This window comes from Legionella sp. W05-934-2, assembly GCF_964199965.1.
Classification (GTDB): Bacteria; Pseudomonadota; Gammaproteobacteria; order Legionellales; family Legionellaceae; genus JAFIFT01.
Genome location: NZ_CAXMZT010000013.1, coordinates 1 through 57,671 on the forward strand (window position 1 = coordinate 1; position 57,671 = coordinate 57,671).

Genomic DNA, 57,671 nt, shown 5'->3' on the forward strand with positions numbered 1-57,671 from the left:
TCTGTTCAATTTTTGTAGGGATCACTTAGCCCCAACCCTCTCCCGCGAGCAAGATTTTACCCCTGGTTAAAATTCTAGCGCGGGCGAGGGGGTTCTCTTTGGTTTTGCCAAATTTTCTTATTGAACAAAAATATATCAGGATCACTCAGCGTTTCACTTCATCCGGGCTGACGACTTTACAAGGATATCTTAATGTAAAGAGTGGGTGAGCTTTTCGTTCCTTTTTTGCTCATCTTTCTCTATCTCTTTCACGGTCTTGCGGAAAAAGGAATTCTCAGTTTGTCCCATCTTAGAAGCGGGCGTTTTATCAAGTTCATCTGCCTCTTCTAAGTATAAATCAAGAGTTGATTTAGCGATTTTATATTTAATTTCGGATCCAAGAATCGATTTTTTCACATCAGCCTTGATATTTTTTCTATCTTCATTAAAGCTGGCTTCATTATCTGCGGTTAATCCCCAACTGAAAATGGATGCCAACACTAAGGTAATATTCAGCGCAGCCAGCAAGGCTATGCCAAGTGGCGCTAATACCCCTGTCGCAGTCAACGCAATGCCGGCAACCGCAAGCACGGTGATAGCACTGCTGGTGATTAATCCTACTTTATTGCGATCCCAAAATGATTGGTTAACATGTTGATATTGGCTATCCATCTGATTAATTAAATCTTGATAAGGTTTGCTAATATCGGCTTGTTTTAAAATGCTAATGATATCTTTGTGAATTGCAAAGTAAGCTTCATATAGCATCGAACCTTGCAAAGGATCTTCATCTTTTTGAGGGGCTAAAATACCGTCAATCTTTTCTTTCGTCTCGTTAACTTTTTCGATTAATTGCAGAATTCGGGGTTGAAACTGCTTATCTTGATTTGGTAACTTTGCCAAAAAGGCGAGCTGCTCAGCTGCATTTTGGCAAAACAACTGATACACAGCCAATGATTGTTTAATCAGCATTTCTTCCGTTTTAAAAATCACCTTTGAGTTTGTGTTGGATGTATTTAAAGCTTTCTCAAGTGCAGTCAAGGTATTAACATCCAACGTTCCTTTGTCATTGATAGTATCATTGATAAAGAACTTGACTTCATCAGGCAGCCCTTTGATATGCAGTAACTCGCCTTTTAGAGAACCTTTGTTCAACAACGATCCTTTTTGGTAAGCAGGCCCACACACATTTTCTAAACTAGGATAAAAATGATTATCCGTGCCTTGAAAAACAAGCACTTCTCTGTCTTTAGGATCCTTGGAAGTGTGGCGAATAAAGGTAATGGTGAAAAATTCAGGTGCTTCTTTTTGATAGGCAATACTTAAACCACAGTCATTTCCATTCTTATCGATAAATGCGAAGCTGCAATCTTTTATGCCTTCAAAAAACTTGTTTAGCAAATCGTTCTTCATTTCTGGATCTGCTTTAACAATAGCATTCTGAGTATACTCAGCGTATGTTTTTTTCATGACAAAAGGACGACTGATATTTGCAGCAGTATAGTTTCCTTGGGTATAGTGTTTAGTTCGGTCAATCGAACGCCAGTGTTGTTGAAACGCTTCAAACTTATGCGCTCTGCTTAAAACCACTGTTCTAGGAATATCCTTTTCAATTTGTTCTTTGAGACTTCCTGCATCCTCTGTGGCAGCATAATAGCTATTATTGACTTGCATAAAATCTTTTACGACTTCAACATAATTTGCGGACATTTTAAAAATTGTGTTGCCCATGGCTAATGACCTATAAAGTGTATTATTAACACTATGATATCAAGGAAATGTTAAGACAAAATGAAATAGGTGGTAAGTTTTTTTACATTTATGTAAAATAAGTTTTAAAAGGACGGTGTTTACCGTTTTTTTCAATAAGTTATTGGCAATTTGTGGTGCATATGGATAAATTATGGATGGTGATTGCGCTGGTTTGTGTGTATGGGGGGCTTTTTATCCTTGAACGCCGCTTCCCTTTGCGCACAGCGTTGCACCCCGGCATAAAACGCCTGTCCACAAATATTCTCATGACTGTCTTGGTGATTGGCGTCGTGCAAATCACAGTGGCACCAACAGTCCAAGCAACCATGGCACTTAGCCAATCAACCCATTTTGGCCTGATTAATCTTTTAAAGATGCCCAGTTGGCTCGCGTTAATTGTTGGGTTTTTACTGCTGGATCTATCCTTTTATTATTGGCACAAAATAAATCATAAAATCCCCCTGCTTTGGCGCTTTCATAATGTGCACCATGTGGACCAAGATTTAGATGTCACCACCGCCATGCGTTTTCATTGGGGCGAAATAGCTTATTCGAGTGTCTTTCGCTTAATACAACTCATCCTGCTTGGGGTGACGCCAATTACCCTCATCCTATATGAATTTATTTTCCAGCTATGCACTTTCTTTCATCACAGCAATCTTCGGTTGCCCAAGCGCTTTGAAACCGTATTAGGATTACTTCTGATTACACCGAGAATTCATGGCATCCATCATTCCAATTATCGACAAGAAACCGATAGTAATTATGGTGTGGTATTGAGTATTTGGGATAGGCTTCATCGAACGTTGAAACGGTCTATTCCTCAACAAACCATCACCATTGGTGTTCCGGCTTATGATAAAACAACCGATAATCAATTTAATCAATTATTGTTATTACCGTTCAAAGCACAACGAAACTATTGGCTGACTTCGGAAAATCAACCCCACGAGCAACGAGGCGTTGTTAGCAATTCCTCCTATCGTTAAGCTTTTACGATTACCCCAACCCTAGCCTTTTAGAAAATAATGGCTGCAAACGCTCCTTCACCTCACCAAGCTGACCAGACATGACTGCGTCATAGTCCTCTTTTGACAGTGATGCCCTACTATCATTAAGCCAAGTTAATAGATGGGCGGCGACCTTGGTATTGGCCATTTCGCTATTTTTTGTAGTTTCTGTGTCAATGACTTTGCCATCCTTATGAAGGATTGACTGAATCTCATGGCAACACTGAGCATTAATAAAATCAAGTAAAAAGAATCGCAAGGTGCGCAAATCCGGGAGAGGGTAATCGGTAAAATGAGCGTGCACAGTGATGTTTTGTATATCCGCTTCATGTTGCCCCAAAAAAAGATACCATCGCATCGGTTGATAAACCATACTCAGAAAAATCGCTTGTTCTGTTTTCATTTCATCGACCAAGTTTGGATCGCGCTGGCCAATATATTTCACTACCAAGTGGATAAATTTCCGATAGTATAATAAGTCGCCCAACTCGCTTTTTAGATAAAAAAACACCGTCGCCATCGTGCCAAAGAGGTTTTTTAATTTATCCACTTCCCCAAAAGAATGAGCTAATTTAGATTTTTCATAATCCTGTTTAAGCTTCTCGAGCGGATCGGTGTTTATTTTGCTATCTAAAACACCCAGGTTTCTTGCAGCAAAGATAACGAGATTGAGAAAAGTCTCCAGTGAAAAGGCTGAATTGTATTCAACGCATAACGCATCAATTTTTTGTTGAATGGTCTTTCCATCACCCATGGTCACTTCTCCCTAAGAGTTTTTCGCTAAGCGGCTTGCAAAGACCTTATCAAATTGGTTGAATAAATTCAATAATGATTAGATATGGACCATGAGATACGCTTATTTTTTAAACGCTTTCTTCCGTGGCTTGCCATAAAGAGTCACTAAAATAGCCATTATCGTCGACAAAGTTACGAACCAATTTAAAACCGGTAGCTGAGGCTAGATTTTGAATATCAATCATATTGAACTTAAATGAAAATTCTAAGTGGATAGGCTCGTAATAATCAAATGCAACCTCCATATCCAGCGCTTTGATGGGAACATGCTGCTGTTTTAAAGAGAGCAAATGGGACTCCATAGCACTGAGTCTGGGGTTATATACAGCCAAATGTTGAAATGCCGTTAAATCAAATTCGCCTCCTAATTCGCGGTTTATTCGATTTAATAAGTTTAAATTAAAGTCTCTCGTGACCCCCTGGCTATCATCATACGCTTTGATTAATCGATCAATTTCTTTTTTCAAATCAAAACCGATGAGGAGAAAATCACCTGGACTCAAATCTTGACGTATGTGGGTTATAAATTCTACTGCTTGACTTGAGGTAAAGTTGCCAATATTTGAGCCTAAAAATAAAACGAGCTTTTTTCGAGTGGAAACACGTTTGCAATAATGAAGGCCTCGTTGATAGTCCGCCACAATCGCTTTGATAGAACAGTGGTCTAACATGGCAATATTGTCATTGAGTAAATCAAAGGCCGCCGAGGAAATATCAATGGGGAAAAATGTTGTGTCACAGCCATAATCAAGAAATGCTTTAATAATTTGGGAGGATTTTTGTCCATCACCAACTCCCAGCTCAATAATATCCACCTCATAACTATCAACAATCATGGGTAACCGATCCTTTATGGAACGGATAATAGCCATTTCCGTGCGAGTCAGATAATACTCATCGAGTTCAGTTATCCGTTTAAATAATCGAGAACCAATATCATCGTATAAGTATTTCGATGAAATTGTTTTCACATGTCCTGATAACCCCCTCTTCACATCATTTGCAAATTCCTTTTGTAAAATAGAGTCGGCATCTTGTGCTTGATTTAACAAATTAATTATTTCCATTATTTATCCTTAGCCAAACATATGCCCGAAAACATCCAGTTTTGATGGGGAAAATAAAAATTCCGATAGCTGGGACGATAATGCGAGGTGGGTGTGGCAAAGCAACTCCCTCTTAACACCTGCTGATTGCACATAAATTTACCGTTGTATTCGCCCAATGCACCTGCATAAGGCCGGTAACCAGGATAAGGAGCATAAGCGCTTTGCGTCCAAGCCCAGAGTTGTTGTTTATTCACGGCCAAATGCGTTGGGTGAAAATAGCTATTTCTATCGGCAACCTCATCATCCGGATGATGGGTTAAATAGACTTCTAATTCCTGTTCGGTTGGCAACCTTGCGCCATACCAATTGGCGAAAGCATTGGCCTCATAATAACTGACATGCGTGACGGGTGAATTTAAATCGAGGGGTTTTGGGCCATGCAAGGTAAATTCAAACCACTCGCCTTGATGGCGATGCCAATACAAAGGGGATGAAATGTGATTTTCCAATACCCAATTCCATCCATCACTTAACCATAACAAAGGCTTTTCATAGCCTTTGTCTTCCATAAATGCTAAATAATCCCCATTCCGAATCAATTGGGTAGCAATGACGTAATCATTGAGATAATAGGAATGCGCTGGTTTTTCATTATCATACGCAAATCCTGTTTTCTCCATACCAATTTGATAAAGGCCAGCATCCATATCAACCCACCCCAACGTGGTATCAGCAATTGCTGGAAGTGGCTTGTTATGGTAGACGGGCATGGTTGGATTAGCAGCCAAAACATATTTAATATCCATGTACAATAGCTCTTGATGCTGTTGTTCATGGTGCAGGCCCATTTCTGTTAACATGGGCAGATCAGGATGCATGCACCACTGTGAGTTTAAGAGGTCGACCATCTGTTGATCCACATGCGCGCGATACTGCATGACCTGTTTGACAGTCGGCCTTGATAAAATCCCACGTTGGCCTTGCAGCCAATGCTTCCCACAGGATTTATAGTAGGAGTTAAACAATTCATCAAAGACAGGGTCAAATTTTTGATACCCTTCAACAAACTGATTCAATATAAAATTTTCGAAAAACCAGGTGGTGTGGGCCAAATGCCATTTAGGCGGGCTAACTTCAGCAACCGGTTGGACAACATAATCTTCTATTTCCAAGGGTTGGCAAATGGATACAGTCTGCGCTCTGATGTTTAAATATAATTCAACACCACTATCATGATTTGTCATAATTCAAAGCCATCCATTTGCATCAATTCATCATGCCACGCCCCTAATGATTTCGCAATAGCCTTTAAAATCAACAAGATATCATCAGTTATTGCCACACAGTCCTCATTGCTTTTCATCAAGTCAAATGATTTAATATACCCGTGATCATTCAAAATGCGAGTTTTCTGCTTTTTCTTTTTCATCCTGCAAAACGTTAAAAAACACACAAGGGAATGAGCCATTGCGCGCTTTTTAACGTTTTCCAGGATCAAAAAATAAAGGCGCATAAATCCTCGCTTTTTGAATGATCACGGGTATAACAGGCGAATATTGCTCTTGGGTATAAGTATAGACCTTAGTAGCGAGTTATGGACAGAACTGGTTTCTAGGAGAACAACATGGAATTAAGTAAAAAACAAAAAGAGTTTTGCGATGCATCTACGACAGACTACTCCGATCTCAAGGCCATATTTCTTAACTGCACCCTAAAGCGCAGCCCTGAACTATCACACACCAGCGGCTTAATTGAGATATCGCGTGCAATTATGGAAAAAAATGGGGTGAGTGTTGAAGTGCTTCGCCCTGTGGACTATAACATCGCCTATGGCGTCTACGGCGATATGACCAAGCATGGCTGGGATAAAGATGATTGGCCTCAAATTTTTAAAAAAGTTATGGCCTCCGATATTCTCGTGATCACTTCTCCCATTTGGCTAGGTGAAAAATCATCCGTGTGCACCAAAGTGATTGAACGGCTTTATGGCAACTCCAGTGATCTTAACGCCCATGGTCAATATGCCTACTATGGTCGAGTGGGTGGCTGCTTAATCACCGGTAACGAAGATGGCGCCAAACATTGTTCCATGAATATCCTCTATTCCTTGCAGCATTTAGGCTATGTTATTCCACCCCAAGCCGATGCAGCTTGGCTTGGGGAAGCAGGTCCTGGACCTTCCTATCTTGATCCAAACTCGGGAGGTCCTCAAAATGATTTTACCAATCGCAATACTACCTTTATGACTTGGAACCTCATGCACCTGGCTCGCATTATCAAAGACGCAGGGGGCATCCCAGCCAATGGTAACCAGCGTTCCAGATGGGATGCCGGCTGCCGTTTTGATTTCCCCAATCCTGAATATCGATAATCTCATCATTCATTGGCATTGGCGAACATTCTCGCCAATGCCAATGAAAATCCACGGGTATATTCATTCAACAAAAAAAACAAAATAATAATTCATTGGATTATAGTTGAACATTCATTTACAATATTGCATTTTAAAATTCAGGAGTATTGGATGTCTAAATCAACTGATGCTGCAAAAATCGTCTTAGGCTCTATGGTTGGGTTTGTTGCAACGTATTTGTTTTTAAAAGAAACCATGATTGAACCAGCCTACTTAGCCTATTGTAATGGAGATCCGAATCCCGGCAGTTTATGCACCATGTTCTCATTTGCATTCAAATTTTGCCTAGCTGTTGGTATCGTAGGTGGCGGCTATTTAGGTAATTGTATTGGTGAAGACCAAAATGAGGGTTTTGAGCCAGAACAACTCGGTTTTGGCCCAAACCGATGAGTTCATGTGGATGTCACATTTATTCGGCTAGGTATGGGTTGACATTCATTCTTTGGGATATCATCATGGATAAAAAATACCACTTATCGTGAATAGGGCGCCCCCCCTATTCCCAACTAAGGAATCCATGATGAAAGGTATCTATTCATTTACCCTTCTTTTCTCACTGTTTGCAACCTTCATCTCCCACGCAGCCGAACCACAAACCACGCCCCCATCACCCGTCAAAGTAGAAAATCGGTTAATTGATCTATCTGAAAATCAACCATTGATGAAAATCGCCCGTTATAGTTCAGAGAGCTATAGTTACAGAGCAACAAATTTAACTGTTGATCCCATCCTTGCAGAGTTATTGCGCTTGAGAGTCTCTCAAATTAATCACTGCGTTTATTGTTTGTACACTCACCAAGATGTCGTGCGAACGATGAAAATTCCACAAGCCAAAGTCGACACATTAAGTGCTTGGTGGGCTAACGATTTATTTACCGATGCTGAAAAAGCTGCCTTGGAATATACCGAATCGTTAACCAAACAACATAAAAATAGCATTGCTAAAAACTTCAACCAAGTTCATCAACAATTAACAAAGTATTACACTGAAAAGCAAATAATAGACATAGCTGGCATTGTGATAAATATGAATATTTGGACGCGGCTGAAAATGGCTGAAGGCGCTACGCTGAAAAACGATAGCTTACCCAAATCAAACTAACAACTAACTATAAGCATTGCCATCATGCAAAAAGAACAACCATCTCTGTTTATCTATGTTTTACTTGGGCTCTTGATAGGCGTTGGCTTAGATGGCTTATTCTATCAGAAAGTGGCTTATATTTATCCTTATCTATGGATAAGTTCCTTTGCCCTGTTGTTTGCAATAGCCTTTGACTTTCGTCATCAACTTCGCATCCTGTTCACCAGTGCTCTAGCAGCAGCCATTACCTGCAGTCCCTTTTTATTCTTAGGGCCGGATGCGCCAAACACGAATAATATCAATCTCATGATTGCTGTTATCTGCTTTCCTTTTGCAATGATGATTGCCCACGCCTTTCATTTTGCTTATCACTTAGATGACCAAATTCGGGTGCGCTATACGAGTTTGTTTTATGCTGTTTGGAATACCATCCCTTTATTAATCATTGCAGGCGTATTTGCTTTTATCACCAAACTATTAATCTGGTTAACTGCTGCGATATTTTCGGCTTTCAAGTTTACCACATTGGCGAATTTTTTATTACTTAACCAACACTTCTGGATTATCTCAACCGTCTGTTTCTATATCATTGGTATCGGCATTGCCAGACAAAATCTAACCATTTTAGATAATTTCCGCTTGGTTATTTTAAAACTCTTTTATTATTTGTACCCTTTTCTCGCGGTAATCAGCCTCATCTATCTCCTCTTGTTTGCCATGTCAGCCTATGGGGGAAATACCCCTGAGTCAGCCACTGCAATCTTTGTTGCATTAAGTATCCTTGGTATTATTTTTTTCAATGCAATTTTCCAAGATGGTGAAGCGCAAACGTATCAATCGAGCGGATTACGGATATTTTTAAACGGGTACCGTGTTTTACTGCTGTTGATTGCTATTTTAACAGCTTATCGACTATACCCCGATGCCAAACCGATCAATAATGCGCTACTCTTATTAGCCATACTTGTTTTATATGGATTATCCTATGGCATTAGCGCTGTTTTACCCATTATGCGAAAAAAGCAGTGGATCCAATCCGCTAATATCTTTATTGCTATATTCTATATTCTTTGTTACTTGCTGATTAATAATCCATTTTATCCCAGCTTTGTCGATAGTGGTGCCACAGTGCGGGATAGGTATGATGCCAAATCGTTTCAGCAATCGGATTATCAAAGAGCACTTCCCCAAATAAAAGGCCTGTTGGAGCAGCAGGATGTGAAACTCGCACATCTTGGACTCACGTGGCAAAATCCAACCAGCCATGGTAAACCCCTGGAAAATCTTTGCCGAGCTCATCTCTCGCCTTTCGGCTGGTTGGTTGGCACCGTCTTAGGCAATCAATGCCTAATCGCTAGCACCTCTCAAACGTTTAAAGAAAAGGGTTATCAAATTTTAACTGGCAACCCCTCAATTATAGCGTGGGGTTCGGCAAATAATTCCATTCCATTCTCGATGGGTGTGGAGTGGCATAATAATGCCATGAAAGCGCAATCGATTTGCCGTATCAAAATCAATGATTCTTATCAAATCGGTACTCGACAAGCGTATGGCTGCGTCTTACCAAAGCAAGGTAGTCTATCGAACCCTTATCAGCAATTTGAGGTTTTAACCATCAATGCAGATGGCTTTCCAGACAAAATGGGCCTTTTCCTCGATGACTTACTAGCAGACCAAGGTTTCAAATTTGTCTCGCCACCTGTGGATAATTATTTTGTGGCAGGCATCAATGCAAAAGGTAGCCTTGGCATCTGTCGCGGCACCTATAAAAAAGGGTTGCAAATTGGCAGCTTTCAAGATGATCAATGCACGATTAGTTATGGAGGAAAGGCGTTTTTACTTTCAAATTATACGGTTTTAAAGGCATTATCGACTGCCCCTAAAATAACCTGGCGACCAACTCCTTACCGGGCGTTGATTATGCCAAGCAATAGCCTCTTATTAGGATTCGAATTAACACCGTCGGGGACACTGAGAACCCTTGAAGCCTGCCGAGGAATTTACGACAATGCGATCCATATTGGTAAAATCATTGATTATCAATGCAATATTGCGGTGGAGGAGCAAGAAAAACGACTCGACAGCGGTTTATTCACGAGTCTTCAGCCAAAATAATGAATTTTAGATGCAAAATCTTAGGGTTTGATAATCAGAGCGTTATTTTAGTACTTATCTTCCCAGTCATAATCTTCATCATAATCAAAATCATCTAATTCTTTGCGCAGACGTTTTTCTTCTTCACGATCTTCAATTCGTTTTCGTAACTCTTTTTTACGTTTCAACTCATCTGGATCATCCGTCAAGTCAACTTCAGTAAAATTCTGATCATAATCGTCTTGATGTAATCCCATAATTATGCTCGCTTATAATTTATAGGTGTAATTAAATTATAGACAATTTTTGCATTATTAATGTTCGACATATTGTAAAGATTTTTTTCATTTAATAAAAAATGTGGTAATACAACCCAGATTCCGCACCCCAAAATGATAATTTATTTCGTAATTCAACCTGACAAAATAAACCCCCATTCAATCCTCTTCTAGGCGTTTCCCCGTAATTTCAATATTTGTGTAGAAGAGTCAGGCATAAAGCGGAGGGCGGCGTTCATGGGTTATTTCTATAGTTTCATAACCAAAATGATTTCATAAATAAACCCTGGTTTCTAGTGCGGAATAACAGATTATAGAAATGTCAGGATTACTCTGAGCATATCGGAATACGTACTCCAATATTTGATAAGATAATCACTACAATTGTGGATAGAACGATTGCTTAACCCAGGATAGTTGGGGTTATATTTCCCTTCTCATCGCGTTTTAGCGACAGTGTCGTGCTTGACGCAATTGGCTTATCAGGCCTAGATTCCTGCTCATTAAAGAATGATTGCCTTTGCAGCACACTTAAAACTTGGTTTGTAAACGCTCCTTGGCTGTATAATTGTGCTTGACTATTGCTTGGGATTGCTACAAATCCAAAGTTTGCCAGCCGATCTTTGGATAATCCCAATGCCTCACACAATGCTTGCGTTTGCTGGGTATGGGTAATGATAAGTCGTATGGTATTGGGAAGCACGTCTTCTTGAATCATCTCATACATATTGTTTGTAATCGAATCAAACACCCCCTGGCCAATGACCGCATCCACATTGGTTTCTTTCCAAGGTAAGCTGCCTTTATCCAAAAATTGGTGTAATTGATGCTTGGCCATGGTTTGATCATTTGGATAATTAACACATTGCCATCTTGGAGAATATTGGACTTTAGGACAGTTTAGCGCCTTGGCAATCAATTCAGCAGGTTGGCTTGCTCGTTTGTTGGAAGATGACTCAATGCTCACTTTAAAACCTGTTTTCCCAGAAATATACGCAATCAGCACCATCTGGGCATATAATTCCACTACAGAGGCAGGTGTTATCCCATCGTCTTGATTATGAGGCATTTGCATCATTGCAATTTTCATTTTATCCGCCTCTAAATTTTTATGCTTATCACTAACCAACTGTTCTCCATGACGCATAACCAACGTTAAACTGGTTTGACCTTGGGCAAGCGAAAGGATATTTTGCACATGAGTCACATCAAGGGGACGGAATTGGTCAAATGAAATGTTATATTGCTCTGCCAATAGCGTTTGACTTCGGTTAATTAAACTGACAAATTGCCGGGGACTTAGCTTGGCTAAACCAGGAATCGAATCCAGATCGAATTCTTCAAGCACTTTCAATAATACATCTGTTGCAACGTCACCCATAACCATACCTTGTCTAAAATTGGCTATTATATCACAAATCGAGCGGATGGTATTTTTTGGACAGTTTATTTAATTATTTTTTGTGGATGCCAGTTAATAATAATGCAATCCCATACAAAACTGCCATTAATGCGCAATAAGCTGCAAAATAGACATTGTTATGATCGGCATAGAATCGGTTTCCGCCTTCGATACCGACTGCTATCAGGATCATTAATATTAATGTCATTAATGCCGAGGCAGTACCCTTAGCAACAGGGGTAGCAAATAGTACTTTCCTTTCTAAAGGTGCTAAAGACATGCCTAATGCAAAAAAATAAAGAATTAAGCCTGGCATTAGCCATATAAATGACGCATTAATGCAAACGGTTAATACCAACATTAAAAGCAACCCTGCAATTGCGGTGATTGAGCCTATGAATAAAATTACTTTCATTGATACTCGCCCACTTAAGAGAGCTAACGCCCAATTCCCTATAATAGAAGCACTAAACACAGGAATCTGCCAAAGACCATACTGTAGTATGGTTAATTTTTCTTGCAGGATAAGCATGATGGGTGATAATCCAATCCAACACAAACAGGGGATTGCAATAATACTCTGTGCTATTGAGCCCATGACAAACAAACGACTGCTAAACAATTGTCTATAGTTATTCAGAACAATTCTTGGTTCGAGAGGAACACGAGGAATCACTCGCCCATCCGTCGTTTTTTTACCGACAGACTCAGGCATGTAGCGAAATAATCCGATCAATGAAAAAATAGTTAGTACGGCAATGCCCACAAAAATCCAACGCCAGGAAAATAGATGAATGACGATAGAGCCCAGCAACGGGCCGACTAAGGGCGCTAAAATTGAAACATTCGCCATAATGGCAATGAGCTTTACTGCATCGACTTCAGCAAAAATCTCTTGCAAGGTGGCATAGCCAATCACACCAATAAAGCATAACCCCATGCCTTGGAAAAATCGGGCAATGATGAATTGTTCAATGGATTGGGATAATGCAATGGCGAGGGTACAGAAAAAAAATAAAACCACGCCAAATAGCATCACTGGCCGTCGACCATGGCGATCGGAAATGGGTCCTAAGAAAATTTGTAAACTGGCACCACCCAAGATATAGGCAGTGAGTGAATTGGCCACGTATGACTCTGGGGCATGAAATGACGATACCACACGAATCATGCCAGGCATGATCATATCGTTGGCGATATATGTCAGAAATTCATAAAACACCAAGAAGGCAGCATATATTAACGCTTGCTTTCGACTGATGTTTATCAGAGGCTTAACCATGGTTATTAATGATACAAAATGTCCATTATAAACGAAGTTTAGACCAAAAATCCAGTGCTAAATCAATTCAATAGACCAAAATAGCTGTTTTTATAAGGCGGTAGACCTCATTCTCCCCTATGAAAATCTAGATAAAAAGCATGCTTTGCGGCAAGGTATAAAATATATTTAAACTTATTATTTCTTCTTCATACTGATCTTATTTTGACCTTTTGTGTTAAAGGCGCTATACTATGTTTTTAAATTTATTGAAATATCGGGAGTACTTATTATGGCAGGTCCTGAAAAAGACACTGGAAATAAAGAGGGTAAAGTAACTGGTTTGGCCGAAAAACTTGGAGGTCAAATCAAGTTTGGCCCGCCTCCTGTAAAAAACGCAAAGCCAACTGACGTACCAGCCCAGACCAAACCAGCAGAACAACCTTCTGAAAATACCGCTGGAGAAACTGCGAATGAAACGGCCACAAAAACTGATTATATAGAAATTCTTAAACAAAGAAACACCGGTGCGAAAAGACGACCACCCACAAGAAAGCCAAGAGGAGAGGCGACGACAACGGCACCTGAGACACAGACTAACACGGGTGAGCCTATCACAACGGAAGGATCACAGGTTCAAAAAGAGCAGCCTACGTCAAGTAGCCCAACGGGATTTTTTACCGAGTCACCCATTGCTCTCAAAAAACAATTTCTGCAAAAACTCATCGAAACATTGGCCAAAACTGAAAATTGGCATACTGGATGGGGGGGCACGAATGTTCAAATCGATGATACCACCCAAAAGATCATGCCAGCCCACGCCGCCGACATGTATAAGGCTTGTAAAGCGGATAAAGCCTTGGATGACGAGAATATAGAAAAAACTTTTGAAACTGTAAAAGGCATATTAGAAGATGCGCAGCATGGAAGTAAAAACGATGATGTTTTTACCTGGCTATTTAAAATGCTGAAAAGAACGTTATTAAGGGCAAAGGAAACGCAAACGTTTTATAATGATACGGAATCAGAATTAAACGAGGCATCCAAGCCTAGCAAATAAGCACCTGTAGGTTGGGCCTTGGCCTGAGGTATCTTCAGTTTTTGGGAGATGCCTCATATTTAGTCGTTGCGAGCGCAAGCGAAGCAATCCAGATCGATGTCACGCTAAAGATATGTGCTAGATTGCTTCGCTTTGCTCGCAACGACGGCAACTTCTTCTTGCTTTAGAAAACTGAAGATACCCCAGGGCCTTGGCCCAACGATTCACTATAGTATTCAACGAGCCCCGCAATTGTCAGGCCAAGGCCCGACCTACGGCAATTGAACACAAATGCTATCATCATTTTTCAGCCAAGATCATTTAAAACCCTATCAATTGACGCTAAGATAGAAGCCGGTGTTTTTTTTCAGAAAGCAAAATTGGATATTTCGTTGTCTGCTTTCTAGTAAGCATTTCTGGCACTTGGTGCCACACATCAGGATATAACTTTGTTACAAAAACCCCTCTCCCGCCCTTTGGGCACCCTCTCCCCATTTCCGGGGAGAGGGGAAATTGAGGGAAGTTATATAGAAGGATAATTCAATAACAACTAGGAGACTCTCCATGAAATCAAAATCGCTACTATTATCATTAAGTGCTGCGGCAACTTTAGGGCTCAATGCGCAAGCATTTGCAAACAACAGTCAACCATTACAAACCGAAAAATTGGATAAAGGTTATAACGCCAGCCAACCCATGAAAGTTGCTGATGGAAAATGCAGTGAAGGCAAATGCGGGGAAGGCAAATGTGGTAATGATACACAGAAAAGTGGCGAAGGAAAATGCGGGGAAGGCAAATGTGGTGAAGGCAAATGCGGTTCCGGGACCGACGGAAATTAAACGCTTTTTCTAGGGTGATGGAATGATGTCGTTTTCTTCATTTTATGGCAAGGGTTTAGGATTACGTAAGCAATTTTTGCAACACTTAATTGATGAGCCCCGTGATACGATTGATTTTCTTGAAATCACCCCTGAAAACTGGTTGGGCCTTGGTGGTTATCAAGCTGAAGGCTTGAAACACCTTACCAACGTATACCCAACGCTCGCCCATGGATTGAACTTATCAATCGGTGGGCCAGCCCCCTTGAACTATGATTTGTTAACGTCATTAAAACATTTTTTTCGACAGACTAATATCCGTGCCTACAGCGAACATTTTAGTTTTTGCTCGGATAATCAAGGGTTAATCTACGATTTATTACCCATCCCCTTTACCGAAGAGGCGGTCCTATATATCAGCGAACGGATTCGGCAAGCGCAAGACTTTCTTGAGCAACCCATCGCTTTTGAAAATTCGTCTTATTATTATATTCCTGAGCAAAATCTAACGGAATCTGAATTCATTAATGCCGTTGTGGCTGAAAGCGGTTGTTTATTATTACTGGATGTTAACAATGTCTATGTGAATTCAAAAAACCATGGCTATGATGCTAAAGCCTTTATCCAATCGCTGCCGACAGATGCTATCGCTTATATTCATATTGCAGGCCATTGGCAAAAGACACCTGACCTGATCATTGATACGCACGGTGATGCCGTGTGCGATGAGGTGTGGAATTTACTTGCGTTTACCTATCAAGCGCATACCTCTTACCCAACGTTGCTAGAACGCGATAATGATATCCCACCGTTGACAACACTCATTGACGAGCTTAACCACATTGGTCAATTGCAACAAAAAGAGGTGTCTCATGTCTGATTCGCTGCAAACTCGCTTGCATAACTTAGCGCAGACCATACGTGGCAAGGTAAAAGCACCAAGTGATCACCCTTTATCTTTATATCAAAGCTTGATTCATAACAACCTCAATTCCGTGGTGAGCCCATGCTTTCCTGTGCTCCAATCCATTTTAGATAAAGCACAATGGCATGCATTGATTGATCGTTTTTTGCAAAATTATCACGCTCAACACCCCGCTTATCACCGTGTACCAGAACAGTTTGTTGAATTTTTATCTCAATTGGATGACTTACCTTATCCGTTTGTCGATGAACTGGCGCATTATGAATGGCTTGAGTTAGCCGTAGAAACCGCTGAATTACCCAGCGCCCCCATAGCCCTTAGCAAACCAATCGAAGAAACGATGTTTAAGATGCCACCGTCAGCGCGTTTTCAATGGTATGACTACCCGGTGCACTTAATCGATCCGACCAATATCCTAGCAATGAGGGATCCAACGGCATTAGTGGTCTATCGTCCTTATCATCAACGCCAAATTGAATTTATGAAAATTGATCTATTAGCCTGCCATTGTTTACATTTTTTGGTGAATGAAGGGTATACCTTAAATCGTTATTTACAAGCCGCATCAAAAGAGCAAGGAAAGATAATTTCTCAAGATATGAAAGACAGCTTTATCCAACTGATGCATTCCCTTCATCAACAATCGATATTACAGCCCATTGGATAGAAAATTTGGGCGATTTTAGTGTTTAAATTCGCTAATACGCTGCCCGCTCCCATGCGGTCATAGCGGGCAGAGTAACGACATAATTTTCCAATCAATTGGAAATATTAGGGTTGAACAACTTCTTCAGCAGCAGGTTGCAAACTGTCAACATCGTGTTTGAGTGTATCCATTAATTGTTTGACCGCATTTGCTTCCATCCCTTCTTCGCTGAATAATTTGAAGCGTTGATTGCTCACCCCCACACCACGAACAGCCGTTTTGAGCGCATTTAATAACAAAAGCGCAATGTCAGCTACTTTGTGCCATGCTTTTGCTTCAAAGCTGGGTTTTGAAGTCTCAATGGCATCAGCAATTTCCTTCACCACCAAAGGCAATTTATCTTTGGTGAATACGTTATCCTCACAATGGGTTTTAACAATATCATCCAATTTTTGTTGGAGCGCTTCTGCAGACACTTTAAAAGAACTGCTGTCATCAATATTGACCAGGCTATCTTTAAAGTTTTGAACGCTAGTTCTGAGAGCTTGCTCCGCTTTTTGATTTTCCATGCGCGATAATTGATCTGTATTAAATTGTGCTCTGTTAGGTAACTTTGCAGCATAGCCTTCTAAGATTCTGATTTGTGCGTCAAGTGCTAGATAGTCGGATTTGAAAAATTGATTGAAACCTTCCCTAAAGGTTAGAAGCGCATGGCTTTTATTTTGAAACACAATATTACTCTTCGATTGACGCAATAACTCGTTCGCATCTTCTTGAGTTTTTAGTGTTCCACTGGCTATGGCAGTATGAATTTGATTGGCACGACGTGAAAATACTTGTTTCACTTCAACATTTGTAGCTGGCATAAAAATTACTCCTATGGTTAATAATCGGCTTGATTATACCAATACATTCCTTAACGAATTATTAACAATCAGAAAGTTTTTTATTTTTTCACTTAACAGGCGAATTTATTATTAATATAATACTATCAATATGTTACATGAATTGACCTATCTATTATTCCATTTTTTTGATGAAATTTTTCTTTACAAAAGTGAAATATTTAAGGGTTTTATTGTAATATTCTCTAGTTTAATCTCACCACCAACTCTCATTTTTGAATCCTTTTCCAACGTCTAAAACGACAGGTTTTCGTGCCATTAGACTTTGTTCCTGGAAGATCAGTATAATGCCCTTTTATAAATACTAAGTACTCACCTATGACCCGATGCTATTGTGGTTCTGGGCAACCATTCCAATCTTGCTGCGAAGCGTACCATAGGCATTTTAATGCCCCAACCGCTCTGGCTTTAATGAAGTCACGTTATAGTGCCTTTTGCGTAGCCAATGTGGATTATATTGAAAAGACTCAACGTGGCGATCCAAGCATTGGCTTTAATCAGGCGTCAACGAAGTCTTTTGCCCAGTCAGTCCAATGGCTAGGGTTACAGATCGTTCGTAATTTTCATGATAAGCAAGTGGAAAATATTGCTTATGTGGAATTTATCGCATGGTTTCTTCAAAACAATCAACTCGACTCGATTCACGAGTTAAGTCAATTTGACTATGATACCCAACTTCAACAATGGTTTTATTGCAAAGGCCTTCGGCCAACAAAGCAAATACGCGTGGCCAATAACGCCCCATGCCCTTGCCAAAGTGGAAAAAAATATAAAAATTGTCACGGAGGGAAGTAAGTCGGGCCTTGGCCCGACGCTCTTTGATTACTTAGACTGCGCTTTAACAGCAGATTGCTTATTCGCGATTGTTGGGTAGATAACCAACGTTTGATAAACTGGGGTGTAGCCTGAGTACATCACATACCCTGCAAAGTTTTGAATGGTGATGTACATGCCTGACTGGCAACCATAATAATAGACACTGATATAATGTGCGCTATCAAAAGGATAAATATCAAATGGCGTTAAATAGGCACCATCTAAATACTGACCTGATACATGAACGGGTTCGAAACTGCGATTAACGACTTCGATTTCACAATAACCAGGCAACATCATTTTTTTACTATCGGCTTTTTCAGCCATCGTATGCACATGACGCGTCTGGGCGGCTTGTAGATTAAAACCAATTGCCGCTAACAAACATAACGCAAAAATCTTTAACTTCATAATCATCTCCGAATGATAGGAGATTGCATAGTAAACAAAACAATCATCCTGATCAATATAAAAGTATAAAATTTGACATTAAAAAATCGGCAGGCTTTGCTCTAAATGGATCAAACCCAAGCCACCCAATCCAACCACAATTAATATAAAAACAACCAAGCGACCTTGTTTATCGGCCGTGATGGTGCCCCATATTACCAACTGACGGTGTGCCGCCAAATCCACCGACATTTGAAGAATGCCCGTGGTGATTGCCGCCAAATTCACCGCTACTTGAGGGATGTCCATGATGATTGCCCCCAAATCCACCGCTACTTGAGGGATGTCCATGATGATTACCGCCAAATCCACCGCTACTTGGGGGATGTCCATGATGATTACCGCCAAAAACACTACCGCTCGTGGGATGGCTATGATAATGCCCACCATACCCATTATTATTACTCACATAGGTCGTGCCTCCGGTACCCCAAAATGGCAACCAAGAACTACGATAATAACCTGAATTGTTGGAATAATAGTTGCCGCCTGATCCAAACATAAATGGCAAGCAACATAACGTGGCTATTAGACCGCCGACAACCAAAAAGGGAAAAAGTATGACTGCACTCGCACCCATTAATGTGGCAGCGCCTGCTGATGAAGTAGCAAGTGCCATGACAACCGCCGCAAGGACTGCAGCAGCGGTCACTGCCGCTAAGCATTTCAATAGAAAACTAAAGGAAAATTGGTTCGACCTAGCCATCATAAAGCTCCATTTAAGAAAAAGGAGCCTCATTGTAAATAAATTATATTGTTTGAACAACTAAAATATTTTTTTGGCGAATTCACTCTTTTATCGTTATGAGAAAGACACTTTTGTATCAATCCTTAAAGGGTGTGACATTGTCTTATGCACAGGGCATTTATCGGCCACCTCGGTTAATCGAGCCTTTTGTTGTTCATTCAGATCCCCACTCATTTGAATTTGCCGCACGATTGTTTCCAAGTAACCCGATTTGCCATCGCAACTCGCACAATCATCGCTATGTTCGCGCGCATGGGATAAGCTGACCTGGATATTCTCCAGCGGCCATTGGTTTCGATTAGCCACCAGGCGTATGGTCATGGCGGTGCAAACACCCAAGGCAGCAAGAAGGTGTTCATACGGATCAGGACCTAGGTTTTGCCCACCAACGTGCACCGGTTCATCTGCCAGCCAATGATGATCATCGGTATCGACATCTTGAGTGAAGCGATGATCGCGTTCTTCAACTATCACATGGCCTTTATCGACGTGTATCTTGGCTTTAACAGTCGAAGCACCCACCTCCAGATAATGACTCGCCCAAGCAGCAATCGATTTTGCAACATACAGCGCATCGGAGGCTTTACTTAACAAATGATCCGCTCTATCCAAGCTTATATAGCTTTTGGGATGCTTAGCCGCTTTGTATATTTTTTCTGCCTCCTCAATGGGGACAATGGCATCTATTGGTGAATGAAGAATTAATAATCCCTTGCCACTGGCGCTATGAATGGTTTCAGCATAGCGATCAATATCTTCCAGAAACTGCTGTTTGATGGTAAATTGTCGCGGACCGAGTTGTACCTTCGCTTCACCTTTTGTTTCGATTTCACCAATATCAGCAGCAAACGTATGCTTTACATGGCTTGCACTGGCTGGCGCACCGATTGTGGCAATCGCCTTGACTTCGGGGATTTCTTTCGCTGCCATTAACACCGCAGCACCGCCTAAACTATGACCTATCAATAAAGTAGGCGCCTGATAGTTTTGACGAAGAAAATCCGCCGCAGCGATTAAATCACCAACATTCGAGGAAAAATTGGTGCTAGCAAACTCCCCATGGCTTTGCCCTAATCCGGTAAAATCAAAGCGAAGCACTGCTATGCCTTGGGCAACCAAAGCTTGCGATATGCGGGTTGCTGCTAAGATGTCTTTACCACAGGTAAAACAATGCGCAAACAAGGCATAATGCGACGTTGGATGTGGTGGTTGTTCCAAAATGCCAGAGAGCTCGACGTCGTTGCTGATAAATTGAATGGTATTTTTCATCGCTATTCCCCTTCATCCAGCGCAGGAAAATCAGTTTGAATATACTAAAGCATAGGAAGGATTATTCACTTCTGCTAGATCTTCACCAAGAATAAGGTGGTTGGGTGGATGTAATAATAGAAAACCAGCGCCACATCCGCTTACATTGGTTCTTCGAAACAATAAATATTTTGTTGGAAGTCACAACTACTATCTGTGAGATTTGTCCAAAATACACCTGTAAAGTCGGTACGTCCAACTATCCCTATAGATGCATTTGTAGGATCTGTCCAATCAGTGCATAAGAAAGCGTCAGCCATTCCCAGGGTGTTAGTGCCCGTATATACGGGGGCACCATTTTGATCACCATTGTTCTCATCCACGTTTATTGCATTTGTAATTGCCCCAGTGGTCATAATCGAATTATAGGAACTTAGCTATATATGGCTGAATAGCTATATTTTAGTTTTATAGCTGTTCAGCTATATTTTGACTTTATGGTTGAACAGCTATATTATTAATAGAAGAGATGGTAAACCACAGGTGGAGAATGGAACAATTAATTCACTCGTTGAATAGCCTAGGGGCTGCGATAAGACGCCAACGAAAGGCTAAAAAATTAACGCAAACAGAGGTAGGGGCTCAAATAAATATTGAGCAAAGTACACTTTCAAGTGTCGAGCAAGGTGCTGAAGGGACTCGACTTTCAACCTTATTTCGCATTTTGGCAGCGTTGGATCTTGAAATGGTCATTCGCTCCAAGGATAGCCGTCAGCAAGAAAACAAGGAATCGTGGTAAATGGCGAGAAAGAAACGTTACCGCGAATTATTTGTCTATATGAATGGCGTCAGTGTTGGAAAACTTTTGAGAGAATCGACAGGTCAATTAGTATTTAAATATGACCAACACTGGCTGGATGATTCGCTTGCACGCCCAGTTAGTTTATCGATGCCGCTGACTGAAGTGCCATACAAAGGACCTATTGTCGAATGTTATTTTGAAAACCTCCTTCCAGACAGCGATGCAATTCGTAAAAGAATACAAGCACGGTTTAATGCCGAATCGACGAAATGTTTTGATTTATTATCCCAAATTGGCGGTGACTGTGTTGGCGCATTACAGTTACTGACTGAGCCTTTAAATGACGATATTAAGACAGTTAAAGCAGAAAAAATTGACGACACTCATATTGCCAAATTGCTAAAAAGTTACCAAACAGCACCGCTTGGTATGCAAGTAAACTCTGATTTTAGAATTTCAATTGCAGGCGCTCAAGAGAAAACAGCCCTACTTTGGTATCAAAATCACTGGTGTTTACCGCATGAAACCACGCCAACCAGCCATATTATCAAGCTACCGATTGGCCGACTTGCTCACGCTGGCATTGACTTATCTGACAGCATTGAAAATGAATGGTTATGTCTACAAATCCTAGCCGCTTACCAATTGCCAGTCAATCAGGTTGTTATGGCCAAGTTTGATGACGTTAAAGCGTTGGTTGTTGAGCGCTTTGACAGAATGTGGTCTCCCGCCAAACGATGGTTAATGCGCTTACCGCAAGAAGACTTTTGCCAGGTGCTTGGTGTTCCGCCAGGATTAAAATATGAGTCAGATGGGGGGCCGGGGATAAAAGCGATTATGTCCCTATTACAAAATTCAGAAAACGCATTAGAAGCAAGAGAGCAGTTTTTTAAAACGGTGTTTTTATTCTGGGTCATGGGCGCGATAGATGGCCATGCAAAAAACTTCAGTGTGTTGTTAAAACCCCAAGGCCGCTTTCAGCTGAGCCCCATTTATGATGTCATGTCAGCTTACCCTATCGCGGAAAAGCGTGAACTTGAGTGGCAAAAGATTAAAATGGCAATGGCCGTGCGATCGGCGAACACCCATTATGATTGGCAATCCATTCAGCTTCGGCATTGGTACTCAATGGCAAAACAATGTCACTTTCCTGAGCATAAAATGCGGGAAATTATTACGGCCGTGTTTGAGCACATGGATGGGGTGATTGACCAGGTTAAGACAATTTTACCAACGAACTTTCCATCCCAAATTTGTGATGCTGTCTTTACAGGAATGAAAAAGGTACGAAATCGCTGCGGGTCGGACCACCCTATGTAAGCGGACATTTTGGTTATCTATGTTCCGGTCACACAGGGTCCGGTTGAGGGGTTATTCATTCGAAGTTATTATCTTGATGTATTTTTTGGGAAGAATTAGGTAGACTTTATAGCAAATTTGGATACATCAGGACTGACGAAAAACCCCAAAGTCGAGGCAAAAAATGGTTTTTTAATGAGGGAGTTTAGATTAACTAAATGACCGAATTAAAAGCTTTTTTTAATGAAGAGATTGGGAGTTTTGCCTAAGTCCTATACATTGGATTTCGTTTTGATGTCAAGCAATACCTACCTTCAATCATCTGCCTACCCGCTTCTACGCTTGTTAAGTTATATGAAAGACGACAAGCGCGACTATCTGTTGGCATCATTTTATTCCTTTCTCAATAAATTATTCGATATTTTCCCAGAAGTCTTGATAGGTGCCGCCGTTGATGTCGTGGTTAATCGAAAGCATTCCTGGCTTGCAGGCTTTCTCGGCAATCCCAATATGATGACCCAATTAATTGCCTTAGGCATACTCACCTTTGCTGCCAGGAGTTTGGAATCGATTTTTCAATACCTTTATAGTGTCAAATGGCGCAACCTTTCCCAAGCCGTCGAACATCGGTTGCGCATGCAAACCTATGCCCATATTCAGGGCGCCAAAATGAGTGACATTGATGAAACAGCAACCGGCCAATTAATTGCCACAATCAATGATGACGTCAACCAGCTTGAGCGCTTTTTAGAAGATGGCATCAATCAAATCATTCAAATTACGGCATCCACAATTCTGATTGGTTTTATCTTTTTATATTTCTCACCTCTAATTACCGTTTTTGCCATTTGCCCTATTCCCTTTATTTTAAGTGGGGCTTTCTATTTTCAACATAAATTGGAGCCCAAATTTTTAAATGTGCGCAATAAAGCCGCTAATATTGCCCAAGCATTGGCAAATAATTTAACCGGGCTTATGACCATTAAAAGTTATACCGCCGAGACGTTCGAGCAACAACGGATTGAGCGCTTAAGCAGTGACTATCAAAAAGCAAACAAAGAAACCATTGTTATCAGCTCCATGGTCACCCCCGTTATCCGCATCATGATCTTAACCGGATTTTTATTCACCTTGATGATAGGCGGCTATCAAACCATTAACTATCAAATGAATGTGGGTGTTTTCAGCTTATTAATATTCTTATCCCAGCGCTTGTTGTGGCCTTTTAGTTACTTAGCCGACGTGACCGTCAATTTCCAAAGGGCGATGGCCTCAACCACCCGTGTGTTAAATTTATTAACCTGGGAACAAGAAGCAAGCCAGGTGAGCAAAACCTCAAGCCAAGAAACGCCATTAACCGAATCATCGTCTGGCTTGGTCTTAAACCAGCTTTCATTTTCCTATCCCAACCATGAAAGACCGATTTTCCAGAATTTCTCCATCCAGATAGAAGAACATAAAACCGTTGCCTTTGTGGGTGAATCCGGTTCAGGAAAAAGTACGCTAATTAAATTATTAGAACAGTTTTATCAACCCGTTGAAGGGCAAATTTTTTGGAATGGCAAAGACATTAGCGCTTACGATCTGTCAGAGTGGCGCAATCAAATTGCATTTGTTAGCCAAGAGATTTTCTTATTTGACGGAACGGTCGCTGAAAACATTGCCTATGCAATGGGCAATATCGATAGAAAGCAAATCCTTGAAGCAGGTCGTATCGCGGGGGTGGATAAATTTATTGACCAATTGCCCAATGGCTATGACTCAGCGGTTGGCCAACGCGGGAATTTGTTATCCGGCGGGCAACGTCAACGCATTGCTATAGCCAGAGCTGTGTTAAAAAATACGCCCATTCTCATATTAGATGAAGCGACTTCTGCGGTGGATAATGAAACCGAATTAGCCATTCAAACGGCCCTATCCACCATATCCCACCAACGTACGACCATCATCATTGCTCATCGGCTATCCACGGTCACTAGTGCCGATTGGATTTATGTGTTGGATGACGGTCAGGTGATTGAACAAGGTACCCACCAAAGATTAATCAAGCAGGCAGGCAACTATCAACGATTGTGGCATATCCAAACGGGTCAATTTTGACCCGCTCAGCTCTGAGTGATCCTGACATGTTTTTGTGCAAGATAAAAATATCAGGATTCCTCAGCGCTAAGCGCACTTAGCCATTATATGCTTGCTGAGAATATTCCGGCTGTTGGATTATGTTAGGTCGATCCTGACTTTTTTCAACTGGCTGGAATAACGATTGAAAAACCGTTTGCACAGCGGGGCCATTAGCAGATTCGGTTAATGCATTACCCGATGGTGAATTATCTTTTAATAAGTCATTCACGTACGCTATATCTTCATCCAAGTACAAATTGTAATTCACTTCAGAATTATCAAATTCCAAATTATACCGATCATCGATGTGGCGATTGCGATTAAAATGCATATAAGCGCCTAAGCCTAGCAACGTGACCGCAGCCCCTCCGACGACAGCCGCTGGAATAATAACTGCCACCAATGGCGATGCAAATAAAAAGGCTGGCAGAAACATGCTAACAGCACTTAAGGTTATCATAGCCACTAACCCACCGATACCAATCAAAGGCACTTTAGTAAAACCAAAGAGATTTCTATCGGAATTGGCATACCAAGCACAACGTTCTTCATTGGTCGGGCACATAATATCAAGACCTGTCCTCTGGTAATTGTTACTCCCGACATCAACTGTCTGATTTTTGGTGAGTTCGACATATTCTTTTGTCTTTTTCCTAGCGTAGAATTCCGCGCCCACGGCAATTAATGGCAGGGCCACCACAACTGCCGGCATCGTGAATGTGGCAAACGGCACAAAAAATGCCGTGATGGTTGCAGCCACCGTGAAGGCTCCTGCTGCTAATACAACGGGCCCAAAGGTAGCCGCCACCCCCCAAGCAACACCTTGTGCCACTTTATCGTTCGTTCGTAATAAACTGCTTTGTTGCGGCTGGTGACCCAGCAAAAAATAGGGTAAGTTTGCCTGCGTGGCAAATAAATCATTCACCACCCCGTACAATATTCCGCCAACATACGCAGAAGCGCCCACGAATAAACCACTGGCAATAGCCACCGCCCAAAATGGTGCACCCAGCATAACCGTTGCAACAAAGGCCGCCACGACTAATACCGATATGCCCACACCCCAAAAGCCACTGCGCAATAACGTCCGTAATATATCATCGTCGGAGACTTCTTCACCCTTAAATTTAGGATGACGATAAAGCATGCGATACAGCCCTTTTTGCTTAAGGAATTCAATTGCTTTTTGTGCTTCCCGATTGTTTTCAAGCTCAGCTAGCAAAGTCGTCGCTAACATAACTGCTTTTTTCATCGATTCCGTTTTGTTTAACTCGGTTTGAGCTGAATGAAGTTTTTCCTGAATTGCTTCATTGGCATACGGCTTTGCTTGTTCAAGCATACGCACAAGAATTGTGATTTGCTTATTAGCATCGTATTCATCTTTGCCATAAGCAGCAACCGATTGCTTTAGCTGGGCTTCTTTTGTCATGGGAACTCCAAATGATGTGACAACAATTTCACACAAATTAATCATAGTGCGCCATTCTATATCACCCACAAGGCTCTGTCTATATTTTATTCTTTGTGGCTCAATTCAGATCCAATTCCCTGGATGGAATGATAAAAATTGGCTAGCATAAAATTCGCATTTTCAAGGATTACCAGTATAATATTGCCCATGAACAATATATCCGAAACCACTTCTAAAGCCCCCTCTTCAATGCAATCACAACTTGCTACGAATTTAACCATTACCTATCCCGAGCAACTGCCAATCTGTGAGAAAAAAGCTGACATCATCGCATTAATTCATCAACATCAAGTGATTATCTTAGCCGGTGAAACTGGATCGGGAAAAACAACACAAATTGGGAAAATGTGCTTGCAAGCTGGTCGTGGCATTCAAGGGATGATTGGCCATACCCAACCTCGCCGCATTGCAGCAAAGACGATTGCAAATCGCATTGCTGAGGAGTTACAGGTCGGCTTAGGTGGGGAAGTCGGTTGCCAAGTCAGATTCCAAGACCAAACATCGCCGTCGACACGGATAAAATTAATGACCGATGGTATTTTGCTAAGCGAGTTGCATGCCGACAGGATGCTAAAACGCTATGATACCTTAATCATCGATGAAGCCCATGAGCGAAGCCTCAATATCGATTTTATTCTGGGATTTTTAAAACAACTTCTACCAAAGCGCCCTGACTTAAAACTAATCATCACCTCAGCAACGATTGATGTGGAACGCTTTTCCCAACACTTTAACCAGGCGCCGATTATTGAAGTGTCCGGACGGACATTTCCTGTTGATACGGTGTATTTGCCCCCTGAAGAAATCAATCCGGAGGATGAAGGTAATATGGCCGCCAACGTCGTTTGTGCCATGCAAGAAATTATGGCATTAGAACGCGATGGTCAAGGGTATCGGCAAGGTGATGTGTTGGTTTTTCTCCCCGGAGAGCGTGAAATCCGAGAAACAGCCATTGCTTTGCGCAAATCGCAGATCCCACATCTTGAGATCTTGCCTTTGTATGCACGCTTAAGCCAATCAGAACAACAACGCATTTTTGCCCAATCCCCTTTAAGACGGGTTGTGTTAGCGACCAATGTAGCAGAAACATCCATCACTGTGCCCGGCATTCGCTATGTCATTGATACCGGGCTTGCGCGCATTTCACGCTATAGTTATCGAAGCAAAGTGCAACGCCTTCCCATTGAAGCCATCTCTAAAGCGAGTGCCAATCAGCGCCAAGGGCGCTGTGGTCGAACATCGCCAGGGATATGCTTACGACTTTATAGCCAGCAATCGTTTAATTTACGGCCTCAGTTTACCCAAGCAGAGATTCTGCGAACTAATTTGGCGCAAGTTATTTTGCAAATGCTGAACTTAAACTTGCCCAATATCGCAGGTTTTCCTTTCTTGGATAAACCGGATAATCGCTACATTCGTGATGGCTTTAAATTATTGGAAGAAATTGGCGCTGTTACCAAGCAGCATAAACTCACTCCATTAGGCCGCCTACTAAACCAATTGCCAATTGACCCCCGTTTAGGCAGAATGGTTATCGCTGCCAATGATTTAGGATGCACCAAAGAAGTCATGCTTATCGTCAGTGGGCTATCTGTTCAAGATCCCCGCGAACGACCTGGCGATAAACAGCAACAAGCCACGCAAGCCCATGCACGATTTATCGATCCCCGTTCAGATTTCATTGCTTTTATTAATCTGTGGCAATATGTCGAAGACTTACGCCAAGCATTAAGCCAAAATCAATGGCGAAAGCAATTGCAAAAAGAGTTTATTTCCGTGATGAAAATACGGGAATGGCGTGATATCCATCATCAATTACATCTGAGTGTCAAACAAGCAGGCTTAACCATTAATCAAAAACCTGCAAGTACTGATAGCATTCATCAAGCCATACTCGCAGGCCTACTAAGTCAAATTAGCCAAAAAGAAGAAAATCGGGAGTATTTAGGGGCCAGGGGCCGCCATTACCAACTTTTTCCAGGCTCTGGCTTATTTAAAAAACCACCTGCTTGGATGATGTCTGCGGAATTAGTCGAAACCTCCAAACTCTATGCCCGCATCAACGCTCAAATTGAACCGCATTGGGCCTTAACCTATGCCAAGCATTTGCTCAAATTCCACTATTCTGAACCCGCCTGGTCAAGCAAAACCGGCCATGTGATGGCAAAACGGCGAACTAGTTTGTATGGCTTAACCCTCATTGACAATGAGCGAGTCAGTTACACATCCATCGATCCTTGCGTGTGTCACCCGATTTTTATTCGACAAGCCCTAGTGCAAGGTGGTTATGAAAAAATTGCCAAAGACGCCCCCTTGTTTTGGCAGCATAATCAACAAGTCATTGCTGAGATTGTAAGCCTTGAAGCAAAGGCCAGGCGATGTGATATTTTAGTGGATGATGAAGCCATTTATGCTTTTTATGCCGCTAAAATTCCAGCGCAAATCACCAACTTCGATCAATTTGAACAGTGGCGAAAAAAACAAGAAGCCAACCAACCAGAATTTTTGTACTTTGATAAATCGAGTCTGATGTTACATAGTGCAAACACCATCACGCAAACCCAATTCCCCGATACACTGTCCGTTGGCAATCACTGCCTGCCGCTGACGTATCATTTTGAACCAGGGCATATCAATGATGGTGTTACCTTACATATTCCCCTTGCCCTTCTCAATCAACTATCCGAAGCGCCCCCTGAATGGCTAGTGCCTGGACTTCTTCAGGAAAAGTGTGTTGAGTTATTAAAAAGCTTACCCAAAGCCAAACGTAAACAACTTGTTCCTATCCCGCAATTTGTTCATGAAATTTTATCGAACGCGCCCGATAACAACACATCGCTCTATCAATTCCTTGGTGATGCCCTACGCCAAAAAGGGGTGATTGTCAGTGTCGAGGAATTAAAAAATTTAGTTCTTGATGATTACTATCGCATGAATTTTCATATTCATGATGAGCACGGTGAACTCATCGCTCAGGGGCGCCATTTGCCAACGCTTAAGGAGACATGCCAACCACACATCCAAGAAATGCTAAGCCCACCCCCTGAAGCAGCGGAAGTCGTCTGCTACACCCGCTGGGAGTTTGGCTCACTTAACCAACAATGCATTGAAAAATCCGGTGTCAGCATGATTGTTTATCCAGCCATCATGGATTTGGGCGATGCGGTGACCGTCTCGCTCGTGGATACGCCAGAAAAAGCCTCGACCTTAAGTCATCAAGGCATCATACGGTTGTTGTGGTTTGCGCAAGAAAAATCGATTAAATACCTGCACAAAGCGCTTTTTCAAGGCAATCAATTAAGTCTTATCTTAGCAAGCTTTGGCTTAGGAGAATCGTTTAAAGCGGATGTCATCGATCATGTGCTAGCCTATACGTTTTTACAACAAAACTTGCCAGATAATGCCGAGGCATTTCAACAATGCATTGCAAAGCATGAAACAGACCTCATAGGAAATGCCCATCAACTAGAGCAGCTGCTGACCACGATTTTTAAACTCAAGCAACAAGTACAAAAGCAATTAAAGGTGAGAAATAGCCTTGCAAATCTTGCATCCATTCAAGATATTCAACAACAATTAGCGGGTCTTTTCCATGCACACTTATTAAAAACACCCTTGACACAATTAAAACACTACCCTCGCTATTTGAAAGCAATCTTGCATCGATTAGATCGCTTAGAAAAAGATAAGATAAGCCTCGATGAGATCCAACGATTTGAAGCCCCATTAAGAAAACGGCTAGACGATGATTTTAGTCAGCTCGATTTGTACCCCGAGTTTGTGCACTATCGTTGGCTATTGGAGGAATATCGTGTCTCTCTTTTCGCGCAGCATTTGAAAACCGCCGAAACGGTTTCGGCAAAACGGTTAAAGGAGGCTTGGTCGAAGGGTTAGCCAAGAGAGGTTGCATTCTCAGGACTTCTATTGGACAATTTTTGTTTCATAAGCTACTATAGCTCTGATTTTATATCTATGGAGTTGTTTAAATCATGATATCGACACATTTATCAATGCATCCCGAATTAAAAGCTATTTTCACCGAAATTGATACACTTCTTACTCAACAAAATAAAGCCATTCAGCATCAGAATTTTTTTAGAGCCAATGCTAGCAATAACAGCCAGTATGCTGCCTGCAGCAATTATTTGGCAACCCACCATCATTGCGTTAAAGCAATGGGTGCCTTAAATGAATTAAGTTGGCTATGTCAAAATGGGACTATCACCTATAGCGAGTTATCTGACATTCAAACCATTGCTAATTTGGTCAAACTTTATTTGTCGCCAGCATCCAGAGATGATGACCGCTCCAATCAAAATGAGAGATACGCACGTGAGCTTTTGTTACAGATTCAGGCGTTAAGAAACAACATTGAACATAATAACCCCTATTTAAAAGTCAAAGCCATTCCGTATTTTGCCTGGGAATTGCTTGGAATAGCTGCTTCGTTAGTGGTCATGAGCATGGGCGTCAGTTTATTAGCAGGGGTTGCTACCCTTGGCCTTAGCTTGCTCCCAACAATTGCCGTGGGCATTGGTTTCACAGTGATGGGGTATATCATTGGTATAACATCCGTCGATAACGCAGCCACATATGGCAGCTTAGTATTTGATAGTCAACTCAAAGCACTTGATGACTTTGCAACGGCATTGAAAAAACAGCATCATATGGCACTAGAAAAGGTTAAAGAGGTGGAAGAAGTTCCAGTGAATTTCGTCTCGACACCCCTGTCTTCTGTCAGCCAATAAAAGCATTTGACCTCTCGTCGGGCCAAAGCCCGACCCTGAGGGATAGAATTTTTTTTCAAACATAGTATTCGTATAATATATTGGCATAATGTTTAATCCGACGTCCCGCGGCTTGTCCGCGGGATCCAGGGATTTCGACCAATATGTTGTTATTTTGTGCAGACAAGGATCTCTGGATACCGCGGACAAGCCGCGGCACGTCGGCGTTTGAGGATAAGTCTAAGTTTTAAAAAAAGTGTCTATCCTTCAGAGCCAAACCTCCCCCCCCTCTTTTTGCCCACTCCGCGCATCTTGTCTATAGTTAAAATAGAATAAAAAGAAGGAATTGCCTATGTGCGGGCTTGGAGGCGTGTATCAATTTCAAGGTCATCCACTCGACCAGTCAATCAAACCCATCATTGATGCCATGAGCTTGCGATTGCGATTTCGCGGGCCGGATGAGGAACGTCAATACCATGATCCCGGGAGGCTATCCCTCTTCTTTCGCCGGCTTGCTGTGGTGGATTTGCAAAGCGGTTCTCAACCGTTTGTGAGCGCCAATAATGATGTGGTGGTGATAGTCAATGGCGAAATTTATAATCACCTGCAGCTTCGACGAGAATTAACGCCTGACTATCCCTACCAAAGTCAATCGGACAGTGAAGTCGTGCTTGCTTTGTATTTAACCCAAGGCCTTGATTTTCTTAACCATCTAAACGGTATGTTTGCTATTGCCATCTATGATAAAAGACAGCATCATCTTATTTTGATCCGTGACCGTTTGGGCATTAAGCCCCTGTTTTATTGTCAAACAGACGATAATCATTTGCTATTTGCTTCTGAAGTGAAGTCCATCTACGCCCATCCCCGTTGCCCTCGTCAATTTAATTGGCTTGCCTGCTTAGCTCGCCGCTTCAATCAACGCAATATTTTTACCAGCCTGCCTGAGTCCATTTATACAGGTATTCAACAACTCGATCCCGGAAACTATGTCATTTTTAGTGACAAAGGCATCCAACAACATTCATGGTGGGGAGTCAATGAGCTCGAAAGGCAAGGCCCCAACGAGTTGCAATCAAGGCAAGCCTATATCGATGAATACGGTGCTTTGCTGGAGGACTCGGTTAAACTCCGTTTAATGACGGATGTTGATATGGGGGTTTGTTTAAGTGGTGGCATTGACTCTGTCGCCATTGCTGCCTTGGCCAACCCCCACAAAACCATGCCCAGTTTTACCGTATTGTGCAATAGCACTTACTTAAATGGCGACGTCCAGGCCGCCCATCAAGCGGCAGAACTTCTTGGAATCGACAATCACCAACTGTATTTCCCCTGGCGTCAAAATGAAATTCAGCTAGTCGATGTCAAACGCATTCTCTATGATCTGGAAATGCCATTGACCATGGAGCAAATTTATAAGTATTTGCTATATCATAAAATCAAAGCCGATTTTCCCAATTTAAAAACGCTGCTCATGGGTCAAGGCAGCGATGAATTCAATGGTGGGTACAGTGTCAAATTTGCAGAAGACATACCCTTAAGTCATGCGAATGAGACTAGGACTTGGACTCATTTTATTGAATCACTTGCAAAAATGAAACACCATTTCATCATCAACCATACCAACCCTGCTCTCAACGACTATATGTCCCTGATAAAAACGGAATTCATAGAACAATCTTTTAACTTAGAACATTATAGCCCTTGGCAATGGTATCAAAAAATGTATCAACGCTCGGTGGTTGATTTTAACCTTTGGCATGAAGATCGAGCGACGGCCGCTAACCAAATGGAAAACCGGGTGCCATTTCTGGATCACCGTCTTGTTGAATTTTGCTATCGCGTCCCAGATAAGATGCAACCCAGCTTATTCTGGGATAAGGCCATATTGCGGGAATACATGGCCACTAAAATACCTAAAGAACTTGCCCATCGGGCGAAAGTGCCTTTCTTTCTCGGGGAAGGTGAGCGATATACCGCGCGATTAGCTTATCAAATTTTAACCGACAATGATTGCGACTTTATTAATGAAGCACTCTTTGAAAATAAATATGTTGAAGACGTTCTCAATAGTAACTATTTAAAACAACAGCTATCGGCAGTCAGCCAATGCCCTAGCTTTGAAGGTGCATTAAACTTATTCGAATACGCCTGTTGGGGTCAGCTGGCAAAATGGGTGGCAGAAGGCATGCCTGAGCAAATCGCTCCTCTGCAAGCCAAATTTGACTGGTATTCGCTGAAAGATTATGAAACGCAATCAACGAATTTAGCAGGCATCTTATCAGAAAGTGACATCCAACCGACTGATGTATTTGCATTCAAAGCCAATATGGCCCCTATGATTCCTTACCACCACAGCAACGATCTATTCATTGCCAATCATCTTAATTTAGAATATATCATCGAAGCACATGAAAAACCGGAATTCATTCATTTTCTAAAACACATCGATGGCCATAATCGCTTAAGTGACATCGCCCAAGCGGGCGGATATCTTTATACCAAAATCATCTCCGATATTGCCGATGCGTTGGAATGCCAAGTGATTGAAAAATTAAGCAAATCCAATGGGTAAAAAAAGCATCTGTATCAATAATACATCCACACTGATCATTATTTTGACTTACCATCCCATAAATTATAGAATCCGTTGGCAATCGATTGCTCAATTATATGTGAAACTATAAGACTTATGAAAACCCTTTGTACCGGACAATTTTTTAAAAAAGCCGTCTTTGAGAACGTAGTGAAGCAATCTAGAACAGATTTCTGTTCAGGGATCGAACTGGATTGCTTCGAAAAAGCTCGCAACGACGGTGCTTTTAAAAAATTGTCCGGTACAAAGATGAAAACCCCCAAGGTCGAGGCAAAAAATGTTTTTAATGAGGGAGTTTAGATAAACTAAATGACCGAGTTAATATCTTTTTTTAACGAAGAGATTGGGCGTTTTTCGTAAGTCCGAACTATTTTGGAGTGCTTATGAATAAGATTAAACGTTGGATAAAATTCTCATTAGTTATAGCAGCAACTATCATCATTAGCTCATGTGCTGTTGTCAAAGCCACGAACCAGCCTGATAAAAAAGATTTACGTGTATTGCAGAAAGGAACCGAACGATCCAAGGTCGTAGCTGAATTAGGAAAACCTGTCGAAAGTACCGTCAAAAAGGGGCACCGACAGGATGTGTTCAGCTTTGTTCAAGGCTATTCGAAAACAGCCAAGACACTTCGAGCATTAGGCCATGGCGCAGCAGATGTCTATACGCTTGGGTTATGGGAAGTCGTTGGAACACCCATCGAAGGTGTCGCAAATGGTAATAAAGTTCAAATCGTCGTGAGTTACGATAATCATGAGAAAGTTAGTTCGGTGGATGTTCTAAAAGGACAAAACGTTGTTTATGGTCAACCACGACATCATCATGCATAAACGATAGTCCATCAGGTTAATCAGGGGCATTTGCCCCTTACCCATGAATGATTGAACAATGCCGTCGTTTTGATTCCCGTTGGCTACGCTGCCAGGCTTCGCATTGATATAATGCAAGTTCACACGCATCGTTGCCACTTGCTTTAAATTTTTTGCCCGCCCCATCAATCGCTTCACAGGCCTCATTAACCGGAGGCAACTCGCCTCGTTGGCACCAATGATGGGATACCCGGCAACGACTGGGATTCGCAGCTGTCTTGATGCACGATTTCCGCGCCTCCGACATACCACCACGTAAACTTGTTCCAGTGCCATTATAACTACGATTCAGATGATCATAAGACAAGCACGACCATTCTTTTGTAGAAGGATTTGATAATCCTAACATGGGTGTCGCCATCAATAAGCAACAAATAATTATTCGCTTCATGGTTACGTTCCTTGTGACCTTGTTGAAGTGACTGAACTGTTTGTGAGATTTTATTATGTCATTTCTTTTGGACGATTGGCAAGCATTGCTGGAACCAGTTAATTTCGGAAACGCAGACGGTAACGCTAACGTTCACGTATTAGATAAAATATTTAATGCCTAGGCATTATCTTTCTCTAAAGGATATCTGGGTTGCACGAGAAATGGGTTTTAATAAATAATCCATCACCGATTTTTTACCCGTGTAAATATCCGCTTCCACTAACATACCCGGGATGAGCTTATTGCGTTTGGGATCGTGTCCTAAATAAGATTGTGACAAAGCTATCACGCCTTTGTAATAGACCATGTTGGTTTTTTCATCCAAAAACGTGGTTGCCGAAATATATTTCAATGTCCCATCTAACATCCCATATTTGATGTATTCGTAACTGGACACTTTTATTTTCACCAGATCGCCGACTTTAACATAGCCGATATCACGACTACTGATTTTGGTTTCCACCACTAAATGGGCTTCACTGGGAACAATATCCATCAAAGTCTCATTTGATGAGATAACACTTCCTTCAGTCACAGCCAACCCTTTGACAACCCCAGGAATGGGGGAGCGAATCACTAATTTATCAAATTGATCTTGAAACTTAATGATGTTCTGCTCGGTTTGCACAATTTCAGCGCTAATTAGATTCAGTTTACTAACCATTTCTAAGCGGTTGGTACTATTGGCTTGATCCAACTTATTTTGATATTCCTGCAACAGTTCTTTTTGTTTTTCGATTTTCTTTTGTGTCTCAAGTTCATCACTTCGCAGTTTAATATACTGCCGTTTAACCGCTAAGACTTCCCGCTGTGATGCGAGGTTTTTCTGTTTTAGTTTATCGTACATAGCCAGCTCTTCTCGCATCACCGAGCGCATTTCCTCCTGCATGGACGTTTTTTGAATCAGTAGCTTCAATTCAATTTCATTTTGTTGAATTTGCTTTTTCAAAACGGCAATCTCCGATAGATCCGTAGACTGTTCTAAGCTGGCTTGCAAGGCACTATCTTGCAACAAAGTCGCGACCGTATTGCTATAATCGGCGGGAACATTAATGGTTTTTTTTAACTTTTCGAAGAATTGTTCATTGGTTAATGTTTTGTTCGCCAAGTTGGATTGTAATCGGATTTTATCAGCAGTTAACGTCACTAAACGGTATATATTTTTTTCCAATTCGGTTTGTATTGTGATGGGGTCTAACTGCACCAAGGCTTGTCCTTTTTTCACCACATCGCCATTATTAACAAACACGGATTTAACCATTCCCCCATGGGGATGCTGGATATCTACGATTTTTTGCGCAGGAATCACTTCACCATTGGTGCGAGCAATTTCTTCCACATCGGTAAATATAGCCCACACAATCAGACTCGTGACAACCAGCGAAATTAACCCTATCATCCAATAGGCTTGATAAAATGGCGCGTTACTTTCGAGAACATCCGCATCTTCAAGCTGCTCTTGCTGTTGCTTTTTTTGCCATTTTTGCGATAGCTTTTTGCGCTGGTGAACCCACCTAGCTTTTAGATTTTTTATCATTTACATTCACTCGTTCAATTATTTGTCCTTCATGCAGACGAATAAACAGATCACCTAGGCTAAAATGAGAGGGTCTGTGGGTTATCATGAGCACCGTTACTTTGCCCTTTAACGATGCGATTACTTTCAGGATATGTTGTTCAGATATGCTGTCAATATTTTCCATTGGTTCGTCTAGCAATAGAATGGTTGGCTTCTTGATCAATGCCCTAGCAATAGCTAGCCTTTGTAAAAAGCTGGCTGAAAAACTGGTTTCATAATTATCACGTAATCGGGTATTCAACTTTTCGGGCAAATGCATAATCTCATCATACAAATTCGCTTGTTTTAGGCAGGTTTTCACATCGTCGTCACTTGCTGTTGGGTTTGCCAATTTGAGATTCTGGGTAATGGTTCCATAAAAAAAGTCGTTCACTTGTGAAACCATGCCAATACTCTGGCGTAATTCGTAGGTATTGATTTGGCGAACATCCTTGCCATCGATTAAAATTGTGCCTGCTAGCGGGAGATATAGCTTGGTTAATAACCGAAAAATGGTTGATTTACCTGAACCATTGGATCCAGCAATAACTAGCATTTGGCCAGGCTTGACTTCAAACGAGAGGTTTAACAACACCGGGGAGGAGCGGTCGACATATCGTTGTGTGACTTTATCAAATACGATGTGTCCTAATAGATGCGTTGAAAATATTCGGTAACGGGAAAATTCTTCTTCTGAGGCCATGCCAACCAATGATTTAACATGTTGAATATTGGTACGCATTTGGATGAGACGTGGTAAATTAGTTATTAATGTTTTAATGGGATTTAATATTTTCCAGACTAGCATCATAATCGCAATTAACGCACCAATGCTAATGTCATTTTCAATGACTCCTTGAACTCCCATGACAATTGTCAATAAAGCCGTCACGGTTACCAACCCATCGCCAAGCGTTTGTACCACGGTTGTCAACATACTGGCTTTATAACTTATCATGGCGGCACTTGATGATAAATTGCGAAACCGCTCCCGCCATTTTGGTTCTGCACCCGTGGTGCGAATCTGCATCATTTTATCCAAGGATTCTAAAATGAACTCTTGTCGTTCAGTCACTGCCGTGGACGTAGTTTGCATCAGCTTTTCCACCCAAGGATGACAAAAGAGTATGGCTAATAACAAGATAAACATACTCAACATTGGAATGATGACGATTACGCCGGCCAGCCAATACACAACCAGTAAAAACAACAGCGTATAGGGCAGGTCAATCAATACAGTCATGAGTGGACCGGTAATGAATTCACGGATGGCATCAAATTCTTTAATTTTTGAGACTTGAACACCCAACGACGCCGTATCGATCTGCACGGAAGGTAAGCGAATTATTTTACTAAATATTTTATTGCTAATGATTAAATCGAGGTGGCTGCTGATATAACCAAGTAACCCATTGCGGAATCGATGCAAGGCAAAGCTGCCCACTGTGACAATCAAGATGCCTGTCACCAATTTCATTAACAAACTGGCTGAACCCGTCAGCACAACACGGTCATAAACCGTCATGACATAGAACGGTAAGGCTAACGAAAAAATATTAATAAAGAAACTAACAATAAATACTTGTGCGATTTTGCCTTTATAACTGGCAATGGAGCGACTGAAAAAATTTCGGCTCTCTTTTTCAGCACTGTCTTTTTTGAATTCAATGGCACGACCATTTAGCCTTGGCTTGCTCTCATACGTTTGCGTTTCGCCATTATACAAATAGTAGCCATGCTTATTTTTTTCTAATACAACGTAATACTTCCCTTCCGTTTCAAACAAACAGGGCAATAATTTTTCATTGATATGTCCCCGAACTGTCAAGCGTTTGGAGGGAACAAACATAAAATCATGCATGATTTTAATAAATTGATAAATGGTCAGTGTCTTAGAAAAATGGGGAAACGATTCGATGATACTCCGCCTGTCACCATACCAACCTTTCGAGCGTAACAGCACCTCTAAGCAGTAGGCAAGTGAGTTGGCTTGCTCAAAATATTCACTATAATCTTGTTTTTCAATGACCTCACTCGTCATGAGGACTCCTTAAATAGTTTACCATCCCGTAAATCATAGATCGTATCGGCAATTCGTAGTAATGAGGGGCGATGCGAAATAATGATTAGCGTGGTTCGCTTTTTCAGCCATGTAAGCAGTGCAATAAATTTCTGATCTGTTTCAAAATCCAAGGCACTGTTAGACTCGTCAAATAGCACAATTTTGGGCTTTTTAAGGATATTTTGAATGGTCACAATTTGCTGTTTTGTTCCAGCATGCAGTGTGTCTAACACTTGATCCCCGACTTTGGTTTCATAACCATCGGGCATTTTATGGATAATATGTTCCAACCCCATTGCCTTCACTAAATCGAGCGCCTCGGGAATTTTTGATTTATCAAACAAGGTCAGGTTCTCAATAATAGTTCCATTAAATAAGTCGCTATGTTGCGGTAAATAAGCGATTTGCTGATGAAGCCATTCTGGATCGATCGTTTGAATGTCAATTGTATCGATGAGCACTGTCCCTGCATTCGGTTTATAAATGCCTTGAATCAGTTTTAGCAACGACGTTTTGCCACTGCTACCCTGGCCTTTGATAGCAATCGTTGCTTTGGCAGGAACCTTCAAATTCAAATGATCAAACAAAGGTTCTTTTTCAAAGCCAAAACAAACATCGTTCAATTCAATTTGACCGTTGAGAGCAGGTTTGAGCGTTGGTGTTTCCGTTTTTTCTGCCAGCGCTTTTTCATGCACCTGACTTTGACGTTGTTGACTAATTAAAATGGCTTGTACCCGCTTCCAATACATCATGGCGGCACTAAGCGGAACCATAGAGCGATTGGCAAGTAAGGTGCAGGCCGCTAATCCACCGATGGTCAACGTGCCGCCGACAACTTTTAAACTACCAATAGCCACCACTGAAATCGTTGTTATTTGCACCAAATAGGCGCTGACAATCATGCTGTTTAGTGATAATCGAGCAATGCGATAATCTTTCACTGCTGCGTTTAATTGTAGCTTTTCATAACGACGGCGCATGAACGATTCAAGGGCATTGGTTTTGATAGACTGAATGCCATTGAGGGTCTCAATGATAAAATTATATCGTTTGTCGTCCGATTCTTTGCGTTGGCTTAACACAGTTTGCAAACACACACCCATATAATCAGCCGTTAAAATAAATATCGCCAACATAATCAGCGTCACTACAACCAACAGTCCGCCGATATACGCTATTAATACTAAATAGATGAACACAAAAGGCAAATCAACTAATAATGATAATACTTGCCCTCCATAAAAATCTTTCATATTAAATAAACCACTCATCCGATCCAGATACTCACCTGTTGCCAAATCTCGTTTCTGAAACGCGGGGCTTTGCAATATATCGGCAAACATTTGACAACTTTCTTGATGTTCAAACCGGGCGGAAGACCAATGGATGATCGCTGCACGGCTAATCTTCAAGACAATTTCTAAGCCAATCACCATAATGACAATGAGGGTTAAGATAGTTAGCGTCTGATACGCTTGGTTGGGGATGATTCTGTCATAAAATTGCAATATCATTAAAGGAAACACTAATCCGAGTATATTGATAAAAAAGGAGGGAAGTAAAATACCATAGTACGCCTCACTGGGCTGTAGATGCGCCAATAAACTGCGAATTAATGCTTTAAAATTATGCATAGTTTTGAAAAGTAGTCTAAACTTTAAAAAAGGTCTATGTAAAATTAAGACCGCCACCATAAAAACAGGAGTTCAGGTATGTATGATGTCAGCATTCTACCCTCAGCACAAACCGGTTCATCGACCTTGTGGCAAAATCTTAATGTTAAATTGAACCCACTGGTATCTGCTTCCCATTTCGATCAACTCGCAACCATTAATGTTGGCAATACGAAAGTCGCCGGTTACGCCTTTGAACGCGGTGGTGTTAACAATGCTTCTTATACAGACAATACCTATCTTTCAACGAGTTACCCTACTCACTCTACCACACACAACCCAGAAATCCTATTCCAATCCGATCCGTTAGGGGAGGTTTTTTCCGGGAGTCAATTACCCGCCCAGGACTATTCCCCTGTAAGAATTCGAGCGGTTGATTATCATGCCAATGAAGTTGTTTTTATTCAATCAAGTAGTGAAGTCAATACCTATCAAAACACTATTCCCCAAATCGGTGGGGCAGGCGAAGCCAATACGAATGCCAATATCCCAGACAACTCTGATTTTCAAAGAGCCAAAATAATCGCTGACCACCTACAAGAAGAAGCGGCAATCGCTGCTCCCAATGAGGCGGCTACAGCCACACCTCAAGCTGGAGAAGACTCAAATCAAGACCCAGGTGGAGAGGAGGGCGGCGAAGAACCACCACCCCCTCCTCCGCCAACACCACTCAATACCATTGAAGGCACGTCCCAAAACGATGTGATTCAGGGCACCAATGAAGCCGACGAAATTTATGCCAAAAGTGGGGATGACAAAGTCTATGCAAAAGATGGCGATGATATCGTCTATGGCGACAAAGGGGATGATACCATTCGCGGAGGCAATGGCGATGACACCCTTTATGGCGGAGATGGGGACGATACTGTTTTAGGTGATGCGGGCAATGATACGATAGTCGGTGGCAAAGGCAATGATAACCTCCAAGGCGGCGCTGGCGAGGATACCTTTATATATAATAAAAACGATGGTGTTGATACGTATAAAGGGGGTTCAGGAAACGATACGTTGATCGTCACTGATGCCGTTAAATCCATTAATCTCGGTGAAAAATTCAACAGCGGCAACAGCATTGAAACCATCCAAGGTAGCACCCAAGGCGATGGCAGTGATTCTGTCACCATTCAAGGTGGCAATGAAGCGAATAACTGGGATTTCAGAAATGTCACGTTCACCGATGTGGATAGCATTAAAGGCGGCGGCGGGGATGACAGCATACTCGGCAGCAACACCAATCATGATGTGATTTACGGTGATGGTGGCAATGACACCCTCCGGGGTGGCGGTGGCGATGATACGCTATATGGTGGCAGTGGCAATGATACCATTTATGGCGATGATGGCAACGACACTATTATTGGTGGCTCAGGGAATGATAACCTCCAAGGCGGCGCTGGCGATGATACCTTTATATATAATAAAAACGATGGCATTGATACCTACAACGGCGGTGCTGGGTATGACACATTAGTTATCAATGACAATGTTAATTCTATCAATCTTGGCGAAAAATTTAATAACGGTGTTGAGGCCATTCAGGGCAGCACCCAAGGGGATGGCAGTGATTCTGTCACCATCCAAGGGGGGAATGAAGATAATAATTGGGATTTCAGAAATGTCACGTTCACCGATGTTGATAGCATCCATGGCGGTGGAGGAAATGACACCATTCGTGGCAGTGATACCAATAATGATGTGATCTATGGTGATAAAGGGGATGACCTACTCCGCGGCGGCGGTAGTGATGATACCCTTTATGGCGGCGACGGCAACGATACCCTATATGGCGATGGTGGCAACGACACCCTTATCGGGGGGGCAGGCAATGATGTTCTCCAAGGTGGCAGTGGCGATGACACCTTTATTTATAATAAGAATGATGGCATCGACACGTTCAAGGGCGGGTCCGGCGAAGATACGTTAATTATCAATGATAATGTTAAATCCATTGATCTAGGCGATACCTTTAATAACAGTAACAGCATCGAAAACATCCAAGGAAGTACCCTTGGCGATGGCAGTGATTCCGTGACCATCCAAGGTGGCGATGCCGATAATAATTGGGATTTTAGAAACGTCTCGTTTACCGATGTCGATGCCATCAAAGGCGGCAGCGGCAATGATACCATTCGCGGCAGCAATCTTGGCAATGATACTATCTTTGGTGAACAAGGCGACGATACACTTTATGGCGGTAAGGGCGATGATACCCTCTCCGGTGACAGTGGAAATGACACGCTTTATGGGGATGATGGCAACGATATCTTAATGGGTGGGACTGGCGATGACACCCTTATCGGCGGCAAAGGCGACGACAGCTTCTTTTATGATTACGGCGAAGGAAATGACACAATCTCCGGCGGTAATGGCAATTGGACCGATAGCCTTCATCTAGATGGCATTTCTGGAAGTGGCCCAGGCGAAATGGGTAGCAACTGGACATTGAACCTTGACAACGGTGCTACCTATCAAATAACCTCTGGGGTTGATGGTAACGTGCTTACCTTTGATCAAAATCATGTTTCTGGCACCATTACTTTTGCGAATGGTGAAGAAATTAACTTCACTGACATCGATGAGATCTATTTCTAGGCAATGAAACACCGCCTGGGATGACAAATCCTATCGATCAAAAAAAAACCACCTTGAATTTTTTTACATCTTGTTGAGCTTTTTGTAAATAAATGATATGATGGTCTGCAATTGCAAGCGGGTATTCATTGTATGATTAATCCGACCGATGCACCCAGGAGTTTTTATCATGACGTATCACTATAATCCTCATTCCCATATCAAAGTTTGGCTCAGCAATAACCCAGACGTTTTTATGAATTTTGAGAACCAAACTCGCATGATTGAAATGCGAGAAAAAAATCCCACTGATCCAATCCACTTGGTGTATGACGCCAGTTTGCTAAACGATAAAGCCCGAAACGATCTAAAAGCGTTTTGCGACGAAAATCAGATCATCCCTGTTAATGCCGATTCTGAGGAATTTAGATCACCGCTTGAAACGGACACAGAAATAAACCTCTATCAACACTATAAAGACGAAATCACACATCTCAAAAAAGGCGGCAACCTAGGTGTTGCCAGCGATATTTTACGATGGTTACCGTCTTGCTATCGATTAGCAAGCTATACCGACTTGGATGATCCACTCGACACCAATAACTTCTCCACGAACGTGCTCGTCGAAGCACCTATCATAATAAACGTTGGGACATTAAAGCTTTTTGGCTCCCAAGAGATGATCATTGCCCTTAACGAATACATTGCTGTTGTCGATGAACAAGCGGCAAGACCCTTGATTGAAAAAGTACAAAAAGGGATGTTGAGCAAACTGCAACACCTCGATTCTGACTATGTTGAAAAAACTGAAGAAACTTTTAAACAAGACGGTATCATAAGCCGCTACTTAGTTGGCTATATGAAAAACCGTGCGGAAGCCTTATACATCCAAAAATTAAAACAGTTTAATACAAACGATAATAAACTAAGCTCAAGAATTCTTCGGAAACATATCAATGACATAATGTCCAATGAGAATGAATACCTCAGCTACCATCGTTTAGATGACTCCGAGTCAAATGATGCTGTGATTAAACGATTAAGAAGCGATTTAAATCAACAACTCAGTTGGATTAAATGGCTGTTTTTTAACGAGGAATATCGAGAGATTAAGCAATTATTGGCATTAAACGATCAAAAATTCATCAAAGCGATGATGAAAAAAGAACGTTCGTTATTTTTAAAATCCATTGTTATTTGCACGACCGGCCCAATTGAATTGACAAGAAGTTTCTTTGGCGATTACATGATCCCTTCTAAAGAGGTCGATGAGAAAGTTAGGCCTTATGCCATGAGCCATTATGGTCTGGAAAAAGCGTTTCTATCCAACAATGTTATTCCATTGCATGAAAATGCCTTGGGTATGCTTCGCTATATGGGTGCTAAAGTTGGTGAACGAAATGATTCATCATGGCTAGAAGAAGGTCAGAAACTGCAATCTGACCGCCAAGCAATTTTGCAAGAGCGCCGACAACAACTCATACAAAGTTTCCCCAGCACGCTATTAAACTATAAAGATATGATAGAAGCACACATTGCCAAGCTTGAGCAAGAAGATAAGGGTTGGTTTGCTTTTCTATTTAGAACGCGACGGCAGGCAAAATTAAGCGCCTTACGATCGGTTTTAAGCTGTTTTGATGAACAGTCTGGAAAATTTGATATCACCGCGCTGAAAGAAGTCATGAAAAATGACGTCTTACCAAAACAATCCTTAGTCTATGCGGGCTTTTTTTCTCATAAAACGCGGGATTTGATTGAAGGACTATCCCAGGTTTGCCATGAAGCGGTTGTGCTTCGCGTTGCACGTGACAAAACGCCAAGCTATACCCAATCGGCCAATCAACAAAGCACCAATCAAATGCAGGCTTTATTTGCAAGCCCTATATCCAGTTCAGCACAAACGCTGACAGCTTCGGAAAGTGCCCCTGCAAAGCCCCGCCAAGAAAATCCGTCTTTCAATTCACCATTCCAATCACCATTAGCCTATCATCCACCTTCGGATTCTAGCCAGCAAGGAACGGCCTTTGCCAAAAGTCCCTGAGCATACCTAATGATGCCGTTCAATCTAACAGCAACCAATGTACGATTGAACGGCTAATTGACATTCCTCCTAAAACACCCCCCTTTTGCAGCGTTACTTTAAGTCAATTTGTGTCAAGACATCCGCATGTGCTTTATTATTTATCTTGCTGTATTTTTGTGGTATTATGTGATATATTTTAAGGCATACGCCATATCGCGAGAACAATTTCATGCATAAAGACACCTACCCCCATTTGTTTAATAAATTTCCAGTAGATAACTTTGAAGTCCTAATCCATGTTTTGCAGAGGGATTATGCTGATTTATACCCCATTGAGGTGATGGAGCAATATTATAAACAAGGCGTACCAGAATTCACCGCCTATATCCGTTTTTTTGAGGAAACGTTCACCAAAGTAGCAGGAAAGTATACCGAAAAGGAGATACAAGAAGCCGTTCTAGCATTGCTTAGCGAACCTAAAAGCACGATAAAAGAATCCACCTTTATGTTTCCGAAAATTAAGAACAGCGTGCCAAAACCCCTTGGATTTGTTGAAAAGCTGGCAACTGGACATTTAAGTGCTGCTGAACCATTAAGCTATGTGGATATGGTTAGAAGCACATCCTGGTTTATTAAACAAGGAGAAACCTTGGCCAAACAACCCTATACGGTCATCCCCTTAGCCAATGTTACCAAGGATTCTGTTCACAATAATATCGCGTTAATTAACCTTCATCCAGACCCTAAGCAAACCCCCAAATGGATTGTCATGGATTGCCGCGATCCTAGCCTTCCCGTTGTCTATTGTGAAGCGCCTATCTTGGAGAGTGAAAAATTGCTCCTTGAAACCAAAGCGCAAGTCAAAATCCCATTAGAAAACTATCAAGGGGGAAAAGCCTCTTTATCCGTCTCTTCAGGCTATACCGCCTTAGCATGGTGTATGAAACAGGTTGAATCGGTGTGTGCGTTAAAACTTGATTCGGATTTTTCTGCCTTGGTTGAAGAGTTTACTTTTATTCAACCTGGACATATCTTTAGAGGCGATGATATAACCTATTACACCTCAGACTATCGTCAATTTGCAGGCGAAGACTCCGGATGGTTTAGTCGTTCTAGCATATATTCTTTCGCAAGAGCCGCCATTTTAGGAAAACTGGGGAATGACACGTATCCCATCAACGATCTCAGTGCTGCCCTTCCCATCTATAATAGCGCCCTCTCTTCGACAAAAGATGAACAAACCAAATTAAATGCGAGAAGCTATATCCTTGGATTTGATAACGCATTGGGTAAACCAACCGAATCGGCAGACCCAAAAGCCCCACAAGCGGTGCGCTACATCACCGAAGATATTGACAGAGAGCTTGTCAAGTTAACCGTGACTGATTCAAACCCGGTAAATATAATTGCTATCACAAATGCCTATGCCTATTATGCTAACAAAAATTCCGTACCGCTGACTTGGCTTAGTCAGCACGTCGAACGCCCCTATTCATCGGATGACCCCCAGGATTTACATTATGCAACGGCCATGGTGTTAGCGGTATTTCGTTCTTGTGCCAAGTTGTCCAATTTACAAATTGATCTCGCTAATAAATACCAACTAGACAAAATTGAAACTGATTTTATCTTACAATTTATGGAAAACAATCCTTATGTTTGCCAATTAACCTTAGGGGTGCCCAACAAGTCACTAGAGAACATCCAAGATCAATTGATCCATATTTTCGCGCGAAATCGTTGGTTAAAATATAACGGCTATAAACCACCCATGTTTGATGATTTTTGGAAGAATGCGGCATTTCACTGGCTAGTCCACTTAAATCAAACCCCGGATGTGTTGTTGGATAAACGCGAAAATGAATTATTCAAACAATGCGTGACAGAAATGGGGCTTCATGGATTAGATAGCGTGCTCAAGTATTTAAACAATGAAGTTGACCGCGACCGCATTGAAAAAATCTATGGCAAAAACCGCCCACCCTTTTTCCTCAACTGCCGTCCTCCACAGATGAAGGAATACTTAGACAGACTGCTTAAGCATTTAGAAATTCAAGGGTATTTCCCCTTCTCCGAATTGGGTGTGACGTTTTCAGAGGAAAATGCCATACAAATTGCCCGATTGATTAGCAGCATCAATAAGCTTAACCATTTCGAACAAATTACCTTAACAGACTGCTTAAAAAACAAACCCAAGGCGGCCGAATTTTTGCATACAATTGCCCTGCAGGCCAAAGAGGAGAATTGGACGACATTGGTCGTCATTCCGGAGCTTCATGACAAAGAAAATGTCAGCTCTGATTTAGCGGAGATCCGTTCCGTTTATGCCCATTTGAATAATATTATTTTAGCCAACCAACGAATACAAAAAGCCAAAAGTGCATTAAAACAGATTGAAGAAACCTCTAATTTTGAATCTCAATCACCAGACTCCGAAGAAAGCGGCAAATCCTCTTCAAAAACCGCAGAAACACCCGTTGATTTTGATAAAATCATCAAAACCCTGCAAAGTAAGAATTTACAACAATGGCATATTCAACGCGGCGGTGAAACCCAACTTCAACTCCAACAACAACAAGAAATCCAACAAGTTAGGCAGCTGCAACAAGAACATCAACGCATGAATGTTCATCAGGTGGAAGAAGCCTTTTTTGAAGGGCTAATCAGCTATGACAATATTGATAAACGATTAGGCACATTCTTCTCAGGCTTTCAACAAGAACATGTTGTGAATGAAAAATATGCCTTATTGAAAACCGGTAAAGAATCCCTCCTACAAGGATTTTTCCATACTTGGGTGAATGCCAACCCCAGTGTCCAAGCGAAGCACGTGATTCGCTATATGACCAAGGATGCGGTGGTTGAGTTATTAAAGCATCAGGCGTTAATGGTATCGGGTCTAAAATTGGATAATTTACCCAAAGGGTTCTCCTTACAGCGCTCAAAAGATGGGGATTACATTCTTTCATTTAAAGCAGACATGGATTATGTCTATCCCCCCAATGCCCAAACATTGCGAACCAATATTCGCGAGCCTGCACTTGAATATTGGGAAGGCGATTTTCGCCAGTTTGACGTCGACACCTACCTGGTTCAAAAAAACGTGATTGAAAAACAAGATTGGCTTTATATGGCAGCTTTTGCCAAATTACAGCCAGACCGTGATTACACTAATGATTACAATGAATTTATCAAACGAAATCCCCATTTAGCTGTAAAATTAGGTGCTGGCTCAAGTGGCTTGCTCGGTGCTCTATTAGGCAATCAAGCCTCCGTTGGAGAAAAAGAAAAGGTCATTAAACACTGGCCGATTGTCTTACAAGCCTGGCAATATCTCGGAGATAAAGGCGTTGATGCATTTTTGAAACAAAATCCCGCCGATTTTGATTTACCGCCCGAACAAGTCCAATTTTTTCTTTTGAGCTCACTGTCAAAACCACTGCAAGAATTTGCTCAACATCACCCAATGAATAACCAAACACTAAAAGCATTGGGACAAGTGTATTATCGTTTTGGCAATAAGGGGATGAGTTTGCTACTGAGCAAGTTTTCCCAAATCGAGTCACAACTTGGCAAGGAATTCTACCAGTGCTTTAGCCAGGAAGTGTTAAGTCGATGTCATAACTTTAATGCCTTCATGAATTCTGAATTTTTCTTGTCCATAGACGCGATGATGCAACAATTAAAGGGCAAGAGCAACGAAGGGGCGCGGTTAGCTTGGCAATCCACCCTGCGCAACCATTATACGACCACCGATTGGGATAATATAACCCACCTTTGGAATGCATTCTCATCGTTTAATCAAGAAATCACCCGCATGGGATTACACTTAGAAGGCGATGAGTTTGACAACATTCCGCCTAATAATATGATTGTGCTAATGGACCGAGTATTAGATTGCCTTCGCCATATCCCCAATTACGACAACCAAAGCACTTTTCTACGCAATCTCACTAAATGGGATTTAAGCCACGGCGGCTTACCCTATGCCATTGTTCAGGAGAAATTTCGCTATTTCAATCAATCCTTACTCCTATCCAATTTTGAACAAGGTAAACCAACCTATGCACCCGATTTGTCGAAAATCTATTCATGGTCTGCTGTGGAAGCACCGCTGCAGATGCAACGTGCACTAGCTAGTTTAAATCAAATCAGCAAAGACAATTTTGATTGGCTAAAAGATGAAATTGTGACGCCTTCTGCCGAAAACCGTCATATCTTGATCATGCTATCCAATACCCATTTTAAGGCAAATGCGGTGCCAACCTTAGTGAGCGATTTTCGAAAGTTGCCCCTGGATTTTGGCAAGACCATTGCTAAAGCAATCCATCAAGCTGTGTATGAAAAAGGGTATAGCCCGCTTGATATTCAATGGGAAACAATCCAAGCTATCGCAAAATTAGATTACTCAAGGCTTTTAACTAATCTGCCGAAAGATGCCAATCTCCTCCTCTTAGAAGCCGCAAGCCTGCTGCATCAAAAAAATGCATTAAACCAAGAAAATGTCGATAGCCTCACCAAAGCGTTTCAAGCATTAACTGACGCGCATGTGGATTTGAGTCAATACCATTCCCTCACAGCCTTTAAGCTAGGCGTGATTTTTGGCATCACCCAAAGCGACCAAATTAATCAACTAACCACCATGCTTGATGATGCAAAACCCATAGTCCAGCAAGAAGCGCGTGTATTATTCCGACATCTTTTGTCGGTGGATTTCGAACAAACGGAATCAGATAGTTTAAATAACCCTCTCCATTGGCAAGCGCTTATCGATTGCATTAAAGCAATGGAAAATGATCCAGCCAATACTGGCAAGCATCGTCTTGCTCTCATCGATAAATTAAGCGATGAAGCCGGTATTGTGTTTAAATTCTCCAAGGGAGGCAATTTTAGGGCTTTAAACGATAAACTTACTGATGGACCAGACAGCTTACACTTTTTTGTCGATCATGAAGACCGAGTATGGCATTTCTTAAAGGATCATATTGCCGTTAAAGTCGATGAAGATGCGCAGGAACAATTAGTTCCCATTATGAATTTCTTAAAACAGCTGCAAATCAATGTGACTTACTTAAATGAAATCGAACCGTTGCTTGCTATCTTAGAAAAAACGAAACCGGGGAAATATTGGTCCGCGCCCTACTTTACCAGCCTATTAAAAGCATTGACACCTGATGATGAAAACAGTGCTTTTCCAATTAATTTGATGAAGACCGTTATCCAAGAAGCAGCGTTAAAAGCGCGGTCTATGAATGAAATCATGGAAGAATTTCCAAAAAAGATAACCGAGATATTTTCTTTAATTCAAAAAAACACCGTTTTCACCCGAGATGAACAAGCGATGCTTGCCCAAATTGCCATGCGCGAATATGAATGGACAGAAGGAACAAGCTTAACCTCTCAAATCTTAGCAACCGTATCGGGGGAAATGTTTGCCAATACCAGAGAGCCTGCTTTAGCGATTTTATGCCAGTGTCAGAATAAATCCGAACTGGAAAATCGCTATCAATATTGCAAAAAAATGGTTGAATTGCCCACCGCTGAATTTCCTAAAATGCACCAAGTTTGGTCGAAAACCATGTCCTTATGGTTGAAGACGATGCAAGGAAATCCACAGGTTGAAGAATTATTCCAAAATGTGGACGCAGCCTATCAAGCGAATGCAAAAAGAAAAGCACAAGTACTACATATCATCGCTTGGAGTAGCCTTGATGCGGGTTTACAAAACAACCTTGACCATCAACACGAACTCCGACGAAAAGCACCCAAGTTAGTTGAAAAACTAGCAGGTCTCAATGACGAGGAACTGAGTGAATTAGCGCTCTGTTACCCACGACAGCCTGCTCCTCGAGCAACCGATATTGTGGCGCTTTTGAAACAACAGCTACCGTTTAAACAAGCCCTAAGCAATTTCCTGGCGCATCCATTTACAGAGCCTCGCATAGATTACCACCCATTAGCATTAAGTCGCCAGTCGGATCTGGAGCGAATGCTGAAAGAAGTGCAAGTCAGTTTTGGTGATAATCAAAAAGAAATCAGCGTGGAAGATTGCGCCCGATTATCGCTAGTTTTCACTTATTTAAAAGAATTAGAAAGTGGGCAATATGGTGTCAAAGGCTGTGATAAGTCGATTCAGCAAATGAGCCAGGAAGAAATTGCCCAATTTTTCAAAACACTCTCGCAAGAGCTCGCACAAACGCCTAATAATACCATTTTGCAGGCTCAAGTGTTTGCTTTAATGTTTGAAGCCATGGGGCGAACCACCCGCAAATACCCTCATTTAGCACAACAATTTGCCTTAATTGCCAATGAATTATTTGTCAAATCCGATAGTCGTGTCATGCAATTATCTGTGGGTGAAGGTAAAAGCCATTATGTGGCCATGCAAGCTGCCCGCTTTGCGGCTCAAGGTAAAATGGTTGATGTCTGTACATCCAAACGCTCGCTCGCCGCACGGGATCTTGAAGACTATAAAAGTTTCCTTGATTATTTAGGGTTAAGTTCAACCGCCATTGAACCGAAAACCTCCCATAGTCAGTATATGAACCATCAAATTCATTACTCGACCTTAGGCGATTTATCGCTATTCTTGGATGAGCAAAATTATGCAGGAACGCCTATTGAAATACCCAAGGAAAAACGTGTCGGACTATTTGACGAATTTGACTTTACCCGCTTTGAAGAAGGGCGAAAAACCGAATATAACTTTGCCAGACCTACGGGTTATACTCCCAAACAATTAACCTGGTTTTATCAGTCAATTAATCAATTTTACGCTAAAAATAAAGACTGGATTACAGAAGAACAAAAAGGATTCATTTCGCAAAAAGTACTACTCGCCTTTGCGAAAGCACTAATCAAAGACGCTGGCACAAGCGAAAACCGACAACACTATATTGGACGCTTTATTGAGGATCCATTAAGAATGGTCCAATACCTTCAGTCTGCGCATGAAGCAGCGAGACTTGAGCGAGGCGTGAATTTTACGGTTCAAGAAGCCGTTATTACCGTGGGTGAAGAGCATTATCCCATGCGCGAAATCATTCCATTGTCCACGGATAACCAACGGATGACCGGCTCAACTTTTAGTGCAGGCGTTCACCAACTGTTGGCTGTTCGGCTCAACACTGAAGCCCAGACGAAAAATGAGCCGCAAAATTATCACGTCCATCCAGAAAGCCACATTTTAAGTTCTCAAGTGGCCGCTTACCACATGCAAAGTTTATGGGGGCATCGCGAGGGGTATTCTGGCACCATTTCGGATGTGCAAAAACAACGGTTGTATAACGACGAAAAAACGGTTGTCTTACATGCACCGACAAACCGTGCCGTTCAACGGACATGGCATCAAGCTAAATTTTATAAAACAGCGGATGCACGCGCTGCTGAAATCAAAGATAGTTTATTAGAATGCTTGGCTGAGAAGAAATCGGTGCTTGTTTGTTGTAAAAATGACAAACAAGTGGATGAGTTACAAAAACAACTAAGTGTCCTCTTAGAGCCCGAGCAATTGAAACAGCTAATTTTTTATACCAATGAAGATCCTCGCATGGCAAACGATGTGCTCGCGGATAAAACTCGGCAAGAAGGCTGGCATGGTGACACCAAAGAAAAAGGAATTGCCTTGGTGGCTTCCGGCTTTGGACGAGGCGATAATACGGGAACCGAAGCGGTCTTTATTCTGGGAACTCGCGACTTCAGCGATTTAACCCAAAAAGGGGGCCGAACAGCTCGAAACGGCGATGAAGGGGAAGTGTATCAGTTCTATCTCACAGATGAGCTTGAATTCGAAGAAGACCAATATATTAAGCGCTTATCGAAAGGCAGCAAAGAAATACAAGACAGCCTGGATTTAGTTCAAAAGACATTTCCTAATAAAACCGATGCAGACCTATTACATCGCGTGCTTGTCCTTCGAGAATATTGCTTTGAATTAGATAATATCGTCAATGAAACCTATCATCATGGGCTAGCGCAATATTCAGGTTGGGGTATGCGCTTACTCGCACACATTGACGATCCGATTCTTCGCAACGAACTGACAACGACGTTTTCACAAACCATGCGCTCGCTGGAAAAAATCTGGATTGATATCGAAGCACAAGTGGATGCAACACCTCAAGAAAAACAAGAATCCTTATCGAAACAATTTACCCAACAAGCAACTGACTATCTCAATGAGTATTTAAAAAAATCCACGCTGGTTGTTGCTGAACCCTTTGCTATGAAAGGCACTCCTCAGCCGCTGTTGAATTTGTCAATTCCCGAGCATCGTGAAACGCGTGAATACAGTGCAGAGCTCTCCTTAGTCTTTACGTCGCTTACCACTTTACCATCCATTGATTGGACGGATAAGCGTATCAATGAGTTACCAGAAAAGTTAAATAAAATGGCCAAAGAGCCTCATCTTGTCCGTTATTTATCCAATGAAATGCGGCATGCCAAATCGGCAAAAGCCTACTTAGATTGGTTCGACCGATTCTATGATAACTGGCAAAATCCGTCCAAAAATTGGCAAAAGCAATTAAAACAAGTATTAACTGAAACCGTTGACTCAGACGTCTTAGAACAAGTGAACGATAATCGCGATGAATTTATCCGTCTAGTGTCCGGCTTAAATCCATCGGTTCAAGACAGTGTGGCAAACTACCTAAAACAAGGTCACACCGCTTCAATTAATGAACGAGCCAATCGCTTAAGACCGGTTCTTCGCTATTTGAATCAATTCTCCAAAACAGAATTGGATAAGTGGGGGAAACCGTTTATTCATAACGCCGATGTGATACTTGATAACTACGCAGATATCATCGCTGAAGCGCAATCCCTGCCAACCATGCCATTTACCCATCTGACACTGTTCGCCAATTTGTTGCGTCGATACCCCAACCCCCATTCGCTTGACAACAAAACCTTGTTTGACAGATTGCATAAGCTAACCGCTAAAAACCCTGTGAAACAAATTCGCATTCTTAATCGCTGTGAATCCATTGTTTCCATGCTTCCGGAAAGTCAACGAAGCCTCGTGTTTCATGATTTGGTTGAAGTCATCAGCCAATACATGGCAAACGATGATTGGAATACCGCCAACCGATTGTTAAATGATACGGAAAAGTGGTTAGGCAAACCCCGTCATCAAGAGCGAATCGTCAAGTATTGGCTAACGCTTGCCCAAAACGTTGGCCATCTCCAAGAATTAAAACCCTTGCTCAGTCGCGCATCAGCCTATCCTAGCCAAGCTTGGTATCGCATACCGGCACTCTGTTTAGATAGCGATAATGCCAGCATCCCACAATTGATAGCATTTCAAACTATCTGGCTGGATATCTGGGAAAACATTGATTCGCACCCAGGAAAATCCATTCATAAGCGCGAATATTTTGAATTAATGGCCAAGCAGCTTCGAAATTTGGAGGCGAAAGACGTATCCGATTTAACTTATGATAAGTTTCTTATCCGATGCTATGAACAGCTGATTAAGCGAAACGACACCCACCTCAATAATATGACCGAATTCAACATCCTCTTTTCTGATATCGAACGATATGGGTATAAAGCGGTTATGGCATTCACCAATTCAATGGATGCATTCATGAAACATGAATCAGGCTATCAATTTACCCCCATTGAGATGGTACGCGTATATAACCTATGCCGAGAAGCCAATATCGACCATGCTAAGTTGTGCCATCCAGATTTTCAACATCTCTTACGCGTCATTTACCAGGAAATGGATGTTGATGATGTAATGTCTGATGAAAAGCGTGATTATTTAGATAGTTTAATCAGACACTTAAGAAATTATGATGCCAAAGCTGTATCTGCTTCATCCTATGATACGTTTTTGATGCGATGCTACAAACAAATTATCGATCGCAAAGACTCTCATGAAAACAACCTGACACAGCTAAACGCCTTGATCTCAGATATTGAGCAATACGGCTATGAGGATATTATCGAATTCACCCAGTCAATGGAAACATTGATGCAAAACGAAAAAGGATACCAATTCACCCCCATTGAGATGGTTCGCATCTATAAATTATGCCAAGAAGCCAACATCGACCACGCTAAGATTTGTCACCCCGATTTTCAACGGGTCTTACTAGCAGTGTATCAGGAAATGGCCGTCGATGATGTGCTAACAGACAGTAGAGATATAGCGAATCTGAAAAAATGGCTAGTAGCATTACATGCAATCAATAACCCATCGCTTTCTAAGAAGTTATTAGATAGTTTGCAAAGCGCATCAAAGAGGGCAATGTCAACCCAGCATGCACTGACTTTGATGTGGGAGCTCACACAAGCCGGGATGGATGAAAAACGATTCCAGCGTTATCAAGATACGCTAGTGACGATATGGGAGCGCATAAACAAATCTAGCACTAAACACGATGAAGCGTTATTCTCATTTGTTCAATATGTCTATCATTTAGTTGAGTTTGACAGAGAAAAACTCGATGCCTTTTATAAAAATAAAAACGGTATTTTGGCAAAAACGCAAGCCGAACAAGCCAACTTCCTGCTGGAAGACGTCATGGATTTCTCCGAAGATCCCGCTCGCCAAAATAAACGTATATGGCGGACTCGCTTCTTGTTAGATGGTGTTTTAAAAGAGGTCAAACCTGAATCAGATTCAGTATTTATATGGAATGAACGAAAAAATGACAAATTATTGATCTCCGTCTTTGCCTTTTTTGCAGATGCCTTTAAAGCCGTATTTGATTTTATCTCTCCTGAAAAAAGACCGACTTCCGAGGAACGGGTGCAAGCTCATCGTCAAGCCATGGATATATCCAATGAAATGCGCTTAATTGGTAATTTTACCCCGCTTGATTATGAAAGAAACCGAGAATCTTTTAATAACCCCAACCAAATTTCAAATACTGAGTATTTAATAAATAGCGATTTGAACAAAGCTTTATCGCGTTATCGAAATAGTTGGTTTCTTGCAGGTGCTCGAAAGTATGAAGCCAAAATCTTAGAGATTGAGCTTAGTGAAAAATATAGCACATCTTCGAGGGATGATACTACTTTAATAGGCTATTTAAACCTTTTAAAGCAAGCTAAACTGGATGCCATGCGTAATGATCTACAGGTCAATCAATCGAGATGGTTCAAATTAAATCGAAGTGGCCGTAGCCGCTATTATGAAACCTTAAATCAGATGCAAGATATCGTGATGAAACATTGGGCTATGGAGGGGATTAATAGGGATGAACCCTTGAACCATCAGCAATTCTTCTTGAGTAGTCCGACTTATCAACAATTTGTCAAAGAAGATTTACATGAACATCTTGAAGTCATGGTCGAGGCAATCCAACCTTTTCTAACAAAAGAAGAAAATACCAACCGCTATTTCTTTAAGGACTATCATCAAAGCAAAAACCGGGATATATCGGATTTGCTGTCATCGATTAGAACCTTGGTAGAAATGGATCCAAACAACATTTCAGCGACGGATTTAAAGCAATTAACTCCGAAACTGGAAAAATGCCATGAATACTTACCTGGTGAATTACGCGTCGTTATCAATGAAGTATTACAAAGAGCCCAGGCAGTTAAAGAATTACCCAAACCGGATTTGAGTGTGGGGCCTAAACAAGCGAAATAATGTCAACCAAATTGCCCTGCTCTGCCTTGGAGAACCTTCTTCCCATCCCTGGGAAGAAGGAATGGCAAAGTAATGAATCCTAGCCTTTAACGCTATCGAGGCTTTGTCGAATTATTAGACGATAAGCCAATTTCCATATCATCAAACTGGTTCGGATGATTGCTAGCTACCCAATTTTGATCGGATTTAGACACTACCGGCATATTCATCATTCTATTATTGGTCATCTGTTGAAAATCTGATTTAGTGAGTAAGCCTAATTGACAACATTTATCAAGGTACTGTTCAAATGCACGTTTCAAGGTGTTAGGTCCTGCTGACTGATAGATGGTGTAGTATCGTTTTGGGTTTGTCATATCTGGGTCCAAATAATCTGGATAGCGTTTTGCATCCATCTTAGTTTTTGGTGTTTCAATTGTCTCGCCATTGACCTTAATCTTATCAGGCAATAAATTTAATCGCTCCTTAAACATACTTTCATTACTGCGAATCATCCCTTTTTCTAGGTCTTCTTTTGAAGTAACCTCTCGCAGATGAAGTTCCAGTTCAACCGATATTTTTTGATAAATGTCTTTAATTTCTAATGAATACCTGGCGAGGTGTTCTGGTGGTTTAAACGTGGACAAAACACTTAACGTCAAGGTGTCATCCTTATCATCAACTAGTTGATCGACGAGTTCCTTAACTAACGGGTTAAATAATTTTGGATCAATGGGATTGACGCGTTGAGAATCCAATTTTTGATAGTTCTGGATGGAGATATTGATTGCTTCCTGCATCACTTTATGGTTGGGCGATGCTGCTATAATATCGTTCCCCATTGCGTCAACAAATAGCTCTTGTCTGGATAGTTCGTCATTTTCACCGTTTACCGTTGCAGATACACCGCCAATTAAAATGCCATGAGACGGATTATCATTCGTTAATGTCGGTAAACGACTCGCCGTTTCTGAATAACGTTTCTTTGCGTCTTCGTATTTAGAATAGGCCTCCATATAGTTAGCGACAAAATTTGGTCGACCCACAAAATCACTATCTTGCGGTTCTTTTGGCTTTTGCGTTTTGGGATCAAACCGCAACGCAGGAAACAGGGTATCTGTGTCAAAATAATACCCCCCTTCTTGCCTTAAGATTTCATAGCG

General features: G+C 41.6%; 38 protein-coding genes (1 of these 38 running past the window's edge). 20 read left to right on the forward strand and 18 right to left on the reverse strand.

Annotated elements, in window-relative coordinates:
* Nucleotides 1-189: 189 nt before the first annotated feature.
* Nucleotides 190-1,710, reverse strand: coding sequence for a hypothetical protein (locus AB3348_RS13310; protein WP_367608097.1), 1,521 nt, complete (start codon nucleotides 1,708-1,710; stop codon nucleotides 190-192).
* Nucleotides 1,711-1,871: 161 nt separating this feature from the next.
* Between AB3348_RS13310 and AB3348_RS13315 the strand changes: the two genes are divergently transcribed.
* On the forward strand, nucleotides 1,872-2,720 hold the full coding sequence (locus AB3348_RS13315) for a sterol desaturase family protein (RefSeq protein WP_367608099.1): 849 nt from the start codon (nucleotides 1,872-1,874) through the stop codon (nucleotides 2,718-2,720).
* 10 nt (nucleotides 2,721-2,730) lie between these two features.
* Here AB3348_RS13315 and AB3348_RS13320 read toward each other — a convergent pair whose 3' ends face one another.
* From AB3348_RS13320 to AB3348_RS13335, 4 genes are all read right to left on the reverse strand, one after another.
* Nucleotides 2,731-3,495: a hypothetical protein gene (locus AB3348_RS13320; protein ID WP_367608100.1), complete on the reverse strand. Its 765-nt coding sequence runs from the start codon at nucleotides 3,493-3,495 to the stop codon at nucleotides 2,731-2,733.
* Nucleotides 3,496-3,604: 109 nt separating this feature from the next.
* Nucleotides 3,605-4,603: an L-histidine N(alpha)-methyltransferase gene (locus tag AB3348_RS13325; RefSeq protein WP_367608101.1), complete on the reverse strand. Its 999-nt coding sequence runs from the start codon at nucleotides 4,601-4,603 to the stop codon at nucleotides 3,605-3,607.
* Nucleotides 4,603-5,829: an ergothioneine biosynthesis protein EgtB gene (gene egtB, locus AB3348_RS13330; protein ID WP_367608102.1), complete on the reverse strand. Its 1,227-nt coding sequence runs from the start codon at nucleotides 5,827-5,829 to the stop codon at nucleotides 4,603-4,605. The genes AB3348_RS13325 and egtB overlap by 1 nt, the downstream gene beginning before the upstream one ends.
* Entirely contained in the window at nucleotides 5,826-6,014 is a 189-nt protein-coding gene (locus AB3348_RS13335; protein ID WP_367608103.1) for a hypothetical protein, read from the reverse strand. Before AB3348_RS13335 ends, egtB begins: the two co-directional genes overlap by 4 nt.
* Nucleotides 6,015-6,209: 195 nt before the next feature.
* Here AB3348_RS13335 and AB3348_RS13340 point away from each other — a divergent pair, with 195 nt between their 5' ends.
* From AB3348_RS13340 to AB3348_RS13355, 4 genes are all read left to right on the forward strand, one after another.
* Entirely contained in the window at nucleotides 6,210-6,956 is a 747-nt protein-coding gene (locus AB3348_RS13340) for a flavodoxin family protein (protein ID WP_367608104.1), read from the forward strand.
* Between the two features lie 153 nt (nucleotides 6,957-7,109).
* Entirely contained in the window at nucleotides 7,110-7,388 is a 279-nt protein-coding gene (locus tag AB3348_RS13345; RefSeq protein ID WP_367608105.1) for a hypothetical protein, read from the forward strand.
* 127 nt (nucleotides 7,389-7,515) lie between these two features.
* Entirely contained in the window at nucleotides 7,516-8,100 is a 585-nt protein-coding gene (locus tag AB3348_RS13350) for a carboxymuconolactone decarboxylase family protein (protein ID WP_367608106.1), read from the forward strand.
* 24 nt (nucleotides 8,101-8,124) lie between these two features.
* On the forward strand, nucleotides 8,125-10,197 hold the full coding sequence (locus AB3348_RS13355) for a hypothetical protein (RefSeq protein ID WP_367608107.1): 2,073 nt from the start codon (nucleotides 8,125-8,127) through the stop codon (nucleotides 10,195-10,197).
* Nucleotides 10,198-10,244: 47 nt separating this feature from the next.
* Here the strand turns inward: AB3348_RS13355 and AB3348_RS13360 are convergent, their stop codons facing one another.
* The 3 genes from AB3348_RS13360 to AB3348_RS13370 form a co-directional block, all read right to left on the reverse strand.
* Nucleotides 10,245-10,433: a PA3496 family putative envelope integrity protein gene (locus AB3348_RS13360; RefSeq protein WP_367608108.1), complete on the reverse strand. Its 189-nt coding sequence runs from the start codon at nucleotides 10,431-10,433 to the stop codon at nucleotides 10,245-10,247.
* Between the two features lie 424 nt (nucleotides 10,434-10,857).
* Nucleotides 10,858-11,835 carry a hypothetical protein gene (locus AB3348_RS13365; RefSeq protein ID WP_367608109.1) on the reverse strand — a complete coding sequence of 326 codons (978 nt, stop codon included), beginning with the start codon at nucleotides 11,833-11,835 and terminating at the stop codon, nucleotides 10,858-10,860.
* Between the two features lie 73 nt (nucleotides 11,836-11,908).
* Nucleotides 11,909-13,138, reverse strand: a complete 1,230-nt coding sequence (locus AB3348_RS13370; RefSeq protein ID WP_367608110.1) for an MFS transporter — start codon at nucleotides 13,136-13,138, stop codon at nucleotides 11,909-11,911.
* A gap of 271 nt (nucleotides 13,139-13,409) precedes the next feature.
* Here AB3348_RS13370 and AB3348_RS13375 point away from each other — a divergent pair, with 271 nt between their 5' ends.
* The 4 genes from AB3348_RS13375 to AB3348_RS13390 all read left to right on the forward strand — a co-directional run bounded on the left by AB3348_RS13375 (nucleotide 13,410) and on the right by AB3348_RS13390 (nucleotide 16,567).
* Nucleotides 13,410-14,177: a hypothetical protein gene (locus AB3348_RS13375; protein WP_367608111.1), complete on the forward strand. Its 768-nt coding sequence runs from the start codon at nucleotides 13,410-13,412 to the stop codon at nucleotides 14,175-14,177.
* A 543-nt stretch (nucleotides 14,178-14,720) separates the two neighbouring features.
* On the forward strand, nucleotides 14,721-14,996 hold the full coding sequence (locus AB3348_RS13380) for a hypothetical protein (protein ID WP_367608112.1): 276 nt from the start codon (nucleotides 14,721-14,723) through the stop codon (nucleotides 14,994-14,996).
* Between the two features lie 22 nt (nucleotides 14,997-15,018).
* Complete coding sequence (locus tag AB3348_RS13385; protein ID WP_367608113.1) at nucleotides 15,019-15,855, forward strand: DUF692 domain-containing protein; 837 nt, start codon at nucleotides 15,019-15,021, stop codon at nucleotides 15,853-15,855.
* The gene (locus tag AB3348_RS13390) at nucleotides 15,848-16,567 is read left to right on the forward strand and encodes a DUF2063 domain-containing protein (protein WP_367608114.1); all 720 of its coding nucleotides are present in this window, start codon (nucleotides 15,848-15,850) and stop codon (nucleotides 16,565-16,567) included. Before AB3348_RS13385 ends, AB3348_RS13390 begins: the two co-directional genes overlap by 8 nt.
* Nucleotides 16,568-16,671: 104 nt before the next feature.
* Here AB3348_RS13390 and AB3348_RS13395 read toward each other — a convergent pair whose 3' ends face one another.
* Nucleotides 16,672-17,412, reverse strand: a complete 741-nt coding sequence (locus tag AB3348_RS13395) for a hypothetical protein (RefSeq protein ID WP_367608115.1) — start codon at nucleotides 17,410-17,412, stop codon at nucleotides 16,672-16,674.
* A 357-nt stretch (nucleotides 17,413-17,769) separates the two neighbouring features.
* On the opposite strand from AB3348_RS13395, the gene AB3348_RS13400 reads away from it, so the two are divergent.
* Nucleotides 17,770-18,246: a YchJ family protein gene (locus tag AB3348_RS13400; protein ID WP_367608116.1), complete on the forward strand. Its 477-nt coding sequence runs from the start codon at nucleotides 17,770-17,772 to the stop codon at nucleotides 18,244-18,246.
* Between the two features lie 27 nt (nucleotides 18,247-18,273).
* On the opposite strand, the gene AB3348_RS13405 is transcribed toward AB3348_RS13400, so the two are convergent.
* The 3 genes from AB3348_RS13405 to AB3348_RS13415 all read right to left on the reverse strand — a co-directional run bounded on the left by AB3348_RS13405 (nucleotide 18,274) and on the right by AB3348_RS13415 (nucleotide 20,734).
* Entirely contained in the window at nucleotides 18,274-18,678 is a 405-nt protein-coding gene (locus AB3348_RS13405; protein WP_367608117.1) for a hypothetical protein, read from the reverse strand.
* Nucleotides 18,679-18,847: 169 nt separating this feature from the next.
* Nucleotides 18,848-19,426 (reverse strand): hypothetical protein, encoded by a 579-nt coding sequence (locus tag AB3348_RS13410; protein ID WP_367608118.1) that lies wholly within the window; start codon nucleotides 19,424-19,426, stop codon nucleotides 18,848-18,850.
* A gap of 93 nt (nucleotides 19,427-19,519) precedes the next feature.
* Nucleotides 19,520-20,734, reverse strand: coding sequence for an alpha/beta fold hydrolase (locus AB3348_RS13415; RefSeq protein WP_367608119.1), 1,215 nt, complete (start codon nucleotides 20,732-20,734; stop codon nucleotides 19,520-19,522).
* 529 nt (nucleotides 20,735-21,263) lie between these two features.
* Here AB3348_RS13415 and AB3348_RS13420 point away from each other — a divergent pair.
* From AB3348_RS13420 to AB3348_RS13430, 3 genes are all read left to right on the forward strand, one after another.
* The gene (locus AB3348_RS13420; protein WP_367608120.1) at nucleotides 21,264-21,512 is read left to right on the forward strand and encodes a helix-turn-helix domain-containing protein; all 249 of its coding nucleotides are present in this window, start codon (nucleotides 21,264-21,266) and stop codon (nucleotides 21,510-21,512) included.
* Nucleotides 21,513-22,835, forward strand: coding sequence for a type II toxin-antitoxin system HipA family toxin (locus AB3348_RS13425; protein WP_367608121.1), 1,323 nt, complete (start codon nucleotides 21,513-21,515; stop codon nucleotides 22,833-22,835).
* Nucleotides 22,836-23,108: 273 nt separating this feature from the next.
* On the forward strand, nucleotides 23,109-24,914 hold the full coding sequence (locus tag AB3348_RS13430; protein WP_367608122.1) for an ABC transporter ATP-binding protein: 1,806 nt from the start codon (nucleotides 23,109-23,111) through the stop codon (nucleotides 24,912-24,914).
* A 76-nt stretch (nucleotides 24,915-24,990) separates the two neighbouring features.
* Here AB3348_RS13430 and AB3348_RS13435 read toward each other — a convergent pair whose 3' ends face one another.
* Nucleotides 24,991-26,364: a hypothetical protein gene (locus AB3348_RS13435; protein ID WP_367608123.1), complete on the reverse strand. Its 1,374-nt coding sequence runs from the start codon at nucleotides 26,362-26,364 to the stop codon at nucleotides 24,991-24,993.
* Nucleotides 26,365-26,553: 189 nt separating this feature from the next.
* Here AB3348_RS13435 and hrpA point away from each other — a divergent pair, with 189 nt between their 5' ends.
* From hrpA to AB3348_RS13455, 4 genes are all read left to right on the forward strand, one after another.
* The gene (gene hrpA, locus AB3348_RS13440; RefSeq protein WP_367608124.1) at nucleotides 26,554-30,300 is read left to right on the forward strand and encodes an ATP-dependent RNA helicase HrpA; all 3,747 of its coding nucleotides are present in this window, start codon (nucleotides 26,554-26,556) and stop codon (nucleotides 30,298-30,300) included.
* Nucleotides 30,301-30,395: 95 nt separating this feature from the next.
* Nucleotides 30,396-31,154: a hypothetical protein gene (locus AB3348_RS13445; RefSeq protein WP_367608125.1), complete on the forward strand. Its 759-nt coding sequence runs from the start codon at nucleotides 30,396-30,398 to the stop codon at nucleotides 31,152-31,154.
* Nucleotides 31,155-31,485: 331 nt separating this feature from the next.
* The gene (gene asnB / locus AB3348_RS13450; RefSeq protein ID WP_367608126.1) at nucleotides 31,486-33,708 is read left to right on the forward strand and encodes an asparagine synthase (glutamine-hydrolyzing); all 2,223 of its coding nucleotides are present in this window, start codon (nucleotides 31,486-31,488) and stop codon (nucleotides 33,706-33,708) included.
* A gap of 404 nt (nucleotides 33,709-34,112) precedes the next feature.
* On the forward strand, nucleotides 34,113-34,559 hold the full coding sequence (locus tag AB3348_RS13455) for a hypothetical protein (protein ID WP_367608127.1): 447 nt from the start codon (nucleotides 34,113-34,115) through the stop codon (nucleotides 34,557-34,559).
* A gap of 37 nt (nucleotides 34,560-34,596) precedes the next feature.
* Here AB3348_RS13455 and AB3348_RS13460 read toward each other — a convergent pair whose 3' ends face one another.
* From AB3348_RS13460 to AB3348_RS13475, 4 genes are all read right to left on the reverse strand, one after another.
* Nucleotides 34,597-34,989, reverse strand: a complete 393-nt coding sequence (locus AB3348_RS13460) for a hypothetical protein (RefSeq protein WP_367608128.1) — start codon at nucleotides 34,987-34,989, stop codon at nucleotides 34,597-34,599.
* Nucleotides 34,990-35,155: 166 nt separating this feature from the next.
* Nucleotides 35,156-36,568 (reverse strand): HlyD family type I secretion periplasmic adaptor subunit, encoded by a 1,413-nt coding sequence (locus AB3348_RS13465; protein WP_367608129.1) that lies wholly within the window; start codon nucleotides 36,566-36,568, stop codon nucleotides 35,156-35,158.
* A complete protein-coding gene (locus tag AB3348_RS13470; protein ID WP_367608130.1) occupies nucleotides 36,546-38,630 on the reverse strand; it encodes a peptidase domain-containing ABC transporter in 2,085 nt (694 codons plus the stop codon). Before AB3348_RS13470 ends, AB3348_RS13465 begins: the two co-directional genes overlap by 23 nt.
* The gene (locus tag AB3348_RS13475) at nucleotides 38,627-40,285 is read right to left on the reverse strand and encodes a peptidase domain-containing ABC transporter (RefSeq protein ID WP_367608131.1); all 1,659 of its coding nucleotides are present in this window, start codon (nucleotides 40,283-40,285) and stop codon (nucleotides 38,627-38,629) included. The genes AB3348_RS13470 and AB3348_RS13475 overlap by 4 nt, the downstream gene beginning before the upstream one ends.
* Nucleotides 40,286-40,363: 78 nt before the next feature.
* On the opposite strand from AB3348_RS13475, the gene AB3348_RS13480 reads away from it, so the two are divergent.
* The 3 genes from AB3348_RS13480 to AB3348_RS13490 all read left to right on the forward strand — a co-directional run bounded on the left by AB3348_RS13480 (nucleotide 40,364) and on the right by AB3348_RS13490 (nucleotide 56,529).
* On the forward strand, nucleotides 40,364-42,916 hold the full coding sequence (locus AB3348_RS13480) for a calcium-binding protein (RefSeq protein WP_367608132.1): 2,553 nt from the start codon (nucleotides 40,364-40,366) through the stop codon (nucleotides 42,914-42,916).
* A 169-nt stretch (nucleotides 42,917-43,085) separates the two neighbouring features.
* On the forward strand, nucleotides 43,086-44,936 hold the full coding sequence (locus AB3348_RS13485; protein ID WP_367608133.1) for a glycosyltransferase family 88 protein: 1,851 nt from the start codon (nucleotides 43,086-43,088) through the stop codon (nucleotides 44,934-44,936).
* A 211-nt stretch (nucleotides 44,937-45,147) separates the two neighbouring features.
* A complete protein-coding gene (locus tag AB3348_RS13490) occupies nucleotides 45,148-56,529 on the forward strand; it encodes a hypothetical protein (protein ID WP_367608134.1) in 11,382 nt (3,793 codons plus the stop codon).
* A gap of 92 nt (nucleotides 56,530-56,621) precedes the next feature.
* Here AB3348_RS13490 and AB3348_RS13495 read toward each other — a convergent pair whose 3' ends face one another.
* Nucleotides 56,622-57,671, reverse strand: the 3' portion of a protein-coding gene (locus tag AB3348_RS13495; RefSeq protein WP_367608135.1) for a TcdA/TcdB catalytic glycosyltransferase domain-containing protein. It continues 444 nt past the right edge of the window; the window shows 1,050 of its 1,494 coding nt (coding positions 445-1,494); its start codon lies beyond the right edge, outside the window — the gene reads right to left on this strand; it ends in the stop codon at nucleotides 56,622-56,624.

Bases quoted from the DNA above. Each gene is read 5' to 3' on its own strand.
- AB3348_RS13480 (WP_367608132.1), top strand. From the start codon at position 40,364: ATGTATGATGTCAGCATTCTACCCTCAGCACAAACCGGTTCATCGACC.
- hrpA (WP_367608124.1), top strand. From the start codon at position 26,554: ATGAACAATATATCCGAAACCACTTCTAAAGCCCCCTCTTCAATGCAA.
- AB3348_RS13460 (WP_367608128.1), bottom strand. From the start codon at position 34,989: ATGAAGCGAATAATTATTTGTTGCTTATTGATGGCGACACCCATGTTA.
- AB3348_RS13410 (WP_367608118.1), bottom strand. From the start codon at position 19,426: ATGATGGCTAGGTCGAACCAATTTTCCTTTAGTTTTCTATTGAAATGC.
- AB3348_RS13415 (WP_367608119.1), bottom strand. From the start codon at position 20,734: ATGAAAAATACCATTCAATTTATCAGCAACGACGTCGAGCTCTCTGGC.
- AB3348_RS13360 (WP_367608108.1), bottom strand. From the start codon at position 10,433: ATGGGATTACATCAAGACGATTATGATCAGAATTTTACTGAAGTTGAC.
- AB3348_RS13445 (WP_367608125.1), top strand. From the start codon at position 30,396: ATGATATCGACACATTTATCAATGCATCCCGAATTAAAAGCTATTTTC.
- AB3348_RS13320 (WP_367608100.1), bottom strand. From the start codon at position 3,495: ATGGGTGATGGAAAGACCATTCAACAAAAAATTGATGCGTTATGCGTT.
- AB3348_RS13340 (WP_367608104.1), top strand. From the start codon at position 6,210: ATGGAATTAAGTAAAAAACAAAAAGAGTTTTGCGATGCATCTACGACA.
- asnB (WP_367608126.1), top strand. From the start codon at position 31,486: ATGTGCGGGCTTGGAGGCGTGTATCAATTTCAAGGTCATCCACTCGAC.
- AB3348_RS13335 (WP_367608103.1), bottom strand. From the start codon at position 6,014: ATGAAAAAGAAAAAGCAGAAAACTCGCATTTTGAATGATCACGGGTAT.
- AB3348_RS13375 (WP_367608111.1), top strand. From the start codon at position 13,410: ATGGCAGGTCCTGAAAAAGACACTGGAAATAAAGAGGGTAAAGTAACT.
- AB3348_RS13315 (WP_367608099.1), top strand. From the start codon at position 1,872: ATGGATAAATTATGGATGGTGATTGCGCTGGTTTGTGTGTATGGGGGG.
- AB3348_RS13400 (WP_367608116.1), top strand. From the start codon at position 17,770: ATGACCCGATGCTATTGTGGTTCTGGGCAACCATTCCAATCTTGCTGC.
- AB3348_RS13475 (WP_367608131.1), bottom strand. From the start codon at position 40,285: ATGCATAATTTTAAAGCATTAATTCGCAGTTTATTGGCGCATCTACAG.
- egtB (WP_367608102.1), bottom strand. From the start codon at position 5,829: ATGACAAATCATGATAGTGGTGTTGAATTATATTTAAACATCAGAGCG.
- AB3348_RS13325 (WP_367608101.1), bottom strand. From the start codon at position 4,603: ATGGAAATAATTAATTTGTTAAATCAAGCACAAGATGCCGACTCTATT.
- AB3348_RS13385 (WP_367608113.1), top strand. From the start codon at position 15,019: ATGATGTCGTTTTCTTCATTTTATGGCAAGGGTTTAGGATTACGTAAG.
- AB3348_RS13435 (WP_367608123.1), bottom strand. From the start codon at position 26,364: ATGACAAAAGAAGCCCAGCTAAAGCAATCGGTTGCTGCTTATGGCAAA.
- AB3348_RS13425 (WP_367608121.1), top strand. From the start codon at position 21,513: ATGGCGAGAAAGAAACGTTACCGCGAATTATTTGTCTATATGAATGGC.
- AB3348_RS13405 (WP_367608117.1), bottom strand. From the start codon at position 18,678: ATGAAGTTAAAGATTTTTGCGTTATGTTTGTTAGCGGCAATTGGTTTT.
- AB3348_RS13395 (WP_367608115.1), bottom strand. From the start codon at position 17,412: ATGCCAGCTACAAATGTTGAAGTGAAACAAGTATTTTCACGTCGTGCC.
- AB3348_RS13430 (WP_367608122.1), top strand. From the start codon at position 23,109: ATGTCAAGCAATACCTACCTTCAATCATCTGCCTACCCGCTTCTACGC.
- AB3348_RS13485 (WP_367608133.1), top strand. From the start codon at position 43,086: ATGACGTATCACTATAATCCTCATTCCCATATCAAAGTTTGGCTCAGC.
- AB3348_RS13380 (WP_367608112.1), top strand. From the start codon at position 14,721: ATGAAATCAAAATCGCTACTATTATCATTAAGTGCTGCGGCAACTTTA.
- AB3348_RS13390 (WP_367608114.1), top strand. From the start codon at position 15,848: ATGTCTGATTCGCTGCAAACTCGCTTGCATAACTTAGCGCAGACCATA.
- AB3348_RS13310 (WP_367608097.1), bottom strand. From the start codon at position 1,710: ATGGGCAACACAATTTTTAAAATGTCCGCAAATTATGTTGAAGTCGTA.
- AB3348_RS13350 (WP_367608106.1), top strand. From the start codon at position 7,516: ATGATGAAAGGTATCTATTCATTTACCCTTCTTTTCTCACTGTTTGCA.
- AB3348_RS13355 (WP_367608107.1), top strand. From the start codon at position 8,125: ATGCAAAAAGAACAACCATCTCTGTTTATCTATGTTTTACTTGGGCTC.
- AB3348_RS13490 (WP_367608134.1), top strand. From the start codon at position 45,148: ATGCATAAAGACACCTACCCCCATTTGTTTAATAAATTTCCAGTAGAT.
- AB3348_RS13455 (WP_367608127.1), top strand. From the start codon at position 34,113: ATGAATAAGATTAAACGTTGGATAAAATTCTCATTAGTTATAGCAGCA.
- AB3348_RS13365 (WP_367608109.1), bottom strand. From the start codon at position 11,835: ATGGGTGACGTTGCAACAGATGTATTATTGAAAGTGCTTGAAGAATTC.
- AB3348_RS13465 (WP_367608129.1), bottom strand. From the start codon at position 36,568: ATGATAAAAAATCTAAAAGCTAGGTGGGTTCACCAGCGCAAAAAGCTA.
- AB3348_RS13345 (WP_367608105.1), top strand. From the start codon at position 7,110: ATGTCTAAATCAACTGATGCTGCAAAAATCGTCTTAGGCTCTATGGTT.
- AB3348_RS13370 (WP_367608110.1), bottom strand. From the start codon at position 13,138: ATGGTTAAGCCTCTGATAAACATCAGTCGAAAGCAAGCGTTAATATAT.
- AB3348_RS13470 (WP_367608130.1), bottom strand. From the start codon at position 38,630: ATGACGAGTGAGGTCATTGAAAAACAAGATTATAGTGAATATTTTGAG.
- AB3348_RS13420 (WP_367608120.1), top strand. From the start codon at position 21,264: ATGGAACAATTAATTCACTCGTTGAATAGCCTAGGGGCTGCGATAAGA.